Source organism: Micromonospora sp. NPDC023633 (assembly GCF_040640035.1).
GTDB lineage: Bacteria > Actinomycetota > Actinomycetes > Mycobacteriales > Micromonosporaceae > Micromonospora.
Window position 1 is genome coordinate 1 of record NZ_JBFABB010000030.1, and the last position, 57,406, is coordinate 57,406.

A 57,406-nucleotide genomic window follows, 5' to 3' on the forward strand; every position below is an offset into this window, starting at 1 on the left:
GCCCTCACCGGGCGCGGCGGCGGTGGCCACGGACACCCGGCCCCGGGCCGGCGCGGCGGGCTGTCGGCGTACGTCGTCGGCGGGCGGCTCGGGCGACGACCCGGACGGCCCCGCGGAGCCGGGCTCCGACGTGGTTGCGCCGCCGGGCGCGGTCGCCGACGGGGCACCGCCGGACGTCAGGGGATGCGGTGCCTCGGCACGGCTCCGGTCGGGCGTGGATCCGTGGTCGACCGGCTCCGCCGGAACCTCTTGCTCGGCCATGCTCGCCCTCCGCGCACGCTCGCGCCCGGATCCGCGACGTCGGACCGGGCGTGCCTGTCTGTCACCGTGCCACATTCCGGCCCGGCGGCACAGCCGGAGCGCGTTCCGGGGGCGGTGTCGATCCGATCCGGTCGGCGGGCCCGGCGAGGGCCGTGGTCAGCTGCCGGTGCTCGCCGAGGCGGTGGCCGAGGTGCTGCCCGCCGGCTCGGAACTGCTCTGCGCCGTGGTCGGCGCCACACTGCCGGTCGCCCCGCTCGGCGACGAGCTGGCCGAGCTGCTCGGCGACGGCGACGGCGAGGTCGACGTGCTGGGCGTGGCCGTGGGGGAGCCGGTGGGCGTCGCCGACGGCGAGGTCGACGGCGACGTCGACGGGCTCGGCGACGGCGAGGTCGGCTTCGGGGTCGGCTTCGGGCTGGTCGGCGGCTTGGTCGTCGGCGGCTTCGTCGCGGGCGGCTTGGTCGGCGTCGGCGTCGGCGAGGGGGTGCTGACCGGCGCGGGCACCGCCCCGATGACCCGGGTGGCGGCGTAGAGGCGCGACCAGCGCACGGTGGAGATCTTGACCACGTCGCCGGTGGTGGGCGCGTGGATCATCTTGCCTCCGCCGACGTACATGCCCATGTGGTGGATCGTCGTCCAGCTGGTGCCGGAGGCGAAGAAGAGCAGGTCACCGGGGAGAAGCGCGGTGCGGGACACGGTCCGGGACCGGGTGGCGTAGTACTGGTCGCGGGAGACCCGGGGCAGCCCGTGGTAGCCCGCCGACCGGTAGGCGGCGTAGATGAGGCCGGAGCAGTCGAACCGGTCCGGCCCCTCGGCGGCCCACAGGTAGGGGTCGCCGAGCTGTGCCTTGGCGTACGCCAGGGCCTTCAGGGCCGTCGGGTGGGCGGCCAGGCCGTTGGCGGTCTCGTTGCCGACATAGCCGGCGCCGAGGCGCTGCTCGGCGGCCTCCTGCTGGCGCTCGATCTCGATGAGCTGCGCGGCGTTGTCCCGCCGCAGCTTGTCGAGCTTCTTCTCGGCATCGCGCAGGGCCTTCTCGCCGGCGGCGTATTCCGCCTTGGCCCCCGTGAGGCGGGACTCGGCCGAGACCATCGACTGGCTGGCCGCCTGCTCGCCGGCGCGGGCCCGGGACACCTCGCCCTCGGCGGCGGTGGTGCCACCCTCGGCCTTCTCGCCCCGGATGATCCGGGAGAGCCGGCTCAGCTCGTGCAGGTCGTTGGCGAACTCGCCCGGCGGGAGGGCGGCGGCGGCCTTGAAGGCGCCCGCGGCGGCGTCGTCGGCGCCCTCCTGGGCGCGGGCCACCGCGTCCCGGGCGAGGGCGAGGTCCCGCTCGGCGGTGGCGCGCTGCGCCTCGGCCTCGGTGCGCTTCTGCTGGAGCAGGAGCAACTGGTCACGGAGCTGCCCGACCTGGGCCTCGGCGGCGTAGATCTGGGCGGCGAGCGGGCCGTTGCCGACGTTGCCGGCCGGCACGCCGGGGACCGCGCCCGGCAGCCCCGGAACCGCGCCGGGCAGCCCGGGGACCGGCACCCCGCCGGGGAGCTGGAGCTGGCCGGAATAGGACGGACGGGAACCCGTGTCCGGGACGCTGGTGGGCAGCGACGGGTCGGCCTGGACCGGGTTGGCGAGGACCGTGGCGGCGACGGCGCCGAGCAGGGCGGACCAGAGCGCCGGGCGCAGCACCGGCGAGATCACCGGGCTCCGTCGTCGCTGCCGTCGCCCGCGCCCACTGTCGACCATTCCGCTCCCCGTCCGGCGTGAGTGGCCGCGCCGGGTGGGCGCGGCCGTGGGGACGCTACCAGCGTGTGGCGAACGTCCCACCCTGTCTTACCGCACCCACGCAGCGATGTCGATGCGTGGCAGGTAACGGGAGCCTGAGAGTTCGGTGAGCGGGCGCACGGGGGCCGACCATGCTGCGGTGGCGTCGGCGGGCCGACGTACGCTCGATTCCTACCGCAGGTGGAAGGGACGTGGCTTTCGATGGACGCCGGACTCAAGCGTGAGCTCGAAGCGAAGGTGTACGCCGGCGAGCGGCTGACCCGCGAGGACGGGATCGCCCTCTACGACAGCGACGACCTCGCGTGGCTGGGTCGGCTGGCGCACCACCGGCGCACCGAGCTCAACGGCGACCGGGTGATGTTCAACGTCAACCGGCACCTCAACCTGACCAACGTCTGCTCCGCCTCCTGCGCGTACTGCTCGTTCCAGCGCAAGCCGGGTGAGAAGGACGCCTACACGATGCGCATCGACGAGGCGGTCCGCAAGGCCAAGGAGATGGAGGACGAGCAGCTCACCGAGCTGCACATCGTCAACGGCCTGCACCCGACCCTGCCCTGGCGCTACTACCCGAAGGTGCTGCGTGAGCTGAAGGCGGCGCTGCCGAACGTCAAGCTCAAGTGCTTCACCGCCACCGAGGTGCAGTGGTTCGAGAAGATCAGCGGGCTGAGCGCCGACGAGATCCTCGACGAGCTGATGGACGCCGGCCTGGAGTCGCTGACCGGCGGCGGCGCGGAGATCTTCGACTGGGAGGTCCGCCAGCACATCGTCGACCACGCCTGCCACTGGGAGGACTGGTCGCGGATCCACGCCCTGGCGCACAGCAAGGGCATGAAGACCCCGGCGACCATGCTCTACGGCCACATCGAGGAGCCCCGGCACCGGGTCGACCACGTGCTGCGGCTGCGTGAGCTGCAGGACGAGACCGGCGGCTTCGCGGTCTTCATCCCGCTGCGCTATCAGCACGACTTCGTCGACTCGGCGGACGGCAAGATCCGCAACCGGATCCAGGCCCGTACGACGATGGCCTCGCCGGCCGAGTCGCTGAAGACCTTCGCGGTCTCCCGGCTGCTCTTCGACAACGTCCCGCACGTGAAGTGCTTCTGGGTCATGCACGGGCTGTCGGTCGCCCAGCTCTCGCTCAACTTCGGCGTCGACGACCTGGACGGCTCGGTCGTCGAATACAAGATCACCCATGACGCCGACTCGTACGGCACCCCGAACACGATGCACCGGGACGACCTGCTGCACCTGATCTGGGACGCCGGCTTCCGCCCCGTCGAGCGGAACACCCGCTACGAGGTGGTCCGCGAGTACGACGCCCCCCCGTCCCTGGCCGAGCGCCGCGCCGAGCCGCAGCAGGTCTGGGCCTGAGCCGGCCCGTACCCTCGTAGGCCATGACCGAGCAGCGGAGCGGGTTTCCCCGGCGCGACGCCGAGGGGCGCATCCTCACCCTGGGCGACCTGCTCGGGGTGAGCCTGGCCGGCCTGGTCATCGGCGTGCTGGCGGTGGTGCTGTTCGACTGGGCGTTCGCGCTGATCGGCAGCGGCGACTTCGGCCGGTCGAACGGCTGGCTGGCGATCATCCTGCCGGCCTGGCTGTTCTGGGACGACTTCCGCGCCTGGGAGTTCGGCGCGGCCCGGGTGGTGGCGGCGCTGGCCGCCGCCGCGGTGGGGGTGGTCGCCGGGTTGGTGGTGGCCGGTCTCGCCGCCGGGCTCCCGCCGCTGCTCTCCGGCGGGTTGGGGGCGGCGACCTTCACCCTCGGGTACGCGGTGGTCTGGTTCCACGGCGTCCACTGGCTGGCCCGCCGGACGGGCTGAACCTGCCGCCGGGAGGCCCGGCGGCGGAGAACGGAGTGCGGAACGTGAGCGCGGCGGTCAAGTACACGCTGGGCCGGATCGGGCTGTTCGTCGCCGTGCTGGCGGCCCTCTGGCTGGTCGAGCTGAACATCTTCATCAAGCTGATGGTGGCGCTGGCCTTCTCGGCCGCCCTGTCGTTCTTCCTGCTGAAGGGCTGGCGGGACGAGATGGCCGAGGAGATGGCCACCGCCGCCGAGCGTCGTCGCGCCGAGAAGGAGCGCCTCCGCTCCGCCCTCGCCGGCGAGGACGAGGACCAGGAGACGCCCCCTAACTAGCGCTTGACGTCAACGAGCCCGCACGACGCCGTGGCCACCGTCGCCCAGGCGTTTCACCGCCGCTCGCTGAGACCGGCCCACCCACCGCGTCCGACATGGGTCTGTCAGTGGGTCACGGCCGCTCTGACAGACCCTGACCAGGGCGTCCGGCGGCCGGACAGTCAGATCGCCAGGTGCCACATCAGCAGCACGCCGGGGATCAGCCCGGACAGCGACAGTGTGAGTACGGCGAGCACGAGGCAACCGGAACTCTTCGGGTGGTAAGTCTGCCCGGTATTTATGTCGCGCCTCGAGTCGGAGTTCGGAAGGCGAATGGGTTCCCCTGCGTTTATGTCATCTCCTGCCTCCCGCCCCCAGCAGTACATGCATTCGCCTGAGTAGTTCTTTGACCGGCCACACTTCGAGCAGTCCGCCACATTCGCCTCCCTCGATGGCTTACCGAGTGTAGTCCGCCGACGACCCTGCCGGTGTCCTGTCCGACTCCCGCAGGCCCCTCGCAGATGAGCGAATGGTTGGATCCTCCAACGCCTCTATCGACGCCGGGGGTGGTGTCACCAGGTGTCGGGATGGTCGAGGTCGCGGGCCGGCTGGTACCCGCTCAGAACCGTCAGGCCTTCCGACTCGGTATAGCCGTTCCCCCAACCCTTGAGGAACGCCTCGACGCCGCATGGCTTGACGAACATTTCCAGCACGTCGCTGCCCTGCCGGCGCGCCCGGTAGGGCCCGCGACGAGGTCGGCGGCCTTTGGGTCGTGGCCCGGCACGGGTTGCGCCCGAACCGTTAGCCAACGACCGGATTCGTCACCTACCACCAGCGAGGCCTCTCTGAAGGAGTCACGCTCCGACCGGAGAAGCGTGACCGAGCATCCGAGCAGCCGCCCGCCTGGCGGCAGCGACTGCAGGCGGAACGGCACCACGCAGCGGTGGGCACCGTCGAACCGGACCCGACTCGCCGCGTCCGTCGCCTCGTCGCGGCCGGTCGCGTAGATGTCGAGCTGAGCCCAGAGCCCGTCAACGGGTTGCCAACGGACGAACCACAGTTTCGTGTCGCCGGACGGATCGAACCAAGCGACCCCCGGGCGGCCTCCGACTCGCACATCGGCCGGCGGCTGGGGTCGCCCCGCCGACGAGATCGTCTGTTGCAGCCCGTCGAGCGTCGCGACGCTGCGCGCCAACGCGAACCGAGCCTGCCCGGTCGGGCCCTGGAACTCAACGCTCTCGACCCCGCGGCCGGCGCTCCAGGTCGCGGACGAGGCATCGCTGACCAGGCTGTCGGTCGTGAAGTGCACCACGCCGGGATCGGCCGGGAACGGCCGAGGGGCCCGGGTCGCCGGGCTGAGCCGGGCGACGCGGACCCCTCGAACAATCGGGTCGTGTCAGGTCACCAGTTGGTGGAGCCGGCGACCTTCGGCCACGGCTTCGACGTGGGCTTGATCAGGTAGACGACGCCGCCGGAGCCGCCGGACACCCCGCCGCTGGCGTTGGTCCGCTTGGTCCGCAGCCAGATCTGCTCGAACTGCTCACGCTTGTAGACGTTGCGCACCACGTCGTTGCTCGACGAGGCCGGGTCGTTGACGATGACGTCGCCGTCGGCCGTGAAGCCGACCACCACGAACAGGTGGCCCGAGGTGCCGTAGTTCGCTCCGTCCAGCTCGCTGGCGAGGAAGGACTGGCTGGTCACGACCGGGATCCCGGCGGCGATGAAGCGCTCCACCTCGTCCAGTGAGTGCAGCCGGGTGACCCGCGCCTCGAGACCCGGGAAGCTGGCCGCGTACGCGGTGTTGAAGGGCCAGTTGCCGGCGCCGTCGTACTGGTAGTCGTAGACCATCCGGGCGGCGTGGTTGACCGTCGGGTCCGGGTAGGTCGGGTCGACCCAGGAGGTGTCCTCCTCGGACGCCTTGCGGCCCCAGTACTCGATCACCATCGTGGTGGAGGTGGGGGAGCACCAGGCCTGGCCGCCGCCGTCGTACTCGGGGTAGTGGCCGGTGTGGATGTTCTGCGAGTAGCGGGGCACGGCGAGTTCCTTGCCCCAGGCGATGCCGCCGGCGCTCGGCTCGACGGTGAACCGGTCCGGCACGTGGGAGCTCATCGCGCCCACCGTGTGGACGACCGGCGCGGCGTGCTGGCCCGGGGCCTTGTAGAGGGTGAGCCGCAGCTGGTACGCCCGCAGCAGCACGCCGACGGAGGCGTCGTCGATGCTGAACGTGTCGGTCCAGATGGTCGACCAGGGGTCGCCCTGCCGGTTGACGCTGGTCCGCTTGATGTCGGCGTCGCCGGAGGCCCACCGCCCCATCACGTACCACTTGGTCTGGGTGCCGGTGTTGTAGGTGCCCTGCATCTCCACCTGGATCCAGGTGCCGGCCGGGGTGTCCGCGTTCCACGAGGCGATCAGCTCGGTGGCGTCGAAGCCGATCTGGGTGACCGGGGAGGTCCAGGTCCCGTACTCCCAGCTCCTGGTCACGCCGGTGTGCGGGTCGGTGTAGTCGGTGGTGCCGACCGGTCGGGCCAGCGTCACGCCCGGCCGGGGGCCGGGGACGGCCCGGGTGCCGGCGTGGGTGCCGCGACGCCACTCGGGGTAGCGGGACCAGTCCTGGAAGGTGATCTGTTCGTCGTGGACCACCGGGCGGGTGGTCGACGGTGCCGTGACGGGCGCGGCGACGGCGGGTGCTGCGGTGCCGAGAAGGGTGAGCGCGGTGGCGGCCGCGAGGGCGGCCGTGCGCAGGCGTTGTCTGGCCATGGGTCCTCCGCAGGGACGGACGGATCGTTGCAGGTCAGTGTCCCGCTCGGAAGGAACTTTCGCCAGAGGTCGGCAGTTGGAAAATCCTTGCCGGTGTGAGGATCAGGATGGCATGAAAACTGGGCAGCGATGGATGTTGATATGACCATGTGAGCGGTGGTGGAGTGTCCTCCACCGAGCGGGATCTCCTCCCGCCCCCCGAGGAGGTTGTCCATGGCCTTCCGCAACACCACCCTCCGCCGTCGCGTGGCGGTCGCCGTAGCAGCCGGGTTCGGTCTGCTCACGGTCGCCGCCGCGCCGGCCACCGCCCGACCGGCCCCGGACCGGGCCGACTCCGCGGCGGCGTCCTACCGGGTGCTCGGCCCGCGGACGGTCGACGACCGCACCGCCGTCGCCGGCACCGGCGCCGCCATCGACTTCGTCGAGCACGGCGTGCTGAACGTCTCGGCCACCCCGGCCGAGGCGGCGGCGATCACCCGGCTCGGCTTCCGGCTGGAGGCGGTCCCGGCCCCGTCGGCCGACGACCACGGGCACAGCCACGCCGAGGGGGACGTCGGCACGGCCGCCTTCCCGCCGGCCGACTCCAACTACCACGACTACGCCGAGCTGACCGCCGCGGTGAACAAGGTGGTCGCCGACCACCCCGGGATCGCGCGGAAGATCAGCATCGGTTCCTCGTACGAGGGCCGGGACCTGATGGCGGTGAAGATCTCCGACAACGTCGCGACCGACGAGAGCGAGCCGGAGATCCTGTTCAACTCGCAGCAGCACGCCCGCGAGCACCTGACCGTCGAGATGGCGGTCTACCTGCTCAACCTCTTCACCGACAGCTACGGCACGGACTCCCGGGTCACCAACATCGTGAACACCCGGGAGATCTGGATCGTGCCGACGGTCAACCCGGACGGCAGCGAGTACGACATCGCCACCGGCTCCTACCGCTCCTGGCGCAAGAACCGGCAGCCGAACAGCGGCTCGACGTACGTCGGCACCGACCTGAACCGCAACTGGTCCTACCAGTGGGGCTGCTGCGGCGGCTCGTCCGGCTCGACCTCGTCGGAGACCTACCGGGGCCCGTCGGCGTTCTCCGCGCCGGAGACGGCGGCGCTGCGCAACTTCGTCAACAGCCGGGTCGTCGGCGGCACGCAGCAGATCAAGGCGAACATCGACTTCCACACGTACTCAGAGCTGGTGCTCTGGCCGTTCGGCTACACGTACAACAACACCGGCACCGGGATGACCGCCGACCAGTACAACACCTTCGCCACGCTGGGCCAGCAGATGGCGAACACCAACGGCTACACCCCGCAGCAGTCCAGCGACCTCTACATCACCGACGGGGACAGCATCGACTGGATGTGGGGCCAGCACGGCATCTGGGCGTACACCTTCGAGATGTACCCCGGCTCGGCGACCGGCGGCGGCTTCTACCCGCCCGACGAGGTGATCCCCGCCCAGACCTCGCGGAACCGGGAGGCGGTCCTGCTGCTCAGCGAGTACGCCGACTGCCCGTACCGGGCGATCGGCAAGCAGGCGCAGTACTGCGGCGGTGGCGGCGGCACCACGGTCTGGTCGGACACCTTCGAGACGGCCACCGGCTGGACCATCAACCCGAACGGCACCGACACCGCGACCGTCGGGGCGTGGGAGCGGGGCGCCGCCCAGGCGACCACCTCCAGCGGGGCGAAGCAACTCGCCCCGTACGCCGGCGCCAACGACCTCGTCACCGGCCCGCTGGCCGGCGCGGCGGCCGGTGACTACGACCTCGACGGCGGCGTGACCAGCGCCCGGTCGCCGGCGGTGACCCTGCCGTCGAGCGGCACGCTGACCCTCTCCCTCGCCTGGTACCTGGCCCACGGCTCGAACGCCTCGTCGGCCGACTACCTGCGGGTGAGCGTGGTGCACAACGGCGGCACCACGGCCCTGTTCACCCAGTCCGGGGCGGCCACCAACCGCAACGGCGCCTGGGCGGTGGCGAACGCCAACCTCACCCCGTATGCCGGTCAGTCCGTGCGGATCCTGGTCGAGGCGGCGGACGCCTCGGGCGCGAGCCTGGTCGAGGCGGCTGTGGACAACGTCACCATCACCAGTTCCTGACCCGGTGGGGCCCCGCTCCGCCCCCGGCGGGGCCCCACCACCGGCCAGCAGACGTCGATCCAGGGCATATCGCTGCCGTTGGCGATCAACGAGCGCCGATGCGCCCTGGATCGACGAGGCACGTCCGGGGCGTGCGCTACCGTTCTACCGACCACGCGCAGCGAAGCCGGTGCGACACCGGCGCTGTCCCGCAACTGTGATGTCCCGCCACCCCGGCCGCGCCGGAGCGTGACGGGGACGAGCCAGGTCGCCTGCGTCCGTGGTCGCGACACGCGCTCTCGAGGAAGGGCGCCTCGCGGACGGGCGCCCCGCTCCCTGTCGGCGAAGCACCACGCTCCTCGACCGACAGGAGGACCCGTGCTCAGACGTACCCCCCGGCTCTTCGCCGCGACCCTCGCGGTGGCCGCGCTCGCCCTCGGCGCGTGCGCCGAGAAGAGCTCCGACGACACCCCCGCCGCCGGCGCCAGTTCGGCCGGCGCCGCCTTCCCGGTCACCGTCGGCAAGCTCACGCTCGACAAGCGGCCCGAGAAGATCGTCTCGCTCTCCCCGACGGCCACCGAGATGCTCTTCGCCATCGGCGCCGGCAAGCAGGTGACCGCCGTCGACGACAACTCGAACTACCCGGCGGACGCGCCGAAGACCGACCTCTCCGGCTTCTCCCCGAACGCTGAGGCGATCGCCGGCAAGAGCCCCGACCTGGTGGTGATCTCGGACGACCGCAACAAGATCGTCGAGCAGCTGACCACGCTGAAGATCCCGGTCTACCTCACCCCGGCGGCGACCACGCTGGACGACTCGTACCGGCAGATCACCGACCTGGGCGCGCTCACCGGCCACGCCACCGAGGCGGCCGACGTGACCAAGCGGATGAAGGACGACATCGCCAAGCTGGTCGCCGACCTGCCGAAGCGCTCCGAGAAGCTGACCTACTTCCACGAGCTGGGCCCGGAGCTCTACACGGCCACCAGCAAGACCTTCATCGGCTCGCTCTACACGATGGTGGGCCTGGAGAACATCGCCGACGCGTCCGACGCCGACGGCAAGCAGGGCGGCTACCCGCAGCTCTCCCAGGAGGTCATCGTCAAGGCCGACCCGGACTTCGTCTTCCTCGCCGACACCAAGTGCTGCAAGCAGAGCGCGGAGACGGTCAAGGCGCGCGGCGGCTGGGCCGGCGTCACCGCCGTCAAGAACAACCAGATCGTCGCCCTCGACGACGACGTCGCCTCCCGCTGGGGGCCCCGCGTGGTGGAGCTGCTCCGCGTGATCGTCGACGCGACCGCCAAGGTCCCCGCGTGACCCGCACCCGTCCATGAGCCGTCCGCTCGCGAAGGCACCGCCCGCCCGGCCGGCCGGGACGCTCCCCGCGTCCCGGCCCGCCGGGCTGCGGCCCCGCTGGCTCGTCGCCGGGATCGCCGCGGTGCTGGTCGCGCTGGTCGCCGGGGTGTCCCTCGGCCCGGTCAGCCTGCCGCCGGGCAGCGTCGCGGCCGAGCTGCTCAACCTCATCCCCGGGGTACGCGTCGACAGCGGGCTGACCGAGCGGGAGATCGCCATCGTCACCGAGCTGCGGCTGCCCCGGGTGGTGCTCGGGCTGCTGGTCGGCGGGCTGCTGGCCCTGGCCGGCGGCTGCTACCAGGGCGTGTTCCGCAACCCGCTGGCCGACCCGTACCTGCTCGGCGTGGCGGCCGGGGCCGGGCTCGCGGTCACCGCGGTGATCACCCTCGGCGCCGGGGCGGGCGGCGCGCTGACCGGGCTGCCGCTCACCATCCCGCTGGCCGCGTTCGTCGGCGCGCTCGGCGCGGTGGCGATGACGTACCTGCTGGGCGCCTCCGGCGGGCGCGGCCGCTCCACCGCCACGCTGATCCTCGCCGGGGTGGCCGTCTCCGCGTTCCTCTCGGCCGGGCAGACCTACCTGCTGCAACGCAACTCCGACAGCATCCAGCAGGTCTACTCCTGGCTGCTCGGGCGGCTCGCCACCGCCGGCTGGCACGACGTGCGGCTGGTGCTCCCGTACTTCCTCCTCACCGCCCTGGTGGTGCTGCTGCACCGGCGAGAGCTCGACGTGCTCTCCGTCGGCGACGACGAGGCCGCGAGCCTCGGGCTGCACCCGCAGCGGTCCCGCTACCTGCTCATCGCCGCCGCCTCGCTCGGCACCGCCGCCGCCGTCTCCGCGTCCGGCCTGATCGGCTTCGTCGGGATCATCGTGCCGCACACCGTCCGGCTGCTCGCCGGGTCGAGCTACCGGGTGATCCTGCCGCTCTCGCTCCTCTTCGGCGGCGCCTTCCTGGCCCTGACCGACGTGGTGGCCCGCACCGCCGCCGCCCCGTCGGAGATCCCGATCGGCGTGGTCACCGCGCTGCTCGGCGGCCCGTTCTTCGTCCTGGTGCTGCGTACCTCCCGCCGGGTGCTCGGGTGAGCGCGGCACGGGTGCCGGCCGCGCAGCCGGCCGGGGGCGGAGGCCGCGCGCGGGCCTCGCAGGCGGCGGCCGAGGATGCTCCGACGACCGTGCCCGCCGTCGAGGTGCGCGACCTGCACGTGCGCCTGGACGGCACCCCGATCCTGGCCGGCGTGGACCTGACCGTGGCCCCGGGCGAGTGGGTCACCGTGATCGGCCCGAACGGCGCCGGGAAGTCGACCCTGCTGCGCGCCGTCGGCGGCCTGCTGCCCGCGCCGGGCGCCGTCTCGCTCTTCGGTACGCCGAGCGAGGCGCTGCGCCGCCGCGACCGCGCCCGGGTGGTCGCCACGGTGGCGCAGTCCCCGGTCGTGCCGGCCGGCATGTCGGTCTTCGACTACGTGCTGCTGGGCCGCACCCCCTTCATCGCGCCACTGGGCCGGGAGTCCGCCGCCGACCTGGCCGCCGCGCACGAGGTGCTCGACGGGCTGGACCTGACCGGGTTCCACGACCGGGAGCTGGCCACCCTGTCCGGCGGCGAGCGGCAGCGGGTCTTCCTGGCCCGCGCGCTGGCCCAGGGCGCGACCCTGCTGCTGCTGGACGAGCCGATCAGCGCCCTGGACATCGGCCACCAGCAGGAGGTGCTGGAGCTGGTCGACCGGCTGCGCCGCGAGCACGGCCTGACCGTGCTCGCCACCATGCACGACCTCTCCATCGCCGGCGAGTACGCCGACCGCATGGTGCTGCTGGCCGACGGCCGGGTGGTGGCCGCCGGCACCCCCCGCGAGGTGCTCACCGAGCAGCTTCTCGCCACCTGGTACCGCGCCACCGTCCGCGTCATCCCCGGCGACCACGGCCCCCTGGTCGTCCCCGTCCGCCCCCGCCCCCGCTCCTGACCCCCGCCCGGTTCTGCTGCGTCGATCATGCAGTTGTGGCGCCCCATGAAAGGCGCGAATCAGGGCGGTCCGCCCACCACAACTGCATGATCGACGGGGGTCAGGGGCGGGTCAGGACGTTGAAGAGGGCGCCGTGGGGGTCGCGGAGGGCGGCGAAGCGGCCCGCCGGGGTGGTCTGCGGCGGGACCAGGATGCTGCCGCCGAGTTCGGCGGCGCGGGCCGCCGCCGCGTCGGCGTCGGCCACCGCGAAGTACACCGACCAGTACGCGGGCGTGTCCGCGGGGAACCCGTCGCCGAGCGGCGGCACCATGCCGGCCACGATCCGGGTGCCGAGCCGCCAGCCGGTGTACGTGACCGGGCCCGCCCGCTGGTCGTCCGGGTGCCAGCCGAAGACCAGCTCGTAGAAGACCTTCGCGCCCTCCGGATCCGGGGTGACCAGCTCCGTCCAGGTGAGCGCCCCCGGGATGTCGAAGACCTCCGCCCCGGGCATCGCCATCGGCTGCCAGACGCTGAACGTCGCCCCGGCGGGGTCGGCGAAGACCGCCATCCGTCCCTGGTCGAAGACCTCGAACGGGGGCACCACGACCTGCCCGCCGGCCCGCTCGACCCGGCCGGCCACCAGGTCCGCGTCGTCGGTCGCCAGGTACGTCGACCAGATCGGCACCTGCTCGGGCACGGCCGGCGGGCCCGCGCCCGCCACCGCCCGCCCGCCGAGCAGGAAGACCGTGTAGCCGCCCGCCGCGGGCTCCGGGTCGATCCGGCCGGTCCAGCCGAACAGTTCGGGGTAGAACCGCCGCGCTTCGGCGAGGCCCGGGGTGGCGAGGTCGGCCCAGCAGGGTGTGCCCGGCGGGACGGTGCTCACGTCGACCCCTCTCGGCGGGGGACGGCCACGGCGGCACGCCCCTGCCGGAATCGTGGCACCGACCCGCCGCGCCCCGGGGCGGATCGGACGAAACGTCAGCTGAACCGTCGACCCGGCGCGCCGGGCAGGTCGCCGGTCAGCCCAGCGGCGCGGGCAGCGGTCGCGCGTGCAGCACGGCCAGGCGGGAGACCGCGCGGGTGAGCACCACGTAGAGCCGGTGCAGGCCGCGCGGCTCGGCGGCCACGATCGCCGCCGGCTCGACGACGATGACGTGGTCGTACTCCAGTCCCTTGACCAGGGTCGCGGGCACCACCGTGACGCGCGCCGCGGCGGCCGGCTCGTCGACGGTCGCGGTGTCGACGCCGGCGGCGTCCAGCGCCGCCCGCAGCCCGCCCACAGCGTCGTCGGCGGCGATCACCGCCACCGAGCCGTCGAACGTCAGCGCCGCGCGCACCTCGGCCACCGTCGCGGCGGCCAGGTCGTCGACCGTACGCACGTCGAGCGCGCCGTCGCGGCGCAGCGACTCGGCCGGGGGCACGTCGACGGCGAGCGCCGGCAGCAGCCGGTTGGCGAACGCCACCACGGCGGCGGGCACCCGGAAGCCGACCGTCAGCGGGACCACGACGGCGTCCGGCTTGCCGAGGTGGCGCAGGGACTCCCGCCAGTCGGCGGCGGCCCACGGGGCGGTGCCCTGGGCCAGGTCGCCGAGGAGGGTGATCGACCCGTGTTCGCTGCGCCGGGCGATGACCCGGCACTGCATCGGGGAGAGGTCCTGCGCCTCGTCGACGACGACGTGTCCGAAGCCGCCCGGCCGCTCGATCAGCCCGGCCGCCTCGTCGATCAGCACGGCGTCGGCCGCCGTCCACCTCGTGGCCTTCGGCGACCGTCCGAGCTTCGTTCCGGTCGGGGCCGGGCGGCGCGCCGGGCGCGGGGCGTCCGCCGCGCCGGCTGCGGTCGTCGGGTCGGGCGTTCCGTCGGGGCCGGCGATCCCGCGCAGCCGCGCCTGCTCCTCGGCGCTGAGCAGCCCGTCCGCCGCCGCGGCGAGCCGCTGCGGGTCGGTGAGCAGGGCGTGCACCAGTCCCTCCGGGGTGAGCGCCGGCCAGACCGCGTCGAGGAAGGCGGTGACCGGCGTGGACTTGCCCATCCGGCGCAGCCAGGCGTCGCTCGGGGACTCGGCGCGGCGCGCCTCGGCCTGCCGTTGCAGCAGCGACACCACCCGGGCCCGGACGCGCTCGCGCCCCGTGGCGTACGGCAGCCGCTCCCGGCGGGTCTCCTCGACGACCCGGTGCAGCGGGTCCAGCCCGATCCGCCAGCGGAACGAGCCGTCCGAGACCATGATCGGCTCGGTCGCCTCGCCGATGTGCGCGTCGACCGCCCGGCGCAGCACCTCGGCCGTCCGGGCGTCGTGCTTGATCGCGGCCACCGCCGGGTCGTCGACGGCCCGCACCGGCACCCGGCCGACCAGGTCCTCCACCGTGGCCTGCTCTACCTCGACCTCGCCGAGCGCCGGCAGCACCGCCGCGATGTACGACAGGAAGGCCCGGTTCGGTCCCACGATCAGCACCCCGGACCGGCGCAGCCGCTCCCGGTGCAGGTAGAGCAGGTACGCCGCCCGGTGCAGGCCGACGGCCGTCTTGCCGGTGCCCGGCGCGCCCTGCACGCAGATCGAGTCGGCGAGGTCGGCCCGGACCAGCTCGTCCTGCTCCGGCTGGATGGTGGCGACGATGTCGCGCATCGGCCCGACGCGCGGCCGTTCGATCTCGGCGGTCAGGATCCGGCTGGTCGTGCCGAGTTCCTCGCCCCGGTCGAGGCGCTCGTCCTCGAAGCTGGTCAGCATCCCGTTGCTGAACCCGAAGCGGCGCCGCACCGCCACGCCCTGCGGGTCACGCGCGCTCGCCCGGTAGAACGACCGCGAGACCGGGGCCCGCCAGTCCAGCACCAGCGGCTCGCCCCGGTCGTCGGTGACGTGCCGCCGGCCGACGTGGTACCGCCGCCCGGCGTGGTCCGTGTGCCACCCGTCGGGTTCGTCGCCGGGGCCGGCGGGCGGGGCCCCGGCCGCCGGGCCGAAGTCGAGGCGGCCGAAGAAGAGCGGCGTGGTGGGGTCGTCGGCGAGTTCGGCGACCCGGCGGGCCAGGGTGCGCCCGAGCGTCTCGGCCGCGTACGCGTCGCCGGCCACCTGGTCGCCGGTGGAGAAGAGGGCCCGGGCGCGTTCCCGCATCTGGGCGAGGGCGGCCCGGGAGATGGCGAGGTGCTCGCGTTCGGCGGCGAGGTCGGCGTCCAAATCGAGATCGAGGTCGGTCACGGTGCATCCCGTCGGGTCAGCTGCCGGTCGCTCGCGTGTCCGGCGGGCGGATGGGCCGGCCCCCCGGCGCGGGACGTCCGATGCGGTGGTCACCTCACCCTGGCCGTCAAGCGACCTGACAGCCTACGCGCCGGGCGCGCGACGCTCCACCGAATTTCGACCCTGGCGCCGCCGGCCCCCGGTGCCGACCGGCCGCCGACCCATGGCGGGCGGGCGACCAGGAATCATGGACGCATGACGGAGGCGCGTTCCGAACAGCGCCGGATCACGATCAGCGACCCGCAGGTGATGCGGGCGCTGGCCCATCCGGCCCGAATCGCGATCATGGAACACCTGGGCGTGGTGGAGGGCGGCGCGACCGCCACCGAGTGCGCGGAGGTCGCCGGGTTGTCGCCGAGCGCGACCAGCTACCACCTCCGGGCGCTGGCGAGGTCGGGCCTGGTGGAGCAGGCGCCGAGCCGGGGGGACGCGCGCGAGCGGCTGTGGCGCCCGGTCGGCCAGGGGCTGATGGTCGACGCGGGGCGCTCCGCCGGCCCGGAGGCGCGTGCGGCCGAGCAGGCGCTGGTGGAGGCGCACGCGGCCCGGGACATGGAGCGGACCCGGGACTGGCTGCGCCGCGCCGACGACGAGCCCGCCGAGTGGTACGAGGTCGCGCTGTTCAGCGACACGCTGCTGCTGCTCACCGCCGACGAGCTGGCCGGGCTGAACGAGGCGGTGAGCGCGCTGTTCGAGCCGTACCGGCAGCGGAACCGCCAGGCGGACCCGCCGGCCGGGGCGCGCACGGTGGCGGTGCAGTACCGGGCGGTGCCGCTGGCGTAGGGGGTTGATTCGATCAGTTGTGAAGGATTATTTTCGAAGTATGTCCTTCACAACTGCCGGTTCGCGCTGGTCCGACGTCTGGCTCGCCGCCACCGCGCGGGGCGTCTCGATGTGCGGCGACTTCCTCGCCGCCACCGCCCTGGCGCTCGCCCTCCAGGCCGCCGGCGCCAGCGGCATCGCCGTGTCCGGCCTGCTGCTGGCGGCCACCCTGCCGCTGGTGGTGCTCGCCCCGCTCACCGGACGGCTCGCCGACCGGGCGGACAGCCGGACGCTGCTGGTCGCCGCCGGCCTGGGCCAGGCCGCCGTCTGCGCCCTGCTGGCCTTCGCCGACGACCCCGCCCTGATCATCGGGCTCGTCGCGCTGCTCGCCTGCGGGCTGGCCGTGACCCAGCCCTGCCTGGCGGCGCTGCTGCCGGCGATGGTGCGCCCCGGCGACCTGCCCCGGGCGAGCGCGATCAGCCAGACGGCCGTCACCCTGGGCACGCTCGGCGGCCCGGTGCTCGCCGGGCTGCTGGTCGGGCAGTTCGGCACCCGCGTACCTCTGCTCATCGACGCCGGGAGCTACCTCGCGTTGGTGGTCGCGGGCCTGCTGCTGCGTACCCGCAGGGGCGGCCGGTGGGCCGCGACCACGCCCGCGTCCGGGGCGGAACGGGCCCCGGCGTGGCGGCTGCGCCGCGACCCGCTGCTGCTGGCCGTCGTCCTCAGCACGGCCGCGGTCATCACCGCCGTCGGCGGCATCAACGTGGTCGAGGTCTTCTTCATCCGGGAGACCCTCGGCGGCTCGCCCACCGTGTACGGGCTGGTCGGCGCCGCCTGGATGGCGGGGATGCTGCCCGGCAGCTGGCTCTGCGCCCGGCTGGCCCACCGGCTCACCGACGACGGCGCCCTGGTGTACGGGGTGCTCGCGACGCTCGGCGGAATCTCCCTGACGGTGATCGTCGCCGCCGCCGTACCCACGGCCGCGCTGCTGGTCCCGCTCTGGCTGGTCGCGGGCGCGGCGAACGGCGGGGAGAACGTCTTCGCCAACCTGCTCACCGCCCGGCGGGTGCCGGAGGCGTCGCGCGGCCGGGCGTACGCCGCCTACGGCGCGGCGGTGCAGGGCGGCTCGATGGGCGGCTACCTGATCGGGGGCGCCATGCTGGCGCTGCTGTCGCCGCGGCCCCTGATCGCGGCAGCCGGTGCGGCCGGCCTGCTGGTCGTGGCGGCCTTCGTGCCGGCCGTCGCCCGGTCCGTCCGGCGCGTCCGGGCGGGCGGGACCGCGTCCGGATCGTCGGCGGCCGGATCCGCGCCGGCCGGATCGTCGGCCGCCGCACCGGCTGAGGTGGCCGGCGCGCGGGCCGAGGGGCGGGGCGGCGACCCGGCGGCGGATGCGGGGTTGGCCACTCCCACCCCGGCCCACTGAGCCCTCGCCCGGCGGCGGGGATACGGTCGGGGGCATGGCTGAGCACGTCGCACGCCCCCGGGTCGGGCACATCCAGTTCCTGAACTGCCTGCCGATCTACTGGGGGCTGATGCGCTCCGGCGCCCTGATCGACGTCGACCTGCACAAGGACTCCCCGGACCGGCTCAGCGCCGCGCTGGTCGCCGGTGACCTGGACATCGGCCCGATCTCCCACGTGGAGTACCTGCGTCACGCCGACGAGCTGCTGCTCCTGCCCGACCTGGCGGTCGGCAGCGACGGCCCGGTGCTGTCCGTCAACGTCGTCTCCACCCGTCCGCTGGCCGAGCTCGACCACGGCAAGGTGGCGCTGGGCTCGACCTCGCGGACCGGCGTGCTGCTGGCCCAGTTGCTGCTCGGCGAGCGGTACGGGGTGAACCCGGAGTACTTCCGCTGCCCGCCCGACCTGACCCAGATGCTGCTGGAGGCCGACGCCGGGGTGCTGATCGGCGACGTGGCGCTGCGCGCCCTCTACGAGGCGCCGAGGCGTGGGCTGGAGGTCACCGACCTCGGGCAGGCGTGGCGGGAGTGGACGGGCCTGCCGATGGTCTTCGCCGTCTGGGCGGTACGCCGTGACTTCGCCACCGCCCACCCGGGCCTGGTCAAGGAGGTGCACGAGGCGTTCCTGCGCTCCCGGGACCTCTGCCTGGCCGAACTGGACCAGGTGGCCGAGGCGGCCGCGCGCTGGGAGCCGTTCGACGCGGCGACCCTGGCGACGTACTTCCGGGCGCTGGACTTCTCCCTCGGCGAGCGCCAGGTGGCCGGGCTGCGCGAGTTCGCGCGTCGCGCTGCCGACATCGGCGCCGCCCCGCCCCTGCCCGCCTCCGGCCCGGCCTTCTTCATGGGCTGAGCCCCCTGACCGACCGGGCGGGGGCCGGGTCTAGGTGGTGGGGCGGAGGAGGGCCTCGGTGATCTTCTGGCAGTTCTTCATGCCGTACTCGTAGCCCTTGCCGATCGGGTAGCGGACCATCACGCCCATCGTCCAGGTGTCGCCGATGGCGAGGCAGTTGATGTGCATCTCCTGCTCCCGCGTCCGGTCGATCCAGCCGTTCTTGATGGCGATGGTCTTGCGCTCCGCGGCCGGGAACGCCTTGCGGATGCCGAAGTCGCCGGCGCCCCGGACCAGCCGCATCTCGTCGACCAGCCACTTGGTCCACTTCGGCCCGGCGGCGCGGCCGTCGGCGATGCAGGCGCCCATCCGGGCGGTGTCCCGGGGGGAGAGCGCGGTGCGGCTCCAGCCGCCGTCGGCGGCGACCTTGCTGTCGGTCAGGTCGCACAGGGAGATCAGCCGCCTGATCGCGGCGGACCGGCCGACCGTGTTGTAGAACTGCTCGGCCCGGGTGTTGTCGCTGTCCCGGATGATCTTCGTGGCGTCGGCGAGCTTTGCGTCGCTCGGGGTCTGGCCGGCGTCGTCTGCCCGGCGCAGGTAGTCGGCCACGATCCAGGCCTTGATCAGCGACGCGGTGGTGCTGGTCTCGTCCATGTTGTCCGAGCCGATGATCTCGCCGTTGCGGCGGTCGAGGACGCTCCAGGAGTACCAGCCCTCGATGTCCAGGTCGAGGTCCTTCGCCTGGAACGGCAGCGGCTCCGGCGTGGGGCTCGGCGTCGGCGACGGCCGCGAGCTGCGGTCGCTCGGGGCTCCGGTGGCGCGCTCGGCGGGGCCGGCGGGGGTGCCCCACTCGGCGGCGGCGCGGGACTCGAACGGCGAGCCCGGCAGCAGCCGCAGCGAGACGAGCACCAGGCCGATGAGGACCACCGCGATGGCGATGAGCTTGCCGGGGGAGGCGTCGGCGGGCTCGCCGGCCCGGCGCTGTCGCGTCATCAGAGCTTCCCGGCGGGCTGCTGCGGCACCTTGAGGGCGGCGCCCGGCTGCGGGGTCACGAGCTGGCTGGCGACCGAGGCGCAGACCTGCGCGCCGTAGTCGAGGCCGCTCTTCTGCGGGTAGCGGAGCATCACCGCGAGGCTCCACCTGTCGGTGACCGCGAGGCAGTTCACGTGCCAGTTGCCGTCGTAGTTGAGTGGGGTCCAGCCGTTCTTCATGCTGACCGGGCCCTGGCTGCGGATCGACTGGGGGAGACCGTCGATGATGCCCCAGCGGCCACCGCCCGACCGGGCCTTCTGGTCCTTGGCGGCCGTGCTGCCCCTGACCTTGCTCATCTCGTCCAGCAGGAGCTTCGTCCACTTGGGGCCGGCGGCCGTGCCGTCGGCGATGCAGTCGCCGAGCCGGACGGCGTCGCGCGGGGACATCCGGGTGAAGCTCCACCAGCCCACGTAACCCGGCACGTTGCCCGGCTTGGTGTCGGTGAGCTCGCAGGTGCTGATCATCCGCTTGATCGTCGCGGCCCGGCCCACCGCGCCGTAGAGGGCGTTGGCGGCGTCGTCGTTGCTGTCCCGGATGGCGGTGGTGATCTGCTTCTTCCGCTCGGCCGGAAGCGGCTCGTCGCCGAGCTGGCGGAGGTAGTCCGCCGCGAACCAGGACTTGATCATCGACTCGGTGGAGCTGGTCGAGGCCAGGTTCTTCGACCCGGAGATCTCGCCGCTCTCCCGGTCCATCAGGGCCCACGAGAAGAACTCGCCCTTGAAGTCCACCGCCACCGGGCCAGCGGCCAGGGTCGGTGGCGGGGGTGGGGTGGGCGCGGGGGCCGCGACGCTCCCGCCGCCGCTTCCGCCGCTCGCGGCGTCGTCGCCGGCGAGTCGGGCGTACGCGGCCGGAACGAGCAGGCCGCCACCGAGGAGGACCGCCACGACGGCGAGCACCAGGGTCACGCGGGATCGCATGAGTGGGTGAGCTCCAGAGGTCAGGGCCGGGGGGACCGGCTGGTTGTCGGACGGATCGGCGGCTCGCCGAGGGCCGGGGGATCCGCCCTCCGTGTTGCTCGGGGCGATCGTCGGCAGCCGATCGGTGTGACGGGGGAAGTCTACGTGCGGATCGGCGGTGCGCCAGAACCCGACACCTGGCAACTTGCCATGTAGGCGGGATATCGGGCCGCTATGCGGCTGTTGAGAGGATTCACCTTTCCATAGTGAGCCAAGTCATAGTTTAGGCGGCTACCCCCAGTCACCGCCCCGTGCCGAAAGTGTCTCCGGAAACCTGTTACACCCTCTGGTGTCCCCATAGGCAAGCTGTAACACTTGACCCCATGTATGGCAACGACTTCTCCGCCGAGGACGCACCCGGCGGCGGCCTGCTCGGCGAGGTCGAGGCGGCGGAGGCGGCCCTGCGGGAGGCCGCCGAGCGTGGCCGCCGCAGCGGCGCCCCCGGCCCGGACGAGGACCTCGAGGCCTACTTCGCCGAGGTCATCGACGCCGACCAGAAGATCGAGCCGCGCGACTGGATGCCCGAGGCGTACCGCAAGACGCTGATCCGGCAGATCGCGCAGCACGCGCACTCCGAGATCATCGGCATGCAGCCGGAGGGCAACTGGATCAGCCGCGCCCCGTCGCTCAAGCGCAAGGCGATCCTGCTGGCCAAGGTCCAGGACGAGGCCGGTCACGGCCTCTACCTCTACGCCGCCGCCGAGACCCTCGGGATCAGCCGGGACGAGCTGGTCGAGCTGCTGCTGAACGGCGGGCAGAAGTACAGCTCGATCTTCAACTACCCCACCCTGACCTGGGCCGACGTGGGCGCGATCGGCTGGCTGGTGGACGGTGCCGCCATCGTCAACCAGGTGCCGCTCTGCCGCTGCTCCTACGGGCCGTACGCGCGGGCGATGATCCGGGTCTGCAAGGAGGAGTCGTTCCACCAGCGGCAGGGCTACGAGATCCTGCACACGCTGGCGCACGGCACCCCCGCCCAGAAGGCGATGGCGCAGGACGCCCTCGACCGCTGGTGGTACCCGTCGCTGGCGATGTTCGGCCCGCCGGACACCGACTCCACCCACTCGACGCAGTCCATGGCCTGGAAGATCAAGCGCTTCTCGAACGACGAGCTGCGCCAGCGCTTCGTGGACATGTGCGTGCAGCAGGCCGAGATCCTCGGCCTGACCATTCCGGATCCGGCCCTGCGCTGGAACGAGTCCCGGCAGTCGTACGACTTCACCCAGCCCGACTACGACGAGCTGATGCGGGTCATCAAGGGCAACGGTCCGTGCAACCGGCAGCGGATGGAGCACCGCCGCCGCGCCCACGACGACGGCGCCTGGGTGCGTGAGGCCGCTGCGGCGTACGCCGCCAAGCGGGTGGAGAAGAAGGAGAAGGTGGCCGCGTGAGTAGGGAATCCTCGCCGCTGTGGGAGGTCTTCGTGCGGGCGCGGCGCGGGCTGTCGCACACCCACGTCGGCAGCCTGCACGCCCCCGACGCGGAGCTGGCCCTGCGCAACGCGCGGGACCTCTACACCCGCCGCCAGGAGGGCGTCTCCATCTGGGTGGTGCCGGCGGGCGCGATCACCGCGTCCAGCCCCGACGAGAAGGACGCGTTCTTCGACCCGGCGGCCGACAAGGTCTACCGCCACCCCACCTTCTACGACGTGCCGGACGGGGTGGCCCACCTGTGAGCGAGCGCAGCGAGCGAACCATCCGGCTCAGCACCGGGGCGCGTCACGCCGCCGAGCGGAGCGAGGTGGCGGCGTGACCGGCCCCTTCGACTTCGCCCTCGCCCTCGGCGACGACGCGCTCGTCGCGGCGCAGCGGCTGGCCGAGTGGACCACCCGCGCGCCGGAGATGGAAGAGGACATCGCGCTGGCCAACATCGCCCTCGACCAGCTCGGCGCGGCCCGGCTCCTGCTGTCGTACGCGGGCGAGCTGGAGGGCGCCGGCCGGGACGAGGACGCGCTGGCGTTCCTCCGCGACGACCGTGAGTTCCGCAACTGCCTGCTGGTGGAGCAGCCCAACGGCGACTTCGCGGTCACCATGGCGAAGCTGTTCTTCCTAGCGGCCTACCAGCTCCCGCTCTACACCGCGCTGGCCGGGTGCGCCGACGAGCGGCTGGCGGCGATCGGCGCCAAGGCCCGCAAGGAGTCGGCCTACCACCTCGACCACGGCTCGCTGTGGGTGCGGCGGCTCGGCGACGGCACCGAGGAGTCGCACCGGCGCATGCAGTCGGCGGTCGACCAGGTCTGGCCGTACGTGCACGAGCTGTTCGCCCCGGACCCGGCGGCGCCGGTCGACCCGGCCACCCTGCGGGCCGACTTCGACGCCACCGTCGCCGCCGTGCTCGACGAGGCCACGCTGACCCGGCCGGAGTCCGGCTGGGCACCGGCCGGCGGGCGGGACGGCGTGCACACCGAGCACCTGTCCTACCTGCTCGCCGAGATGCAGGTGCTGCACCGCGCCCACCCCGGGGCCAACTGGTGAGCGCGAACGGGGGGCGGCACCGGTGAGCGCGAGGAGTGCAGCGCAGCGGAGCCCCGCAGTCGCGAACGGAAGGCGGCACCGGTGACTCCGCGGGAGGCCGTGGCGGCGGTGGTGGACCCGGAGATCCGGGTCGTCACCATCGACGACCTCGGCATCCTGCGGGCGGTCGACGAGGACCCGGCCACCGGCCGGGTGGTCGTGACCATCACCCCCACCTACACCGGCTGCCCGGCGATGGACGTGATCCGCGCCGACATCCGGCGGGCGCTGGCCGCCGCCGGGCATCCCGACGCCGACGTGCGGACCGTCTACAGCCCGGCGTGGAGCACCGACTGGATCTCCGACGCCGGCCGGGCCAGGCTCGCCGCCGCCGGCATCGCGCCGCCGGCGCCTGTACGCGCCGGCAACGTGGTGCCGCTGACCCTCGCCGTCCGCTGCCCACGCTGCGGCTCGCCCGACACCGAGCAGGTCAGCCGCTTCGGCTCGACCGCGTGCAAGGCACTGTGGCGGTGCCGCTCCTGCCGTGAACCCTTCGACCACCTGAAGGCGCTGTGACTGTCACGATCACCCGCCCGGTCCGTCGCCGGCCGGTCTTCCACCCGCTCTCCGTCGCCGCCGTCGACCGGCTCACCGGCGACGCCGTGGCGGTCACCTTCGCCGTGCCCGAGGAGCTGCGGGAGACGTTCGCGTTCTCCGCCGGCCAGCACCTCACCGTCCGGCGCCCCGGCGCCGCCGGCGAGGACGTGCGGCGGTCGTACTCCATCTGCTCCACGCCCGACGACCTGGCCCGGCACGGCCGGCTGCGGATCGGCGTGCGGGAGATCCCCGGCGGCGCGTTCTCCGCGTTCGCCTGCGGCGCGCTGCGCGGCGGCGACACGATCGAGGTGCTGCCGCCGCTCGGGCACTTCACCACGGCCTTCGCGCCGGACCGGGTCCGCCACTACGGCGCGGTGGTCGCCGGCTCGGGCATCACCCCGGTGCTCGCGCTGGTCGCGACGGCGCTCGCCGTCGAGCCGGCCAGCACGTTCACGCTGGTGTACGGCAACCGCACGGCGAACACGGTGATGTTCGCCGAGGAGCTGGCCGACCTGAAGGACCGGTGGCCGACCCGGCTGCACCTGGTGCACGTGCTCTCCCGGGAGCAGGGCGAGTCGCCGCTGCTCTCCGGTCGGATCGACGCCGACCGGCTGGGCCGGCTGCTGGACACCATCGTCCCCGGCGACGCCGTCGACGAGTGGTTCCTCTGCGGCCCGTACGACATGGTGGTGGACGCCCGGGAGGTGCTCGCCGCGCGTGGCGTGCCGGAGTCGGCGGTGCACACGGAGCTGTTCCACGTCGCCGAGGCCCCGGCCCCGCCGCGGCGCCCGGCCGACGAGCCCGGGGGCGGCGCCGAGGTGACGATCCTGCTGGACGGCCGATCGTCGCGCTTCACGATGAGGCGCGACGAGCGGGTGCTGGACGCGGCGCTCAAGGTGCGCGGCGAGCTGCCCTACGCCTGCAAGGGCGGGGTCTGCTCGACCTGCAAGGCCAAGGTGGTCGACGGCGCGGTCACGATGGCCCGCAACTACGCGCTGGAGCCGGACGAGGTGGCCGCTGGCTACGTCCTCACCTGCCAGGCCAGCCCGACCACCGACCGGCTCACGGTCGACTACGACGCCTGACCGGTCTGCCCGCCGGGCGGCGGGGCGGAGCCGGTCGGTGGGGTCGGCGCTGGCACCGCGTCGACGCCGCCGACCCCGCCCTGCCGGTGCTCAGCTCGGCGCCCCGACCCGGTGCCCGGCCGCCGGGCGGGGCCTGTGGCGTGGTCGACAGGAGTCCGGCGAGGCCGGCCGGGGAGGGGGCGACGTAGGCTCGGGGGGTGAGTGTGAGCCGGGAGATCGACGACATCCTGCAGCGTGGCGCGGACGGCGGGCGGATCACGCCCGAGGAGGCCCTGCTGCTCTACACCGAGGCGCCGTTCCACGCCCTGGGCGAGGCTGCCGACGCGGTGCGCCGACGGCGCTACCCGGACAACATCGTCACGTACCTGATCGACCGCAACATCAACTACACCAACGTCTGCGTGACGGCGTGCAAGTTCTGCGCGTTCTACCGGGCCCCCAAGCACAAGGAGGGCTGGACCCACCCGACCGAGGAGATCCTGCGCCGCTGCGGCGAGGCGGTCGAGCTGGGCGCCACCCAGGTCATGCTCCAGGGCGGCCACCACCCCGACTACGGCGTGGAGTACTACGAGGAGCTGTTCTCCTCGGTCAAGAAGGCCTACCCGCAGCTGGCGATCCACTCGATCGGCCCCAGCGAGATCCTGCACATGGCCAAGGTCTCCGGCGTCAGCCTGGACGAGGCCATCGCCCGGATCAAGGCGGCCGGGCTGGACTCGATCGCCGGCGCCGGCGCCGAGATGCTGCCCGCCCGGCCGCGTACGGCGATCGCGCCGCTGAAGGAGTCGGGCGAGCGCTGGTTGGAGGTCATGGAGCTGGCGCACCGGCAGGGCGTCGAGTCGACCGCCACCATGATGATGGGGACGGGCGAGACCGCCGCCGAGCGGATCGAGCACCTGCGGATGATCCGCGACGTGCAGGACCGCACGAAGGGCTTCCGGGCGTTCATCCCGTGGACGTACCAGCCGGAGAACAACCACCTCAAGGGCCGGACCCAGGCCACCACCCTGGAGTACCTGCGGCTGGTCGCCGTGGCCCGGCTCTTCTTCGAGACGGTGCCGCACCTGCAGGCGTCCTGGCTGACCACCGGCAAGGACGTCGGGCAGCTCGCCCTGCACATGGGCGTGGACGACCTCGGCTCGATCATGCTGGAGGAGAACGTCATCTCCTCCGCCGGCGCGCGGCACCGCTCCAACCTGCACGAGCTGATCGGCATGATCCGCTCGGCGGACCGGATCCCCGCCCAGCGCGACACCCTCTACAACCGGCTGGCCGTGCACCGGACCCCGGCCGACGATCCGACCGACGAGCGGGTGGTCTCGCACTTCTCCTCGATCGCCATGCCGGGCGGCGGCGCCGGAAAGGCCCTGCCGCTGGTCGACGCCCACTGAGCGGCGCGTCGGCGGCCACCCGCGCGACCCCGACACCCCACCGTCGTCCGACGGTGGGGTGTCGTCGTACGCGGGCCGCTGTGGACGGTGGGCGCACGGAGCGTGACCGTCGGCGGCTTCGCCGGCTGACCGATCGGGTGAATTCCCGTGGGCCGTTGATCTCGATTAGGTTGCCATTCGGGGCCGGTGCCGGGGCGGCGGGGGCAGCAAGACATATCAATCCGGGCATTCCTTAAGCGATTCTTAGCCACGCTGTTCAACGCGCCCGACCTGCGGGGTGGCGAGCGTGATCGCTTACCGCTAACGTCCCCGGCCGTACCTTTCCTTCACCCCAACGGGGGGAACTCTTCCATGATCTTCCGTAACCGTTCGCTGGCGCGTATCGGCGCCGGCGCGCTGCTCGCCTCCGGCGCGTTGACCGCTTTCGGTAGCCCGGCCCACGCCGCAGGCACGGAGACGGATCTCGCGATCGAGGTGGCCGGCACGCGGGTCGCCGCCAACGCGCAGGGCAAGTTCGCCTACGCCAAGGTGACCAACACGGGCAAGAACACCCCGAGCGAACTGGCCGTGCGGGTGGACGTGTCCAAGGTCGACTTCGACAAGGTCGCCGCCGTGCCGGCCGTCGAGGACGGCTGCGACGTGGAGCTCGTCGGGGAGAAGCCGACCGCGTTCATCTGCTACGCGACCGAGAAGGGCCTGCCGGGCCCGGGCGAGACCACCGACCTGCCGATCGTCCTGTTCAAGTTCGAGGCCGAGGGCACCTACAAGGCCCCGCTCTCCTTCAAGCTCATCTCGAAGGACGACACCAACGCGGCGAACAACACCAAGACCGCCACGCTGGACTTCTCGGACGCCAGCGGGCCGGACCTCTCGGTCGTCGCCGAGGACGTCAAGCAGGCCGTGAAGATCGTCGACGGCAACCCGGTCTACTCCGGCGACCTGCACGCGGGCGGCCGTTCGGCGCTGACCTACTTCATCAGCAACCAGGGTGACGAGGCCGCCGCCGGTCTCAAGATCAGCGTCAAGCTGCCCAAGGGCGTGACCCCGACCGAGGTGGAGCAGGGCTGCGAGTACGCGGCCGACAAGTCCACCTTCACCTGCACCTACGCCAACTTCGGGCTGATCCCGCAGGACGAGGACACCAACCCCGAGGACAAGGTGTACTCGGCCTACGGCTTCTACCACCTGTTCGACGTGGCGGCGGGCGTGAAGCCGGGCGCGCTCAAGGGCGGTCTGGTCAGCGTCGAGCCGATCGGGTCCGCGCCCGGCCAGCTGCGGACCAATGCCGTCAACCTGCCGGAGAACGTCACCGGCCTGCAGGCCAAGGACGTGGACGCCACCGACAACTCCGACGGCTACGCGGTGATCGTCGCGGCCAAGGGCGGCACGGGCGGCGGCGGTGACGACGACGGCGGCCTGCCGGTGACCGGCGCGCAGACCACCCTCATCGGCGGCATCGGCGGCGCGGTGCTGGTCGCGGGTGCGGTCATGTTCATGGTGGCGCGGCGGCGCCGGGTCGTCCTGGTGACCCCGGGCGACGAGAAGCCGACGGCCTGACGGTCGTCCTCCATCGACCCGCGAGGGTCGTTCACATAACGCACGGCAGCGGGGGCGGGATGGGTGACCATCCCGCCCCCGCTGTGTGTCTCCTCCGTCCGTCCGGACCGGCCGGACGGAGGAACACGATCTCCCTGCTGGCGCGTCGCATCGACGTTCGATAACGTCCGCCCCGGTTCCGCAACCATCCGTTTCTTCCCTGACCCCACGGGGGACCGATGACCCTGTTCCATCGCTCGGCCCTGGCCCGCGCCGGCGCCGTGGCACTCCTCGCGGCGGGCGGCCTGACCGCCGTCGCGGTTCCCGCCCACGCCGCCGACGGGCCGGACCTCGCCGTGGTCCCGATCAGCACCCAGCTCGCGAAGGGTGTCGACGCGGCCCGGAGCAAGCCGTTCAAGTTCACCGTCACCAATGCCGGCACGACCACGGCGGAGAACGTCTCGTACCGGGTGAACACCCGGGAGCTCAAGGAGAGGCGGGTCGGCTTCGTGGTGCCCGAGGGCTGCCACGTCATCGAGGACTATCTCTACCAGTGCTCCCTCGGCGACCTGCCCGCCGGGACCAGCAAGGACTTCGGCGTCCCGCTGTTCAGCGCGGGCGGCCGGGGCGACGGCGGCGTGCTGGTCGTGACGCTCGTCACCAGCAAGGGTGAGGAGGCCGTCGAGGTGCCGGTCACCGTGACGAAGCCGGGCTACGACCTCACCGCCTGGGTGCAGGACGTCCAGGGCAACGTCGTGGTCAACGGCGCGGTGGCCGACGAGCCGGACCTGAGGCCGGCGCGCCGGGGCGAGACCATCCCGCTGGACTGGGCGGTCTACAACGACGGCAGCCGGCCCGCGACCGGCGTCTTCTACGGCATCACCCTCCCGGCGGGCGTGAGCTTCGTGACGCTGCCGCAGGGCTGCGTCACGCAGGTGTACCTCGGCAAGGAGCAGGCGTTCTGCGAGGACGCCGGAGCGATCGTCCGCCGGGGGCAGTACTACACCGCCGACGTCACGGTGAAGGTCGGCGACGACGTCACCGAGCCGGTGCTGCGGGAGGGCGACCTCTTCGCGTACGGGCTGGACGTCGCCGAGGGCGAGCCGGAGGAGGAGCCGCAGGTGGCCGGCCCGGCACAGCGGAAGGCCTTCTCCGAGGTCGACGCGCTGGACAACCACACGGTCTTCGAGGCCTTCGTCGACCTGTCCGCGCAGCCGAGCCCGACGCCGACGCCGACCGGGGAGCCGACGCCGACGCCGACCGTGGCGCCGACGGTCACCCCGACGGCCACCCCGACGGGCGGGCCCACGGCGGTCCCGACCACGACCCCGGGCACCGGCGGCGGTGGCGGTGCCGGCGGCGGGCTGCCGGTGACCGGCGTGCAGGCCGGCCTGATCGGCGGCATCGGCGTGGCCGTGCTGCTGGCCGGCGGCGCGCTGCTGCTGGTCTCCCGGCGGCGCAGGGTCGTCCTGGTGGCGCCCGGCGACGAGAAGTCGACCGACTGACGCACGGCCGCACAGGGGCGGGGTGGGCGACCATCCCGCCCCTGTGGCGTACCCGGCCCCTGTGGCGGGTCGGGCCACCGCGTCCCTGTGACGTACCCGGCTGCGGTCGACCCACCAGCCGCCGGCGCGGGCGGGGCTGGCAGAGTGGAGGGGTGAGCCGTACCCCGCAGGGCCAGCGCGCCAGCCTGGACAAGCAGCCGCACGAGGTCGCCGCGATGTTCGACGGCGTGGCGGCTCGCTACGACCTGACCAACACCGTTCTCTCCTTCGGGCAGGACCGCCTCTGGCGGCGGGCCACCCGGACCGCGCTCGACCTGCGGCCGGGTGAGCGGGTGCTCGACGTGGGCGCGGGCACCGGCGTCTCCACCGAGGAACTGGCCCAGTCGGGTGCGTACGCGGTGGGCGCGGACCTGTCCCTCGGCATGCTGCGCGTCGGCAAGCGGACCCGCCCCGAGGTGCCGCTGCTGGCGGGGGACGCGTTGAAGCTGCCCTTCGCCGACGCCAGCTTCGACGCGGTGACCATCTCGTTCGCGCTGCGCAACGTGAACGACACCGACGCCGCCCTGCGGGAGCTGGCCCGGGTCACCAGGCCGGGCGGCCGGCTGGTGGTGTGCGAGTTCAGCACCCCGGTGAACCCGGCGTTCCGCACGGTCTACCTGTCGTACCTGATGCGTTCGCTGCCGAGCGTGGCCCGCGCCGTCTCCAGCAACCCCGACGCGTACGTCTACCTGGCCGAGTCGATCCGGGCGTGGCCCGACCAGCCGGCCCTGGCCGCGCGGATCGGCGCGGCGGGCTGGGGCAGGGTGGCCTGGCGCAACCTGACCGGCGGGATCGCGGCGCTGCACCGCGCGGTCCGCGCCTAGGCTGATCTGGCCCCATTCTCGCAAGTATCCCTTTTTGCTCCACTTTGTTCCGTAAGCTCGCCTCCATGACGGGACGACACCAGGCGGTCGGCGCGGAGGCCACCGACGACGCGACCGAACTCATCGCCCAGCTCAAGGAGTTGGCCGGCGCGGATCCCGCCGACGTCCGTCAGGTGGTGGCCGAGGTGCTGGCCGCCCTGGACCGCGCCGCCGGCGGCGCGCTGCGCGAGCACCTGCCGGAGACGATCCGGCACGACGCCGGCCTGGACCCGGCCACCTCCGCCCGGCACTGACGGCCGCCGGCGACCGGCCCCCGACCTCGGCCGACGTGTCTCCGGCAAGTTAGGTACCCCTGATCCGGCGTGGTCATGACGTCGGTCATAGACTCCCACCGTCTGGCTTGTGAAGCATTTCACGAGCATGCGGGAGGAGGCGCGGGATGGCCGCGGTGGAACAGGACGCCGACGTGATCGTCGTGGGCGCCGGTCCCGGTGGGTCGGCTACCGCATACCACCTGGCTCGGCACGGCGTACGGGTGCTGCTGCTCGAGAAGACCGAGTTCCCCCGGGAGAAGGTCTGCGGCGACGGGCTGACCCCGCGCGCGGTGCGGCAGCTGATCCGGATGGGCGTGGACACCTCCCCCGAGGCGGGCTGGCTGCACAACCGGGGCCTGCGGGTCATCGGCGGCGGCGTCCGGCTGGAGCTGGACTGGCCCGACCTCGCGAGCTTCCCCAACTACGGCCTGGTGCGCACCCGGCTCGACTTCGACGACCTGCTCGCCCGGCGCGCCGTCGAGTCGGGCGCCGAGCTGCGCACCGGCGTGAACGTGACCGGCCCGGTGCTGGGCCCGGACGGCCGGGTGACCGGCGTCGAGGCGGAGGTCGGCCCGGGCAAGGAGCCCGCCACCTTCCACGCGCCCCTGGTCGTCGCGGCCGACGGGGTCTCCGGCCGCTTCCCGCTCGCCCTCGGGCTGGCCAAGCGCGAGGACCGGCCGATCGGCGTCGCCGTCCGCCGCTACTACCGCTCGCCGGCCAGGCACGACGACAACTACCTGGAGTCCTGGCTGGAGCTGCGCAGCAAGGACAGCGGCGACAACCTGCTGCCCGGGTACGGCTGGATCTTCGGGCTGGGCGACGGCCGGGTCAACGTCGGCCTCGGCGTGCTCAACTCCTCGTCCGCGTTCGGCAAGACCAACTACCGTCGGCTGCTCACCGACTGGCTGGCCAACACGCCCGCCGACTGGGGCATGACCGACGAGGCGAACGCGGAGGGCCCGATCCTCGGCGCCGCCCTCCCCATGGGCTTCAACCGGGTGCCGCACTACACCCGTGGCGTGATGCTCGTCGGTGACTCCGGTGGCATGGTCAACCCGTTCAACGGCGAGGGCATCGCGTACGCGATGGAGTCCGGCGAGCTGGCCGCGGAGGTCGCCGTGCAGGCGCTCGCGCGCCCCGTCGGCGCGGACCGGGAGCGCGCCCTCGCGGCGTACTCGACGGAGCTGAAGGCCCGCTTCGGCGGCTACTACCGGCTCGGCGGCATCTTCGTAAAGCTCATCGGCCGGCCCGAGATCATGCGGATGGCCACGAAGCACGGCATGCCGCACCCGATGCTGATGCGCTTCGTGCTCAAGCTGCTGGCCAACCTGACCGACCCCCGGGACGGGGACGCGATGGACCGCGTCATCAACGCGATGACGAGAGTGGCGCCGGCCGTGTAGCGCGCGAGAAGTGGGCTTGCGAGCCCCGCGGTCGCCAACGAAGGCAGGCTCGTGTGACGGCCCCGTCCACGGTCGGCGACGACCGCGGGCGCGGACAAGGGAGATCGACCCCCGCCGACAACCGTCGCGGGGGACGTGAATAGTGTGATTTTTGACAAGGACCAGGGGCAGGGAAGGACGAGCAGGAGAAAACGATGTCGCTCTCGCCTTACGCACCGATCATCGGGTTGTTCGCCCTCGCCGCGGGGTTCGCGCTGTTCTCCGTGGGCGCTGCCCGCTTCGCCGGTCCCCGGCGCTACAACAAGGCCAAGCTCGAGGCGTACGAGTGCGGCATCGAGCCCAGCCCGCAGCCGGTCGGCGGCGGCCGGTTCCCGATCAAGTTCTACCTGACGGCGATGCTCTTCATCGTCTTCGACATCGAGATCATCTTCCTCTACCCCTGGGCGGTCTCGTTCGACGCCCTGCCGATCTTCGGCTTCGTGGAGATGGTCCTGTTCATCGTCGCGGTCTTCGTCGCCTACGCCTACGTCTGGCGGCGCGGCGGCCTGGACTGGGACTGAGGGAGGAACCTCAGATGGGTATCGAGGAGAAGCTTCCCGCCGGTGTCCTGCTCACCTCGGTGGAGAAGCTGGTCAACTGGTCGCGGAAGACGTCGGTCTGGGGGGCCACCTTCGGCCTGGCCTGCTGCGCCATCGAGATGATGGCCGCCGGCGGTCCGCACTACGACATGGGCCGCTGGGGCATGGAGGTCTTCCGGGCCTCGCCGCGGCAGGCCGACCTGATGATCGTGGCCGGCCGGGTGAGCCAGAAGATGGCCCCGGTGCTGCGCCAGATCTACGACCAGATGGCGGAGCCCCGCTGGGTCATCTCCATGGGCGTCTGCGCCAGCAGCGGCGGCATGTTCAACAACTACGCCATCGTGCAGGGCGTCGACCACATCGTCCCGGTCGACATGTACCTGCCCGGCTGCCCGCCCCGGCCCGAAATGCTCATCGACGCGGTCCTCAAGCTGCGCGAGAAGATCGGGCACGAGCCGCTCGGCCCGAACGGCCGCAAGATGCTCGAGGCGCGCCAGGCCCGCGGCGACGTCCCGGTCGTCCCCTACGGCTCGATGCCGTCGTCGTACCGCAGCGACAAGGCCCGGCGGGCCGAGTGGACCAAGGCGGTCCGTGAGGGTCGCGAGGAGCAGCTGCGGATCGAGAACTGGATGAAGGCCCAGAACCACCTTCAGCACGGGGGTGTCCAGAAGTGACCGCGCCTCAGGACAGGAAAGACGACGGCGGCGTGCCGGTACCGGTCACGCCGGCCGGCGCCAGCAGCACCGCACCCGCCGAGTACCCCCCGGCCAGCCCGGCCGGCCGGGGCATGTTCGGCAACCAGGGCACCGGGGATGTGTCCGGCTTCGGCGGCCTCGTCCGCCAGCGCCGGACGATCGAAGACGCGCCCCGGCCGTACGGGGGCTACTTCGACGAGGTCCGCGACGCGCTGGAGGAGGCGTACCCGCCCTTCGCCGACGCCGTCGAGAAGGTCGTGGTCGACCGGGGCGAGCTGACCCTGCACATCCGCCCGGAGCGGATCGCCGAGGTCTGCCAGGTGATGCGCGACGACATGGCGCTCCGTTTCGAGCTCTGCTCCTCGGTGTCGGGGGTCGACTACCTCGGCGCCGACGCCCGCCGCCTGCACGTCGTCTACCAGCTCACCTCGATGACCTACCGCCGCACGGTGCGGCTGGAAGCCGCGGTCTCCGCCGAGGACCCGCATCTGCCGAGCGTCACGTCGGTCTACCCGACGGCCGACTGGCAGGAGCGCGAGGCGTACGACATGTTCGGCATCGTCTTCGACGGTCACCCCAACCTGACCCGGATCCTCATGCCGGACGACTGGGAGGGGCACCCGCAGCGCAAGGACTACCCCCTCGGCGGCGTGCCCGTCGAGTACAAGGGCGCTGAGATCCCGCCGCCGGACCGGAGGAGGTCCTACCAGTGACCACGTCGAACTACGCCGCCGAGCGCGACACCACCGAGGGCAGGGTCTTCACCGTCACCGGTGGCGACTGGGACAGCGTCGTCTCGGGGACCGACCCGATCAACGACGAGCGGATCGTCGTCAACATGGGTCCGCAGCACCCGTCGACGCACGGCGTGCTCCGGCTGGTCCTGGAGCTGGAGGGCGAGACGGTCCGCGAGGCCCGCTCGGTCGTCGGCTACCTGCACACCGGCATCGAGAAGAACCTCGAATACCGCAACTGGGTCCAGGGCAGCACCTTCGTGACCCGGATGGACTACCTCTCCCCGATCTTCAACGAGACGGGGTACGCGCTGGCGGTGGAGAAGCTGCTCGGGATCTCCGACCAGATCACCGAGCGGGCGAACACCATCCGGGTCCTGATGATGGAGCTGAACCGGATCTCGTCGCACCTGGTCTGGGTGGCCACCACCGCCATGGAGCTGGGCGCGATCAACATGATGCTCTACGGCTTCCGCGAGCGTGAGTACATCCTGGAGATCTTCGAGATCATCACCGGCCTGCGGATGAACCACGCGTACGTCCGGCCGGGCGGCGTCGCCCAGGACGTGCCGGACGAGGCGATCGTCAAGATCCGCGAGTTCCTGAAGCTGCTGCCGAAGAGGCTCAAGGAGTACGAGAACCTCCTCTCCGGGCAGCCCATCTGGCTCGAGCGGACGAAGAACGTCGCGGTGCTCGACGTGACGGGCTGCGTCGCGCTCGGCGTGACCGGCCCGGTGCTGCGCTCCGCCGGCCTGGCCTGGGACCTGCGCAAGACCATGCCGTACTGCGGCTACGAGACGTACGAGTTCGACGTGCCGACGCACACCGACGGCGACGTGTGGGGCCGCTACGTGGTCCGCCTCGCCGAGATCCGGGAGTCGCTCAAGCTCGTCGAGCAGGCGTTGGACCGGCTCAAGCCGGGCCCGGTGATGGTGGCCGACAAGAAGATCGCCTGGCCGGCGCAGCTCGCCATCGGCGTCGACGGCATGGGTAACTCGCTGGAGCACGTCGCGAAGATCATGGGTCAGTCGATGGAGTCGCTGATCCACCACTTCAAGCTCGTCACCGAGGGTTTCCGGGTGCCGCCGGGTCAGGTCTACGTCGGCATCGAGTCGCCCCGCGGCGAGCTGGGCGTGCACGCCGTCTCCGACGGTGGCACCAGGCCGTACCGGGTGCACTACCGGGAGCCGAGCTTCGTCAACCTCCAGGCCCTCCCGGCGATGGCCGAGGGCGGCCTGATCGCCGACGTGATCGCCGGTGGGGCTTCGCTGGACCCCGTGATGGGTGGTTGTGACCGATGAGTGTTTTCACTGACGAGACCCGCGAGCGGGCACGGGAGATCATCGCCCGCTACCCGGCCGACCGGTCGCGGTCGGCGCTGCTGCCGCTGCTGCACCTCGTGCAGGCCGAGGAGGGCTACGTCTCGCCGGCCGGCGTGGCGTTCTGCGCCGAGGTGCTGGGCCTGAACAAGGCCCAGGTCGGGGCGGTCGCCACCTTCTACACCATGTACAAGCGCCGGCCGACCGGCGACTACCTGGTGAGCGTCTGCACCAACACGATGTGCAACGTGCTCGGTGGCCAGGAGGTCTACGACACCCTCGCCGAGCACCTCGGCGTGGGGCACGACGAGACCACCGCCGATGGGAAGATCACCCTGGAGCACGCCGAGTGCCTGGCGGCGTGCGACTACGGCCCGGTGATGACCGTCAACTACGACTTCTTCGACGGGGTGGACCCGCAGACCGCGCGCGGCGTGGTCGACGAGCTGCGTGCCGGTGGCCGGCCGATGCCGACCCGGGGCGCCCGGCTCTGCACCCTCAAGGAGATGGCGGTGCAGCTCGCCGGCTTCGCCGACGAGCGGGAGGGCGCGGTCGCCGACGGCGGGCCGGGGGAGCCCACCCTGCGGGGGCTGCGGCTGGCGCAGGAGCACGGCATCTCGGTGCCGGGCTTCGACCCGAACACCCCGATCCGGAGCAAGGCCGAGGCCGACAAGGCCGCCGCCGAGGCGAAGGCCAGGAGCGAGGCCGCCGCGAAGCCGGAGCCGGCCAGGGCTGTCCCGGCCGCGAGCGGCAACGGCGCCGGGCCCGCCACGGGTACCACCGGCAACGCGGGCACCGGCGCGCCGGCCCCCGCCGCCGAGGCGGCCGGCAGCACCACCCGGGACGTGAAGGCGCCGGACGACAAGTCGCCCGAGGTGCGGGCCGCCGAGACCCGGCAGCCCGACGCGGCGACCGCCGTGCCGGACGCGCCCGGCACCAAGGTTCCGGTGGACCCCACGCCGCCGGCTCCCCGCGACGCGCAGGAGGCGGAGGCCGCCGGCGCGGCGGCCAACGCGCCGGCCGGCGACGGCAAGCCCGCCGGCGACGAGGCCGGGGCGCAGGAGCGCAACCTCAAGGAAGCCGAGGCGGGCACCGGTGGCGCCGGCTCCGCCGTCGCGAGCGAGACGGGGGTCCAGAAGTGACCACTCCCCGGCCGGAGACCCTGGCCAAGCTGACGCCGGTACTCACCAAGCGCTGGCTGTCGCCGGACGCCTGGCGGATCGGCACCTACGAGAAGCTCGACGGCTACGCGGCCCTGCGCAAGGCGCTCAAGGCGCACCCGGACGACCTGATCCAGCTGATCAAGGACTCCGGCCTGCGCGGTCGCGGCGGCGCAGGCTTCCCGACCGGTCTCAAGTGGGGGTTCATCCCGCAGGGCGACGGCAAGCCGCACTACCTCGTGGTCAACGCCGACGAGGGCGAGCCGGGCACCTGCAAGGACCTCCCGCTGATGACGCACGACCCGCACGCGCTCGTCGAGGGCGTGATCATCGCGTCGTACGCGATCCGGGCCAACCGCGCCTACATCTACATCCGGGGCGAGGCGGTGCACGCCGCGCGCCGGCTGCGCAACGCCGTGCGGGAGGCGACCGCCAAGGGCTACCTCGGCCGGAACATCCTCGGCTCCGGGTTCGACCTGGAGCTGGTGGTGCACTCGGGCGCCGGGGCGTACATCTGCGGCGAGGAGACCGCGCTGCTGGACTCGCTGGAGGGCTTCCGGGGCCAGCCCCGGCTGCGCCCGCCGTTCCCGGCGACCCACGGCCTGTACGCGAGCCCGACGGTGGTCAACAACGTCGGCACCATCGCCAGCGTGCCGTACATCGTGCTGGGCGGCGCCGACTGGTGGAAGACCATGGGCACGGAGAAGTCGTCCGGCCCGATGATCTACTCGCTCTCCGGTCGGATCGCCAACCCCGGCCAGTTCGAGTGCACGATGGGCGTCACCCTGCGGGAGCTGATCGAGCTGGCCGGCGGCATGCAGCCCGGCCACAACCTGAGGTTCTGGACGCCGGGTGGCTCGTCGACGCCGCTGCTCACCGCAGAGCACCTGGACGTGCCGCTGGACTTCGAGGGGGTGGCGGCGGCCGGCTCGATCCTCGGCACCACGGCCACTCAGATCTTCTCCGACCAGGACTGCCCGGTCTACGCGACCTACCGGTGGCTGGAGTTCTACCACCATGAGTCGTGCGGCAAGTGCACCCCGTGCCGCGAGGGCAACTACTGGATGGTCCGGGTCTACCGGCGGATCCTCGCCGGTCAGGGCACCCACGAGGACCTGGACACCCTGCTGGACACCTGCGACAACATCCTCGGCCGCTCGTTCTGCGGTCTGGGTGACGGTGCGACCAGCTCGGTGACCTCGTCGCTGAAGTACTTCAAGCAGGACTACCTCGACTACATCGAGGGACGTACCGCGCCGAAGCTGTCGGACAAGCAGCTGGTGGGAGCCCACTAATGACCGACGTAGCGAAGCAGACCGAGACCGTCACGCTCACCATCGACGGCGTCGAGGTCACCGCCCCCAAGGGGGCGCTCCTGATCCGGGTCGCCGAGCAGTTGGGCACCGAGATCCCCCGGTTCTGCGACCACCCGCTGCTGGCCCCGGCCGGCGCGTGCCGGCAGTGCCTGGTCGAGGTGGAGGGGCAGCGCAAGCCCGTCGCCTCCTGCACCCAGACCGTCGCCGACGGCATGGTGGTGCGTACCCAGCTCACCTCTCCGGTCGCCAAGAAGGCGCAGGAGGGGGTCATGGAGCTGCTGCTGCTCAACCACCCGCTCGACTGCCCGATGTGCGACAAGGGCGGCGAGTGCCCGCTGCAGAACCAGGCGATGTCCACCGGGCGCGCCGACTCGCGGTTCCACGAGCACAAGCGGGAGTACCCGAAGCCGCTGCCGATCAGCACGCAGGTGCTGCTCGACCGCGAGCGCTGCGTGCTCTGCCAGCGCTGCACCCGGTTCTCCGAGGAGATCGCCGGCGACAAGTTCATCGACCTGATGGGCCGGTCGTCCGCCGAGGAGATCAACATCTACCGGGACGAGGACTACGGCGTGGACGCGGGCTGCCCCGGCCACGCCGACGCCGCGGCCGAATCCGGCGACGTGCCCTTCAACTCGTACTTCTCCGGGAACACGGTGCAGATCTGCCCGGTCGGCGCGCTGACCGGCACCCAGTACCGGTTCCGGGCCCGGCCGTTCGACCTGGTCTCCTCCCCGAGCGTCTGCGAGCACTGCTCGGCCGGGTGCGCCCAGCGCACCGACTGGCGGCGGGGCAAGGCGCTGCGCCGGCTGGCCGGCGACGACCCGGCGGTGAACGAGGAGTGGAACTGCGACAAGGGGCGGTGGGGCTTCCAGTACACCCGCGCCTTCGACCGGCTCACCACCCCGCTGGTCCGCGACCCGCAGACCGGCGAGCTGCGTGAGGCGGCGTGGAGCGAGGCGCTGGCCGTCGCCGCCGAGGGGCTGCGCGCGGCGCGGGACGGCGGGCGGGGCACGGCGGTGCTCACCGGCGGTCGGCTGACCGTCGAGGACGCCTACGCGTACGCGAAGTTCGCCCGGGTCGCGCTGAACACCAACGACATCGACTTCCGGGCCCGGCCGGTCTCCCGCGAGGAGACCGACTTCCTGGCCAGCTCGGTGGCCGGGGTCACCGACGTGACCTACGCCGACGTGGAGAAGGCGCCGGCCGTGGTGCTGGTCGGGCTGGAGCCGGAGGAGGAATGCCCGATCCTCTTCCTGCGGCTGCGCAAGGCGTACCTGAAGAAGAAGCTGACGGTGTACGCGATCGCGCCGTTCGCCACCCGCGGCCTGGAGAAGCTCGGGGCCAAGCTGGCCCGGGTGGTGCCGGGCGAGGAGGCGACCGTGCTCGCCGAGCACGCGACGGTCGCCGAGGCGCTCAGCGCCGAGGGCGCGATCCTGATCGTCGGCGAGCGGCTGGCCAGCGTGCCGGGCGGTCTCTCCGCGGCGGCCGACGTGGCCCGGCGTACTGGCGCGAAGCTGGCCTGGGTGCCGCGGCGCGCGGGTGACCGCGGCGCGGTCGACGCGGGCTGCCTGCCCAACCTGCTGCCCGGCGGCCGCGTGGTCAACGAGCCGGCCGCCCGGGCCGAGCTGGGCGAGGCGTGGGACATCCCGGCCGGGGTGATCCCGAGCCAGGCCGGCCGGGACACCGACGGCATCCTCGCCGCCGCCGCCGGCGGCCAGCTCGGCGCGCTGGTGGTGGCCGGGGTCGACCCGGCCGACCTGGCCGACCCGCGGCTGGCCGAGGCGGCCCTGGACGAGGTGCCGTTCCTGGTCAGCCTGGAGCTGCGGATGAGCGCGGTGGCCCGCCGGGCCGACGTGGTCTTCCCCGTCGCCCCGGTGGCCGAGAAGGCCGGCAGCTTCCTGGACTGGGAGGGCCGGCTGCGCCCCTTCGATGCGGTGCTGCGCACCGCCGCGATGACCGACGGCCGCGTGCTGGACGCGCTCGCCGCGCAGCTCGACGTGCAGCTCGGCACCGGTGACGTGATCAGCGTCCGCCGCGAGCTGGGTGCGCTGCCGCGGACCCGCACCGAGCGCCCCGCCGCCCCGTCGGTGGAGCCGGTCGCGGTGCGCGAGCCGGGTGCCGGTGAGGCGGTGCTCGCCACCTGGCACCAGCTGATCGACCTGGGCAGCCTCACCGACGGCGACGAGCACCTCGCCGGCACCGCCCGCCCGCCGGTGGTCCGGCTGGGCAAGGGCACCGCCGAGGCGCTCGGCGTGGCCGACGGCGACCCGGTGACGGTGGGCACCGACCGGGGGGCGCTGACCCTGCCGGCGGCGATCACCGAGATGCCGGACGGCGTCGTCTGGCTGCCGACCAACTCGCCCGGCGCGACCGTGCGACGCAGCCTCGGCGCGACGTCCGGAGCGGTCGTGCGGATCTCCGCCGCCGCGGTCGCCGCCGACGCGGCCGACCGCCCGGGCCCGCTCCTCAACGCAGGGGGTGTACACCAGTGAACGCGGTCTACCTGGCCCAGGACCCGACGCTGGCCGACTTCGGCCGGGACCCGTGGTGGCTGGTCCTCATCAAGATCGTCTTTGCCTTCGCCTTCGGCCTGGTCGCCACGCTGCTCGGCGTCTGGTTCGAGCGGCGGGTCGTGGGCCGCATGGCGGTGCGGCCCGGCCCCAACCAGGCCGGCCCGTTCGGTCTGCTGCAGACCCTCGCCGACGGTCTGAAGATGGCCTTCAAGGAGGACATCCTGCCGAAGGGGGCCGACAAGGTCGTCTTCTTCTTCGCCCCGACCATCTCGGTGATCTGCGCGGTCACCTCGCTGTCGGTGGTGCCGTTCGGCCCGATGGTGAGCATCTTCGGCCACTGGACGCCGTTGCAGGTCACCGACGTGCCGGTGGCGGTGCTGGTGCTGCTGGCCTGCTCGTCGATGGGCATCTACGGCATCGTGCTCGGCGGGTGGGCCTCCGGCTCGACCTACCCGCTGCTCGGCGGCCTGCGCTCCACCGCCCAGATGATCTCGTACGAGGTCGCCATGGGCCTGAGCATCGTGGCGGTCTTCATGACCGCCGGCACGATGTCGACCAGCGGGATCGTCGCCGCCCAGGGCGAGGGCACCCGGCTGAGCATCGCGGGCCTCGAGATCCCGGCCCCCGGCTGGTACGCGATTCTGCTGCTGCCGAGCTTCATCATCTTCTTCATCTCCACCGTCGGTGAGACCAACCGCGCGCCGTTCGACCTGCCCGAGGCGGAGTCCGAGCTGGTCGCGGGCTACATGACCGAGTACAGCTCGCTGAAGTTCGCGCTCTACATGCTCAGCGAGTACGTCGCGATGGTCACCATGTCCGCGGTCACCACGACGCTCTTCCTGGGCGGCTGGCGCGCCCCGGCGCCGATCACCACCATCTGGGCCGGCGCCAACTCCGGCTGGTGGCCGATGCTGTGGTTCTTCGCCAAGGTCGTCATGCTGGTCTTCGTCTTCGTCTGGCTGCGGGGCACGCTGCCCCGGCTGCGCTACGACCAGTTCATGCGCTTCGGCTGGAAGGTCCTGCTCCCGATCAACCTGGTCTGGATCCTGGTCCTGGCCGGCCTGCGCTCGATCGAGGACTGGGACTCGCGCAGCAAGCTGATCGCCGTCGGCATCCCCGCCGGCATCCTGCTGCTCGCCACGCTGCTCTGGCCCAGCCGGAAGCCGCAGCCGAAGCCGACGGTCCAGGAGCAGGTCAACGACCGGCCGCACGGCAGCTTCCCGCTGCCCCCGATGGACCTGCAGGTACCACCGAGCCCGCGCACGAGGCGCGTGGTCGCCGAGCGGGAGCCGGCCAACATCGCCGCCGGCCCGGACTCCAGGGAGGTGTGACGTGGGCGCGATCACCGGAACGTTCAAGGGATTCGGTGTCACCTTCTCGCACATGTTCAAGAAGGTCGTCACCACCGACTACCCGTTCAAGCCGCCGGTGTCGGCGCCGCGCTACCACGGGCGGCACATCCTCAACCGGCACCCGGACGGGCTGGAGAAGTGCATCGGCTGCGAGCTGTGCGCCTGGGCCTGCCCGGCGGACGCGATCTACGTCGAGGGCGGCGACAACACCGACGAGCAGCGCTTCTCGCCGGGTGAGCGGTACGCCAGCATCTACCAGATCAACTACGCCCGCTGCATCTTCTGCGGGCTCTGCATCGAGGCCTGCCCGACCCGCTCGCTCACCATGAGCAACGAGTACGAGCTGGCCCGGGACAGCCGGCAGGACCTGATCTTCACGAAGGAGCAGCTGCTCGCGCCGCTGCTGCCGGGCATGGAGCAGCCGCCGCACCCGATGCGGTTGGGCGACAGCGAGAAGGACTACTACGTCGGCGCGCTGACCAACCCGGGCACCTCGGCCGGCGCGGAGCACTCGGCCAACAACCCGGGCCGGTACCAGGTGGAGGAGCACCCCGGTGTGACCTTCCCCGGCGCCGAGCAGCACGCCCAGCGGGCGGCGGCCGCCAAGGGAGACGGAGCATGATCACGCAGACGGTGCTCGCCGCGGCGGGCGGGGTCTCCGGCGGGGAGCAGGTGACCTTCTGGATCCTGGCCCCGCTGGCGCTGATCGGCGCGATCGGGATGGTCGCGGCGCGCAACGCCGTGCACTCGGCCCTCTGGCTGGTGCTCACGATGCTCTGCCTGGGCGTCTTCTACGTGCTCCAGGCGGGGCCGTTCATCGGCATGGTGCAGATCATCGTCTACACCGGCGCGATCATGATGCTCTTCCTCTTCGTGCTGATGCTGGTCGGCCGCGACGCCTCGGACTCGTTGATCGAGACGCTGCGCGGCCAGCGGGTCGCGGCGGCGGTGCTCGGGCTCGGCTTCGCCGGCCTGGTCGGCGGCGGGCTGTGGCGCGCGCTGGACGGCACCACGGCAGTCGGCCTGGAGCAGGCCAACGCCGAGGGCAACGTGCAGGGCATCGCCCGGCTGCTCTTCACCAAGTACGTCTTCGCCTTCGAGCTCACCTCGGCGCTGCTCATCACGGCCGCGGTCGGTGCGATGGTGCTGGCCCACGTCGAGCGGCGCAAGCAGGACAAGATGGACCAGCCGAAGACGATGCGGGCGCGCTTCGCCCCGGGCAACTACCCGGGCCCGAAGCCCGGCCCGGGTGTCTTCGCGACCTCCTCCTCGGTGGCCACCCCGGCCCGTCTGCCCGACGGCCGGCTGACCGAGCGGAGCACCTCGGACATCCTGCCGGTGCGCGAGCTCACCGACCGGGAGACCACGCTGAAGGGGACGGACAAGTGAGCGCGAGGAGTGAGCTTGCGAGCCCCGCAGTCGCGAACGAAAGGTTGGCGCAGCGATGACGCCGGACTACTACCTGGTGCTGGCCGCGGTGCTCTTCACCATCGGCGCGGTCGGTGTGCTCATCCGGCGCAACGCGATCGTGCTGTTCATGTGCGTCGAGCTGATGCTCAACGCGGCCAACCTGACCCTGGTCACCTTCAGCCGGATCAACGGTGACCTCAACGGCCAGATCATGGCGTTCTTCGTGATGGTGGTGGCGGCGGCCGAGGTCGTGGTCGGGCTCGCGATCATCATGGCGATCTTCCGGACCCGGCGCTCCGCGAGCGTCGACGACGCCAACCTGCTGAAGTACTGAGGGGTCCTGCGGTGGGAACGATTCTGACGAACGCCCCGGCTGAGCCGGTGGGCACCGTCGCCTACGCGACGGCGGACGGGCTGCTGGGCAGCGTCTGGCTGCTGGTGGCGATCCCGCTGGTCAGCGCGGCGGTCCTGCTGCTGCTCGGCCGGCGCGCGGACCGCTGGGGGCACTGGCTCGGGGTGGCCGCCATCGGCGCCGCCTTCGTGCTGGGCCTGACCTACTTCTTCCAGCTGCGTGGCCTGGAGAACAAGTCGGTCGAGCTGAGCCTGTGGGACTTCATCACGGTCGGCGACCTGCGGGTGGACTTCGGTCTGCTCTTCGACCCGCTGGCCGCCGTCTTCGTGCTGCTGATCACCGGGGTGGGCTTCCTGATCCACCTCTACGCGGTCGAGTACATGGCGCACGACGCGGGACGTCGGCGGTTCTTCGCCTACTTCAACCTGTTCGTCGCCGCCATGCTGCTGCTGGTGCTCGGCAACAACTACGTGATGCTCTACTTCGGCTGGGAGGGCGTCGGTGTGGCGTCGTACCTGCTGATCTCCTTCTGGTACGAGCGGCCCAGCGCCGCCACCGCCGGCAAGAAGGCGTTCCTGATGAACCGGGTCGGCGACGCCGGCCTGGCGATCGGCATCTTCATCATGTTCGCCACCCTCGGCACCACCCAGTACGACGAGGTCTTCAACGGCGTCGGCTCGCTGACCGCGACCACGGTGCTGGTGCTCGGCCTGCTGCTGCTGCTCGGCGCGACCGGCAAGTCCGGCCAGTTCCCGCTCCAGGCGTGGCTGCCGGACGCGATGGAGGGCCCGACCCCCGTGTCGGCGCTCATCCACGCCGCCACCATGGTCACCGCCGGCGTCTACCTGATCGCCCGGTCGAACCCGATCTTCTCGGCCAACTCCACCCTCCAGCTCGTGGTGGTGAGCGTCGGCGCGCTGACGCTGCTGATCGGCTGCATCATCGGCTCGGCCAAGGACGACATCAAGCGGGTGCTGGCCTGGTCGACGGTCAGCCAGATCGGCTACATGTTCCTCGGCGTGGGCCTCGGCGGCGCGGCGTACGCGCTGGCGATCGTGCACCTGCTGGCGCACGGCTTCTTCAAGGCCAACATGTTCCTCGGCGCCGGCTCGGTCATGCACGGCATGAAGGACCAGGTCGACATCCGCCGCTTCGGCGGGCTGTCGAAGTACATGAAGGTCACCTGGATCACCTTCATGATGGGCTGGCTCGCCATCATCGGCATGTTCCCGTTCTCCGGCTTCTTCTCCAAGGAGCCGATCATCGTGGCCGCGTTCGAGCGGGACGACTGGACGGCCTGGCTCTTCGGCATGGCCGCGCTGCTCGGCGCCGGGCTCACCGCGTTCTACATGACCCGGCTCTTCGTGCTCACCTTCCACGGGCCGAAGCGCTGGACGGAGGACATCGAGCACCCGCACGAGTCGCCGAAGCTGATGACCATCCCGCTGATCCTGCTCGGCGCGGGTTCGGTCGGTGCCGGTTTCCTGCTCGCCACCTCGGTGCCGGACTGGCTGGAGGCCACCGCCGGGCTGGGCGCCCAGGAGGAGGGGCACCACGCGGTGCTCTCGCACACCGTGATCACCGTGCTCTCGCTGCTGGTCACCGTCCTCGGCGCGGGCCTGGCCTGGTTCCTGTTCCGGGGCGGCACGGCCACCGCGCCGCAGCCGGCCGGGGTGCTGGTCACCGCCGCCCGCCGCAACCTCTACACCGACGCGTTCAACGAGGCGGTCTTCGAGAAGCCGGGCATCTTCCTCACCCGGGCACTGGTCTACCTGGACAACCGGGGCGTCGACGGGCTGGTCAACGGCCTCGCGGCAGGGATCGGTGGCGGCTCGGGCCGGCTCCGGCGGCTCCAGACGGGCTTCGTCCGGTCGTACGCCACCTCGATCCTGACCGGCGCGCTGCTGGTCCTGGCGGCGTTCCTGGCCGTCGAGGCGGGGTGGCTGGCGTGATCGACCTCTTCCAGGCGGCCGTCACCGGCGGACCGCGCAGTGACGACGGAGGTAAGGCCGCATAATGTCCGACTTCCCGTTCCTCTCGGTGCTCACCGTGGCACCGCTGGTCGGCGCCCTGGTGGTGGCCTTCCTGCCGCGCAGCCGGCCGGAGCTGGCCAAGCAGGTGGCGCTCGGCTGGTCGCTGCTGGTGCTGGCGCTGTCGGTGGTCATGTGGGTGACCTTCAAGGTCGGCGGTGACCGCTTCCAGTTCCGCGAGTCCTACGCGTGGATCCCGAACTGGGGCGTCAACTTCACCTTCGCCGCCGACGGCATCGCGCTGGTGATGCTGATGCTGATCGCGGTGCTCGTGCCGCTGGTGATCCTGGCGTCCTGGCACGACGCCGAGTCGTCCAAGCGGTCGGTGCCGGTCTACTTCGCCCTGCTGCTCGTCCTCGAGTGCACGATGATCGGCGTCTTCGCCGCCGCCGACGTCTTCCTGTTCTACGTGTTCTTCGAGGTCATGCTGGTGCCGATGTACTTCCTCATCGGCAGCTACGGCGGCCACCAGCGGCAGTACGCGGCGGTGAAGTTCTTCCTCTACTCGCTGGTCGGCGGTCTGTTCATGCTCGCCGCGGTGATCGGCCTCTGGGTCGTCGGCGGGAAGACCTTCGACTGGCAGGCGCTGTCGCAGGTGGACATCTCCACCGGCACGGAGCGCTGGCTGTTCCTCGGCTTCTTCCTCGCGTTCGCGATCAAGGCGCCGTTCTTCCCGTTCCACACCTGGCTGCCGGACGCCGGTGGCGCGGCCCCGGCGGGCGCGGCGGCCCTGCTCGTCGGCGTGCTCGACAAGGTCGGCACCTTCGGCATCCTGCGCTACTGCCTGCCGCTGTTCCCGGACGCGGCCAAGTGGTTCGCCCCGTGGGCGCTGGCCCTGGGGCTGATCGGCATCATCTACGCCGCGCTGCTGGCGGTCGGCCAGAACGACCTGAAGCGGCTGGTGTCGTACACCTCGATCGCGCACTTCGGCTTCATCGGGGTGGGCATCTTCGCCTTCACCACCCAGGCCGGCACCGGCGCGGTGCTCTACATGGTCAACCACGGCCTCGCCACCGGCCTGCTCTTCCTGGTGGTGGGCATGCTCATCGCCCGGCGCGGCTCGGCGCTGATCAGCGACTTCGGTGGCGCCGGCAAGCTGGTGCCGATCCTGGCCGGGGTGCTCTTCTTCGCCGGCCTGGCCTCGCTCGCACTGCCCGGCACCGCGCCGTTCGTCTCCGAGTTCCTGGTGCTGATCGGCACGTTCACGGTCAACAAGCCGGTCGCGGTGATCGCGACGCTCGGCATCATCCTGGCCGCCGCGTACGTGCTGTGGATGGTGCAGCGCACCACCCAGGGCACGCTCAACCCGGCGCTGACCCAGATCGACGGCATGCGGCGTGACCTGAACCTGCGCGAGAAGTTCGTGGTCGCCCCGCTGATCGCCCTGATCCTGTTGCTCGGCTTCTACCCGAAGCCGGTCACCGACGTGATCAACCCGGCCGTGCAGGCGACCATGCAGGACGTCGGCCGAACCGACCCCGCCCCGACCTCGGGCGGCACCGTCCAGGAGGCGGCAAAGTGACCGAGCTGAAACTGCCGTCGATCGACTACGCGGCGCTCGCTCCGACCCTGATCATGCTGGGCGCCGCGCTGCTGGGCGTGCTGGTCGAGGCGTTCGTGCCCCGCCGGCTCCGGCACGTGGTCCAGCTGTCGATGGCCCTGCTGGCGGTGCTCGCCGCGCTGACCATGGTGGTGCTGGCGGCCGACGAGCGGAAGATCACTATCGGCGGGGCGATCGCGGTGGACGGGCCGACGCTCTTCCTCCAGGGCGCGATCCTGGTCCTCGCCGCGATGGCGCTGCTGCTCATCGGCGAGCGCTCGGTGGAGCGGGGCGGGGCGTTCGTCGCCCAGGCCGCGGTCACCGCCGAGTCGGCCGACGACCGGCGGCAGGCCGAGGGCAAGAACGGCCTCACCGAGGTCTACCCGCTGACCACGTTCGCGATCGGCGGCATGCTGATCTTCGTGGCGGCGAACGACCTGCTGACCATGTTCATCGCGCTCGAGGTCTTCTCGCTGCCGCTGTACCTGCTCTGCGCGCTGGCCCGCCGCCGGCGGCTGCTGAGCCAGGAGGCCGCGCTGAAGTACTTCATGCTCGGCGCGTACGCCTCGGCGTTCTTCCTGTTCGGCGTGGCCCTGATCTACGGCTTCACGGCGGGCATCCCGGGCCGGCAGGCGGGTGTCGACTTCGCCACCATCGACGCCGCCGTCGCGGACTCCCCGGCCAGCCCCGTGCTGCTCTTCGCCGGCATGGCGCTGCTCGCCATCGGGCTGCTCTTCAAGGCGGCGGCCGCCCCCTTCCACGTCTGGACGCCGGACGTCTACCAGGGCGCGCCGACCCCGGTCACCGGTCTCATGGCCGCCTGCACCAAGGTCGCCGCGTTCGGCGCCCTGCTGCGGGTGTTCCACGTCGCCTTCGACGGGGCCCGGTGGGACTTCACCCCGGTCCTCGGTGTGGTGGCGGTGCTGACGATGCTGGTCGGCGCGGTGCTGGCGGTCACCCAGACCGACATCAAGCGGCTGCTGGCGTACTCCTCGATCGCCAACGCCGGTTACCTGCTGGTCGGCGTGCTGGCCCCGGGGGCCGACGGCATCTCCGGGACGATGTTCTACCTGGTCGCGTACGGCTTCTCGGTGCTCGCCGCGTTCGCCGTGGTGACCCTGGTGCGCGACGCCGACGGGGAGGCCACCCACCTGTCCCGCTGGGCCGGGCTGGGACGGCGCTCGCCGTTCTACGCCGGTGTCTTCACCTTCATCCTGCTGGCCTTCGCCGGCATCCCGCTGACCAGCGGCTTCACGAGCAAGTTCGCGGTCTTCGGCCCGGCGCTCGACGGCGGGCAGGCGTGGCTGGTGATCGCCGGCGTGCTGACCAGCATGGTGCTGGCCTTCCCGTACCTGCGGGTCGTGGTGATGATGTGGCTCTCCGAGCCCGGCGAGTCGACGCCGACCGTCGCCGTGCCCGGCGGGCTGACCTCGGCCGCGCTGATGATCGGCGTGCTCGCCACGCTGGTGCTCGGTGTGGCGCCCGCGCCGCTGCTCGACCTGGCCACCGGCGCCGCCGAATTTGTCAGATGACCGACGCTGACGCCCGCGGGGGCCGGTACGCCACGGCGTGCCGGCCCCCGCGCCGTATCCCCCGTCCCGGGCAGGTCGGAGGGTGTGGCATGGTTGATGGCGTGGTGAATCCGGCTGGCGAGCGTTCAGGTGCCCCCGGGTCCGGCGGCCGTCGGACCAGGGTGAGCACGAGTCAGTTCGGCGCGCTCGGCCTCTATCTCGCCGACCCCCGCGTCGAGGCGTCCGTGCTGGGCCTGCTGGAGAGCGTCGAGTCCGAGTTGCGGGCGGGCGTGGCCAGCGCCGACCCGTTCGTCACGGAGGCCGCCCGGCACCTCGTGGAGGCCGGCGGCAAGCGGTTCCGGCCGCTGCTGGTGGCGCTGGGCGCGCAGTTCGGCGACCCGACCAACGCGCAGGTCGTGCCGGCCGCGGTGGTGATGGAGCTCACCCACCTCGCGACGCTCTACCACGACGACGTGATGGACGAGGCCGCCGTACGCCGGGGGGCGCCGAGCGCCAACTCCCGGTGGACCAACTCGGTCGCCATCCTCGTCGGCGACTACCTCTTCGCCCGCGCCGCCGACATCGCCGCCGACCTGGGCACCGAGGCCGTACGCCTCCAGGCGCGCACCTTCGCCCGGCTGGTGCACGGCCAGATCGCCGAGACCGTCGGCCCCCGCCCCGGCGACGACCCGGTGGCCCACTACCTCGACGTGATCGCCGGCAAGACCGGCTCGCTGATCGCCACCTCGGCCCGCTTCGGCGGCATGTTCGGCGGTGCCGCCCCGGAGCACACCGAGGCGCTGGCCGGCTACGGCGAGACCATCGGCGTGGCCTTCCAGCTCTCCGACGACCTGCTCGACATCGCCTCGGAGTCGGTGGAGTCGGGCAAGACGCCCGGCACCGACCTGCGCGAGGGCGTGCCGACCCTGCCGGTGCTCTACGCGCTCGGCTCGGACGACGCCGACGCCGCCTCGGTGCGGCTGCGGGAGATCCTGGCGACCGGCCCGCTGACCGACGACGACCTGCACGCCGAGGCGCTCGGCCTGCTGCGCGAGAGCCCGGCGCTCAAGCGGGCCCGGGAGACGGTCCGCAGCTACGCCGAGGAGGCCCGGGAGCAGCTCTCGCCGCTCCCGCAGGGCCCGGCCCGCCGCGCCCTCGAATCCCTCTGCGACTACATCGCCGACCGCACCAGCTGACGACACCCGGCCCGTGCCGGCCCGCTAGCGGCGGGCGAGCAGCCGGCTGCCGGTGAGCATCAGGGCGGCGGCCAGCAGCATCGACCCGGCGGCCACGAGCCACATCGCCGGGTAGCCGGCGTGCGCGGCCACGGTGCCGAAACCGAGCGGGCCGAGGCAGCCGCCCGCGTACACCCCGGTCTGAGTGACCGAGGTCGCGGCGGCCGGGGCCTGCGGGTGCAGCCGGACCACCGCGAAGGTCATCAGGCCCGGCCACGCCCAGCCCAGGCCGAAGCCGAGCAGCACGCCGGCCACCAGCGGCACCGAACCGGCCACCGCGAGCAGGCCCAGCCCGGCCGCGCCGACCACGAGCATGCCGGCGATGAGGGCGACGTGCCCGGTGGCGCGGCGGTCCGCGAGCCAGCCGACGCAGACCCGGGCCACCACGCAGACGGCGCTGCCCAGGGTCAGGGTCAGCCCGGCCAGCCCGGGTGACAGCCCCCGGTCGGCGGAGGAGTCGACGACGAAGGTGCCGAGCGCGTTCGCGGCGGCGGCCGCGAAGGTCCCGGCGGCCCCGACCACCACCAGGGCCGCCGTGGCGCGGCCGGCGCGGCTGGGGGCGGCCGTCCGGGTGGGGCGTGGCTCCCGCGCGGGTACGGCCGGCAGCGTCGCCAGGGCCGCGACGGCGGCCACCACGAACGCCCAGCGCCAGCCGGCCGTCAGCGCCACGGTCGGCACCGCCGCTCCGGCCAGCAGGGTGGCGACGGGGATGGCGGCCTGCTTCACCCCGAACGACAGGCCCTGTCTGCGGGCCGGCACGTGCCGGGCGAGGGTGGCGTTGCTGGCGAGCTGGCCGAGGGCGTTGGCGGTGCCGGCGAGCGCGAGCAGCCCGAGCAGGACCGGGTACGAGCGGGCCACCCCCGCCACGGCCAGCAGGCAGGCGGCGGAGAGCAGGATGCCGGCGCGGGCCACCACGGCCGGCCCGTGCCGCTCGGCGAGGACGCCGGAGGGCACCGAGGCCAGCGCCCCCACCCCGAAGTAGACCGACACGGCCAGACCGAGGCCGGCCGGGGAGAAGCCCAGGTCCTCGCCCATCTGCACGGCGAGACCGCCGAGCAGGAAGACCGGCAGGACGCAGGCGATGGTGACGGCGACGGCCCCCGCCACGGCCCGGGCGGGCCGGGGCGGAGTGGCGCCCGGGGCGGGCTGCAACGCGGTCTCGGTCATGGTCCGGCAAACCTACGCGAGCAGCGATTGCGTCACGGAACGTGCCTGTCGAGGCACGCGCCGTCCATGGCAATCTGGCATCCTCCACCCGAACAGGCATTTCGCACCGGGCCTGTTTTTCATATGGTGTAAGTCCCCGGCGGCGGAGGTGGTTGTGCGCGACCCCTTGGCGGAACCTTCGGATCTCATCCGGAGCGTGTCCCGCGCGCTACGAGTGCTCGAATCGGTCGGTCGCGCCCCGAAGGGGCTCACCGTCAAGCAGATCGCCCGGCGCTGTGAGCTGACCGTGGCGACGACCTACCACCTGGTCCGCACGCTGGCCTACGAGGGCTACGTGATCCGTCGCGAGGACGGCACGTACATCGTGGGTCTGGAGGTGGCCGACCGCTACCGCGAGCTGGTGACGGCGTTCCGGGGGCCGCCGGCGGTCGGGGAGAGCCTGCGCCGGGCCGCCCTGGACACCGGCTACAGCCACTACCTCGGCCGGTTCGTGGGCGGCCAGGTGGCGGTCACGGCCGTGGCCGAGGGCCCGCGCTCGCCGTACCTGGAGGACCTGGTGCCCGGGTTCGACGAGGGGGCGCACGCGACCGCCCTCGGCAAGGCCCTGCTCGCCACGCTCACCGCCGAGCAGCGCTTCCGCTACCTGCGCGACTACGGCATGCGCCCGTTCACCTCCGCCACCCTGACCACCACGGAGGCGTTCGAGGTCGACCTGGCCGCCGGGGACCGGCGGGGCATGCAGCTGGAGCTGGGGCAGTTCCGGCAGGGCGTGGCCTGCGCCGCGGTGCTGGTCAGCCCGGACAAGGACATGGAGCGTCGGGTGGTGCTGGCCTGCGCGCTGCCGGCCGGCGAGATGATGACCTCCGCCCGCGTGGTGCGGGCGAAGCTGCTCACGGTCGCCCGGACGATCGCCGACAACCTGGCCGCCGACGCCTGACCCCGCCGGCCCTGGCCGGGCGGCCCGCCCTGGCGGTAGAGGCTGCCCTGGCTGTAGAGGCCGCCCGGGCCGTGGAGCAGGCCGCCCTGGCCCGGCGGGCCGCTCCACGGCCGCGGGGGACCGCTTCCGTGCCCCGCCTGCTGTCCCGGCGCCGGCCGCGTCGGGCCGGAACGGCCCGGGGCCCTCTCCCCGGCTGGGAGAGGGCCCCGGTGGCGGTCCAGCGCCGGACCGCCCGAGGAGGGGTCAGCTGCCGATCGGGCCGCCGTCCAGGCGCCAGGCGACCACCACGCCCGGCTTGGCGTAGTCACCGTCCGGCCAGTTCGAGGCCGGCTTCTCGACCGACGCCCCGCTGACCTCGCCCGGGTGCTGCACCGCCACGAAGACCGAGCGGTTGTCCCCGGTGATGAACGGGCCGCAGGCCTCCGCGCCCACCGGCACCGTGAGGAACTGCTTCAGGTGGCCCCGCTCCGGCCCCTCGACGGCCGTCGCGAAGAGGCCGTCGTTGCTGCCCAGCGCGTTGCCGTCCGTGGAGATCCAGAGGTTCCCGGTGGCGTCGAACGCCACGTTGTCCGGGCAGGAGATCGGGGAGACCTTCGTCTTGTCGTACCCGGCGAAGAAGGTCGACGGGTCCGCCGGGTCACCCGCGACGATCGGCAGCGACCAGGCGAAGGTCTCGGCCGCGTTGTCACCGCGCTCCTCGACCAGCTCCAGCACCTGGCCGTGCTTGTTGAGGTTGCGCGGGTTGGCCTCGTCGGCGGCCGGCTTGCCGGCCTTGCCCCGGTCGGTGTTGTTGGTCAGCGCCACGTACACCTTGCCGGTGAGCAGGCTCGGCTCGACGTCCTCCGGGCGGTCCATCTTGGTCGCCCCGACCTTGTCGCCGGCGAGCCGGGTGAAGGTGAGCACGTCGGCGGCGGTCATCCCGTCGACGTACGAGCGGTTGCCGCTGACCAGCCGGATCCACCGGCCCCGGCCGTCGAACGCGCCGTCGGACGGGAGCCTGCCGGAACCGTCGATCTCGCCGGCGCTCGTCTCGTCGAGCTTGGCGACGTAGAGGGTGCCCGACTCCAGCAGGGTCAGGTTGTGCCGGCGGGCGACCCAGGAGCCGCCCTTCATGAACTTCTTGTCGGAGACGAACTTGTACAGGTAGTCGAAGCGCTCGTCGTCGCCCATGTACGCGACCACGTGCCCGCTCTTCGCGACGATGACGTTCGCGCCCTCGTGCTTGAACCGGCCCAGCGCGGTGTGCTTGCGCGGCCGGCTCTCCGGGTCGTACGGGTCGATCTCCACGATCCAGCCGAACCGGTTGGCCTCGTTGGGGTGCTTCGCCAGGTCGAACCGCTCGTCGGCGCGCTCCCACTTCCGGCTGCCGCTCGGGTGGCGGGTCGTGGTGGTGATGCCGTACCGGGCCAGCTTCGGCTTCGCCTCCTCGGCCACCGCGTCGCCGCCGACGAAGTACTGGTTGAAGTTCTCCTCGCCGGAGAGCACGGTGCCCCACGGGGTCACCCCGCCGGCGCAGTTGTTCAGCGTGCCGACGACCGTACGGCCCTTCGGGTCGGCGGCGGTCCGCAGGTGCGCCGAGCCGGCGGCGGGCCCGGTCAGCTCGAACTTCGTGGCCAGCGCCGTGACCCGCCGGTTGTACGGCCGCCGGCCCTTGGTGACCGGCCGCCACTGCCCGGTGCCGTCGACCCGCTCCAGCTCCACCACGGACATGCCGTGCGCGGCCATCGCGATCCGCAGCTGCTCGACGGTCAGCGCGTCCTGGCTCGTGAAGCCGGGGAACATGAGGTCCTCGTTGGTGTACTCGTGGTTGACCACGAGCAGCGCGCGGCGGCGCCCGTCGAGCGGCAGCACCCCGACGAAGTCGCTGTTGTAGCCGAACTGCCCGGCCTGGGCGGCGGCGGTCTGGGCGTGCAGGTCGAACTCGGGGGCGCCCGGCACGACCGGGTCACCCCAGCGCATGACGACCGCGTGGTCGTACCCGTTGGGCACGACGAGGCTGTCCAGGGTGTTCGGCGGGACCGCCTTGAAGGTCAGCGCGCCGTTGCCGACGCCGCCGGCGGGGCGGTCGAAGCCGGCGGCGTCCGGGACCACGGGGGTGGCGGGGGCGGCCGCCGCGGGGGCGGCACCGGCCACCGCGCCGCCGAAGCCGAGGACCAGCGCGCCGACCGCGCCGGCCCGGACCACGCCGCGCCGGGACACCTCCGCCTTCACCACGTCGCCGAAGTACGCGTTGTCGGAGGTGTTGGGCACCGGGTGGTCGCACGCGTTGCCGCACCGGTAGAGACAGGTCATGGCGTCGCGGCTGCCGTGGCGGGTGGCGCCCAGCAACGGGAGCAGCCGGGGACGGTCGCTCATGGAAGGAGCCTCCTGATGGGGGTCGGTGCACGCCGAACCAGCCGCTGGCGTGCGTACCCGCCGGACGCTAGGAGGGCGCGGTGAGCGGTCGTCGGCGGCGGCGTGAACCGGGTATGAACACCTCAGCCGGGAAGCCCGCGGTGACCTGCGGCTGAACCGTTCGGGGTGGCGGCGCGTGTTCCCGTGCGAACGCCACCGCCGGACTCGCGCCGACAGCGAGGAGACCGCCATCAGCGACCACGACGCCCAACTGCTCCGCGCGCTGCACGACGAGCACGCGGAGGCGCTGTACACGCACGCCCTGCGCCTGGTCAACGGCGACCGGCAGCGGGCCGAGGACCTGGTGCAGGAGACGCTGCTGCGCGCCTGGCGGCACCCGGAGTCGCTCGACCCGACGCGCGGCTCGGTCCGCTCCTGGCTCTTCACCACCGCCCGCAACCTGGCCATCGACGCCTGGCGGCGCCGCGCCGCCCGGGTCGGCGAGGTCTACACCGACGAGCTGCCCGAACCCCCCGTGGCCGTGGACGAGGCGGAACGCGCGGTGGAGGCGTGGATGGTCGCCGAGGCGCTGAACCGGCTCAGCCCCACCCACCGGGAGGTGCTGGTGGAGTGCTTCTACCAGGGGCGGTCGGTGGCGGAGGCGGCCTCGCGGCTGGGCGTGCCGCCCGGCACGGTCAAGTCCCGGACCCACTACGCCCTGCGCTCACTACGGTTGGTCCTGGCCGAGATGGGAGTGACCGAATGAGCCGGTGCGAGTTCGCGCACGACGACGGCGCGTACGTGCTGGGTGCGCTGGCTCCCGCCGAACGGGTGGCCTACGAGCGGCACCTCGCCGGCTGCGCCGCCTGCCGGCAGGCGGTCGCCGAGATCGCCGTCCTGCCCGGGCTGCTCGGCCGGCTCGACCCGGCCGGGCTGGAGCAGTTCCTGCCGCCGCCGGAGAACCCCCGGGTGCCCGAACTGCTCGTCGCCGCGCGGGAGCGCCGCCGCCGGGAGCGGTCGACCACCCGCCGCAGGTACGCCCTCACCGCACTCGTGGCCGCCGCGCTGGCCCTGGTCGTCGGCGTCGGCACCGCCGCCCTGCTGCCCCGGGAGGCCGCCGTGCCGACCCCGATCGAGGTGCGGATGGTCGCCATGCAACCGGTCGCCGGCACGGTGCCCGTGCACGCCGAGATCGCCCTCGACGGCACCGAATGGGGCACCGAGGTGCGGATGCGCTGCGGGTACGACGCCAAGGCCGGCTACGCCAAGGCGTACACCTTCCGGCTGGTGGCGCACGGCCCGGACGGCGCGACGGAGCAGGTCGCGTCCTGGCTCGCCGCGCCCGGAGACGAGCTGCGGATCACCGGCGCAACCCGGTTCACCGACGCGGAGCTGGTCCGGCTGGAACTGCTCCGCGCCGACGGCACGCCCGTCCTCGCGTACGACGTGCGCTGACGGGCCGCGCGCCGGTCAGCGGCTCGCCGCGACAACCCCGGCCCGGCGGGCGGCGAGGTTGGCGGCGCGGGTACGGCGGGCGTGGCGCACGGCGTCGACGGTGAAGACGATCAGCGCGACCCAGACCAGGGCGAAGCCGGCGATCCGGGCCGGCGGCATCGGCTCGTGGAAGATCAGCACCCCGCAGCCGAGCTGGAGGATCGGGGCGAGGTACTGGATCATGCCCAGGCCGGTGAGCGGGAGCCGGTTCGCCGCCCCGGCGAAGAGCAACAGCGGGATCGCGGTCGCCGCCCCGGCCGACACCAGCAGCACGGTGTGCCCGACCGACACCTGCCCGAAGGTGCCGTCGCCGGTGGCGGTGAGCCAGCCCAGGTACGCCAGCGCGGGCACCGCCAGCACCGCCGACTCGACGAAGAGCCCCTCCGCGGCGGGCAGTCCGAGCTGCTTCTTGGCCAGGCCGTAGCCGGCGAAGCTGAACGCCAGGACCAGCGCCAGGTACGGCAGCCGGCCGTAGTCGACGGTCAGCACGGCCACGGCCAGGCCGCCGATGCCGAGCGCCACCCACTGCGTGGGGCGCAGCCGCTCGCGCAGCACGGTGACGCCCAGCAGCACCACCACCAGCGGGTTGATGAAGTAGCCGAGTGCGGTCTCCACCACCCGGTCGGAGTTCACGCCGTAGATGTAGGTGCCCCAGTTCACCGCGATCAGCGCGGCGGCGACGCCGATGCCGGCCAGTGCCCGGGGCCGGCGCAGCAGCGCCCGCAGGAAGCCGACGTTGCGCATCGCCGCCAGCAGCAGGGCGACGAACAACACCGACCAGACGATGCGGTGGGCCAGGATCTCCATCGACCCCGCCGGGCGCAGCAGCCGCAGGTAGAGCGGGAAGAACCCCCAGAGCAGGTACGCGAGGAAGCCGTAGAGGTAGCCGAGGCGGAGTGGCGTCACGCCTCCACCGTAAGGGCCGCCTGGCCGCCCGGTTCCTTGCCGGTGACCGGGCTCACCGGCTGGTTGCGCTGGTCGAGCTGCATCCAGCGGTGCGGATCGGTCATCGGGGCGAACCCGACCTTCGCGTACACCGGGTGGGCGTCGGCGGTGGCCAGCAGGATCCGGCGTACGCCCAGGCCGGCGAGGTGGTCGCGGACCGCCCCAGCCAGCCAGGTGCCGAGCCCCCGGCCGCGCTCGCCGGGGTCGACGTAGACGTCGCAGAGCCAGGCGAAGGTGGCCCGGTCGGTGACCACCCGGGCGACCGCGACCTGCCGGCCGTCCCCCGGGCGGTAGACGCCGAACGGCACCGACCCGGCGAACGCCCGCGCCACCGTCTCCCGGTCCCGCCCGATCGCCCAGTACGCGTCGGTGGAGAGCCAGTGGTGCACCAGGTCCAGGTCGATCCGGTCCGCCTCGGTGCTGAGCAGGTAGCCGTCGTCGCGGGTCAGGGTGAACATGCCCGCGAGGCTAGCCCGGCCACCCGGCCCGATCAGCGACCAATTCCCGCCCTCTGGTCGGCCCGCCGCTGCCCGGCCCGGGTCAGTCCCGGTCCAGGACGGCCCCGAGGATCCAGGTGACGATGCCGACGAAGAGCGCGCCGAGCACCGCCGCCGGCCAGAAGCCGTCGACGTGGAAGGGCAGCCCCGCCTGGTCGGCGATCCAACTGGTGAGCAGGAACAGCAGCCCGTTGACCACCAGCGCGATCAACCCGAGGGTCAGCAGGTAGAAGCCACAGCCGACGGTCTTGACGATCGGCTGGAGCACCGCGTTGACCACGCCGAAGATCACCGCGACGAGGACCAGCGTGACGACCGCCTCGCCCGCCGACGCCGAATCCAGCGTGATGCCCGGGATCAGCAGCGTGGCCAGCCAGAAGGCCAGCGCCGTGCTGCCCAGCCGGATCAGCAGCCCTTTGAGGAAACCCATGGCGGGGATCGTGCCACGGACGGACAACGTGCGGAAGCCGCGAGATCGTCGGCCGTCCTCGCCGCGCTGCCCGGGCGGGACCCCCGCGCTCAGCGGCGGGAGGGGCGGCCGATCAGCTGCGTCTCGATCGGGGTGGGGGAGACCAGCGCCCAGCGCAACGCCCGCCGGTTGACCACCGCGACCATGTCGTCCCGG

The 57,406-nt window shown here is 72.6% G+C and carries 52 protein-coding genes, 1 pseudogene and 1 riboswitch (1 of these 54 cut by a window edge); of the genes and pseudogenes, 39 read left to right on the plus strand and 14 right to left on the minus strand.

The features are described from left to right. Both AB0G13_RS12215 and AB0G13_RS12220 read right to left on the minus strand, forming a co-directional pair. Positions 1-261, minus strand: a pseudogene (locus AB0G13_RS12215) (hypothetical protein); the annotation flags it as partial. Positions 262-417: 156 nt separating this feature from the next. After that, a complete protein-coding gene (locus tag AB0G13_RS12220; protein WP_357872634.1) occupies positions 418-1,992 on the minus strand; it encodes an NlpC/P60 family protein in 1,575 nt (524 codons plus the stop codon). Positions 1,993-2,232: 240 nt separating this feature from the next. Between AB0G13_RS12220 and mqnE the strand changes: the two genes are divergently transcribed. Genes mqnE through AB0G13_RS12235 form a run of 3 tightly spaced genes read left to right on the plus strand, consistent with a single transcriptional unit; the run spans position 2,233 to position 4,162 of the window. Beyond that, positions 2,233-3,402 (plus strand): aminofutalosine synthase MqnE, encoded by a 1,170-nt coding sequence (gene mqnE / locus AB0G13_RS12225; protein ID WP_121397115.1) that lies wholly within the window; start codon positions 2,233-2,235, stop codon positions 3,400-3,402. Positions 3,403-3,425: 23 nt separating this feature from the next. Further along, entirely contained in the window at positions 3,426-3,848 is a 423-nt protein-coding gene (locus tag AB0G13_RS12230; protein WP_357872637.1) for a hypothetical protein, read from the plus strand. A 44-nt stretch (positions 3,849-3,892) separates the two neighbouring features. Continuing rightward, complete coding sequence (locus tag AB0G13_RS12235) at positions 3,893-4,162, plus strand: DUF4229 domain-containing protein (RefSeq protein ID WP_357872640.1); 270 nt, start codon at positions 3,893-3,895, stop codon at positions 4,160-4,162. Positions 4,163-4,713: 551 nt separating this feature from the next. On the opposite strand, the gene AB0G13_RS12240 is transcribed toward AB0G13_RS12235, so the two are convergent. Together AB0G13_RS12240 and AB0G13_RS12245 are read right to left on the minus strand one after the other, a co-directional pair. Then, positions 4,714-4,854: a hypothetical protein gene (locus tag AB0G13_RS12240; RefSeq protein WP_357872642.1), complete on the minus strand. Its 141-nt coding sequence runs from the start codon at positions 4,852-4,854 to the stop codon at positions 4,714-4,716. Positions 4,855-5,542: 688 nt separating this feature from the next. Continuing rightward, positions 5,543-6,898, minus strand: coding sequence for a C39 family peptidase (locus AB0G13_RS12245; protein ID WP_357872645.1), 1,356 nt, complete (start codon positions 6,896-6,898; stop codon positions 5,543-5,545). A 213-nt stretch (positions 6,899-7,111) separates the two neighbouring features. Between AB0G13_RS12245 and AB0G13_RS12250 the strand changes: the two genes are divergently transcribed. The 4 genes from AB0G13_RS12250 (at position 7,112) to AB0G13_RS12265 (ending at position 12,280) form a co-directional block, all read left to right on the plus strand. Further along, complete coding sequence (locus tag AB0G13_RS12250; RefSeq protein WP_357872648.1) at positions 7,112-8,995, plus strand: M14 family zinc carboxypeptidase; 1,884 nt, start codon at positions 7,112-7,114, stop codon at positions 8,993-8,995. A 165-nt stretch (positions 8,996-9,160) separates the two neighbouring features. Further along, positions 9,161-9,242: riboswitch (cobalamin riboswitch) on the plus strand. A 110-nt stretch (positions 9,243-9,352) separates the two neighbouring features. Further along, on the plus strand, positions 9,353-10,291 hold the full coding sequence (locus AB0G13_RS12255) for an ABC transporter substrate-binding protein (RefSeq protein ID WP_357872651.1): 939 nt from the start codon (positions 9,353-9,355) through the stop codon (positions 10,289-10,291). Positions 10,292-10,304: 13 nt separating this feature from the next. Continuing rightward, a complete protein-coding gene (locus AB0G13_RS12260) occupies positions 10,305-11,408 on the plus strand; it encodes an iron ABC transporter permease (protein WP_357872654.1) in 1,104 nt (367 codons plus the stop codon). 89 nt (positions 11,409-11,497) lie between these two features. Beyond that, entirely contained in the window at positions 11,498-12,280 is a 783-nt protein-coding gene (locus AB0G13_RS12265; protein ID WP_357872758.1) for an ABC transporter ATP-binding protein, read from the plus strand. A 100-nt stretch (positions 12,281-12,380) separates the two neighbouring features. On the opposite strand, the gene AB0G13_RS12270 is transcribed toward AB0G13_RS12265, so the two are convergent. Then, entirely contained in the window at positions 12,381-13,142 is a 762-nt protein-coding gene (locus tag AB0G13_RS12270) for a VOC family protein (protein ID WP_357872656.1), read from the minus strand. Between the two features lie 136 nt (positions 13,143-13,278). Then, complete coding sequence (locus tag AB0G13_RS12275) at positions 13,279-15,444, minus strand: AAA family ATPase (RefSeq protein ID WP_357872659.1); 2,166 nt, start codon at positions 15,442-15,444, stop codon at positions 13,279-13,281. Between the two features lie 234 nt (positions 15,445-15,678). On the opposite strand from AB0G13_RS12275, the gene AB0G13_RS12280 reads away from it, so the two are divergent. From AB0G13_RS12280 to AB0G13_RS12290, 3 genes are read left to right on the plus strand one after another with little or no spacing between them, the layout of a single operon-like run. After that, a complete protein-coding gene (locus AB0G13_RS12280) occupies positions 15,679-16,263 on the plus strand; it encodes a helix-turn-helix domain-containing protein (protein ID WP_357872662.1) in 585 nt (194 codons plus the stop codon). Between the two features lie 40 nt (positions 16,264-16,303). After that, positions 16,304-17,665, plus strand: a complete 1,362-nt coding sequence (locus AB0G13_RS12285; protein ID WP_357872665.1) for an MFS transporter — start codon at positions 16,304-16,306, stop codon at positions 17,663-17,665. A gap of 34 nt (positions 17,666-17,699) precedes the next feature. Then, positions 17,700-18,551 carry a menaquinone biosynthesis protein gene (locus AB0G13_RS12290; RefSeq protein ID WP_357872668.1) on the plus strand — a complete coding sequence of 284 codons (852 nt, stop codon included), beginning with the start codon at positions 17,700-17,702 and terminating at the stop codon, positions 18,549-18,551. A gap of 30 nt (positions 18,552-18,581) precedes the next feature. Here the strand turns inward: AB0G13_RS12290 and AB0G13_RS12295 are convergent, their stop codons facing one another. Further along, entirely contained in the window at positions 18,582-19,523 is a 942-nt protein-coding gene (locus AB0G13_RS12295; protein ID WP_357872670.1) for a hypothetical protein, read from the minus strand. Next, positions 19,523-20,479, minus strand: a complete 957-nt coding sequence (locus tag AB0G13_RS12300) for a hypothetical protein (protein ID WP_357872673.1) — start codon at positions 20,477-20,479, stop codon at positions 19,523-19,525. Before AB0G13_RS12300 ends, AB0G13_RS12295 begins: the two co-directional genes overlap by 1 nt. A gap of 362 nt (positions 20,480-20,841) precedes the next feature. Between AB0G13_RS12300 and paaA the strand changes: the two genes are divergently transcribed. The 26 genes from paaA to AB0G13_RS12430 all read left to right on the plus strand — a co-directional run bounded on the left by paaA (position 20,842) and on the right by AB0G13_RS12430 (position 49,368). After that, the gene (gene paaA / locus AB0G13_RS12305; protein ID WP_357872676.1) at positions 20,842-21,909 is read left to right on the plus strand and encodes a 1,2-phenylacetyl-CoA epoxidase subunit PaaA; all 1,068 of its coding nucleotides are present in this window, start codon (positions 20,842-20,844) and stop codon (positions 21,907-21,909) included. Then, complete coding sequence (gene paaB, locus AB0G13_RS12310) at positions 21,906-22,193, plus strand: 1,2-phenylacetyl-CoA epoxidase subunit PaaB (protein WP_357872679.1); 288 nt, start codon at positions 21,906-21,908, stop codon at positions 22,191-22,193. Before paaA ends, paaB begins: the two co-directional genes overlap by 4 nt. Before the next feature lie 73 nt (positions 22,194-22,266). Continuing rightward, positions 22,267-22,992 carry a 1,2-phenylacetyl-CoA epoxidase subunit PaaC gene (gene paaC / locus AB0G13_RS12315; RefSeq protein WP_357872682.1) on the plus strand — a complete coding sequence of 242 codons (726 nt, stop codon included), beginning with the start codon at positions 22,267-22,269 and terminating at the stop codon, positions 22,990-22,992. Positions 22,993-23,073: 81 nt separating this feature from the next. Then, entirely contained in the window at positions 23,074-23,547 is a 474-nt protein-coding gene (gene paaD, locus AB0G13_RS12320) for a 1,2-phenylacetyl-CoA epoxidase subunit PaaD (RefSeq protein WP_357872685.1), read from the plus strand. Next, entirely contained in the window at positions 23,544-24,653 is a 1,110-nt protein-coding gene (gene paaE / locus AB0G13_RS12325) for a 1,2-phenylacetyl-CoA epoxidase subunit PaaE (RefSeq protein ID WP_357872688.1), read from the plus strand. The genes paaD and paaE overlap by 4 nt, the downstream gene beginning before the upstream one ends. Before the next feature lie 197 nt (positions 24,654-24,850). Further along, positions 24,851-26,041, plus strand: coding sequence for a cyclic dehypoxanthinyl futalosine synthase (mqnC, locus tag AB0G13_RS12330; RefSeq protein WP_357872690.1), 1,191 nt, complete (start codon positions 24,851-24,853; stop codon positions 26,039-26,041). 351 nt (positions 26,042-26,392) lie between these two features. Next, the gene (locus AB0G13_RS12335) at positions 26,393-27,598 is read left to right on the plus strand and encodes an LPXTG cell wall anchor domain-containing protein (RefSeq protein WP_357872693.1); all 1,206 of its coding nucleotides are present in this window, start codon (positions 26,393-26,395) and stop codon (positions 27,596-27,598) included. Positions 27,599-27,816: 218 nt separating this feature from the next. Then, a complete protein-coding gene (locus AB0G13_RS12340; RefSeq protein WP_357872695.1) occupies positions 27,817-29,082 on the plus strand; it encodes a cell wall anchor protein in 1,266 nt (421 codons plus the stop codon). A 152-nt stretch (positions 29,083-29,234) separates the two neighbouring features. Next, positions 29,235-29,945: a demethylmenaquinone methyltransferase gene (locus AB0G13_RS12345; RefSeq protein WP_357872699.1), complete on the plus strand. Its 711-nt coding sequence runs from the start codon at positions 29,235-29,237 to the stop codon at positions 29,943-29,945. Between the two features lie 65 nt (positions 29,946-30,010). Further along, positions 30,011-30,238, plus strand: a complete 228-nt coding sequence (locus AB0G13_RS12350) for a hypothetical protein (protein WP_357872702.1) — start codon at positions 30,011-30,013, stop codon at positions 30,236-30,238. Between the two features lie 146 nt (positions 30,239-30,384). Beyond that, entirely contained in the window at positions 30,385-31,662 is a 1,278-nt protein-coding gene (locus AB0G13_RS12355) for a geranylgeranyl reductase family protein (protein WP_357872704.1), read from the plus strand. Between the two features lie 194 nt (positions 31,663-31,856). Next, the gene (locus AB0G13_RS12360) at positions 31,857-32,222 is read left to right on the plus strand and encodes an NADH-quinone oxidoreductase subunit A (protein WP_091099323.1); all 366 of its coding nucleotides are present in this window, start codon (positions 31,857-31,859) and stop codon (positions 32,220-32,222) included. Between the two features lie 14 nt (positions 32,223-32,236). After that, on the plus strand, positions 32,237-32,914 hold the full coding sequence (locus AB0G13_RS12365) for an NADH-quinone oxidoreductase subunit B (protein WP_089002433.1): 678 nt from the start codon (positions 32,237-32,239) through the stop codon (positions 32,912-32,914). After that, positions 32,911-33,648: an NADH-quinone oxidoreductase subunit C gene (locus tag AB0G13_RS12370; RefSeq protein ID WP_357872707.1), complete on the plus strand. Its 738-nt coding sequence runs from the start codon at positions 32,911-32,913 to the stop codon at positions 33,646-33,648. The genes AB0G13_RS12365 and AB0G13_RS12370 overlap by 4 nt, the downstream gene beginning before the upstream one ends. Beyond that, a complete protein-coding gene (locus AB0G13_RS12375; RefSeq protein ID WP_357872710.1) occupies positions 33,645-34,970 on the plus strand; it encodes an NADH-quinone oxidoreductase subunit D in 1,326 nt (441 codons plus the stop codon). The genes AB0G13_RS12370 and AB0G13_RS12375 overlap by 4 nt, the downstream gene beginning before the upstream one ends. After that, a complete protein-coding gene (gene nuoE / locus AB0G13_RS12380; protein WP_357872713.1) occupies positions 34,967-36,130 on the plus strand; it encodes an NADH-quinone oxidoreductase subunit NuoE in 1,164 nt (387 codons plus the stop codon). Before AB0G13_RS12375 ends, nuoE begins: the two co-directional genes overlap by 4 nt. Next, entirely contained in the window at positions 36,127-37,443 is a 1,317-nt protein-coding gene (nuoF, locus tag AB0G13_RS12385) for an NADH-quinone oxidoreductase subunit NuoF (protein WP_121397083.1), read from the plus strand. Before nuoE ends, nuoF begins: the two co-directional genes overlap by 4 nt. After that, complete coding sequence (locus tag AB0G13_RS12390; protein WP_357872716.1) at positions 37,443-39,956, plus strand: NADH-quinone oxidoreductase subunit G; 2,514 nt, start codon at positions 37,443-37,445, stop codon at positions 39,954-39,956. Before nuoF ends, AB0G13_RS12390 begins: the two co-directional genes overlap by 1 nt. Then, positions 39,953-41,308: an NADH-quinone oxidoreductase subunit NuoH gene (gene nuoH / locus AB0G13_RS12395; protein ID WP_357872719.1), complete on the plus strand. Its 1,356-nt coding sequence runs from the start codon at positions 39,953-39,955 to the stop codon at positions 41,306-41,308. The genes AB0G13_RS12390 and nuoH overlap by 4 nt, the downstream gene beginning before the upstream one ends. A gap of 1 nt (position 41,309) precedes the next feature. Further along, on the plus strand, positions 41,310-41,951 hold the full coding sequence (gene nuoI / locus AB0G13_RS12400; RefSeq protein ID WP_121397080.1) for an NADH-quinone oxidoreductase subunit NuoI: 642 nt from the start codon (positions 41,310-41,312) through the stop codon (positions 41,949-41,951). After that, positions 41,948-42,718: an NADH-quinone oxidoreductase subunit J gene (locus AB0G13_RS12405; RefSeq protein ID WP_357872723.1), complete on the plus strand. Its 771-nt coding sequence runs from the start codon at positions 41,948-41,950 to the stop codon at positions 42,716-42,718. The genes nuoI and AB0G13_RS12405 overlap by 4 nt, the downstream gene beginning before the upstream one ends. 55 nt (positions 42,719-42,773) lie before the next feature. Next, entirely contained in the window at positions 42,774-43,073 is a 300-nt protein-coding gene (nuoK, locus tag AB0G13_RS12410) for an NADH-quinone oxidoreductase subunit NuoK (protein ID WP_089002424.1), read from the plus strand. 11 nt (positions 43,074-43,084) lie between these two features. Then, positions 43,085-45,043, plus strand: a complete 1,959-nt coding sequence (gene nuoL / locus AB0G13_RS12415; RefSeq protein ID WP_357872726.1) for an NADH-quinone oxidoreductase subunit L — start codon at positions 43,085-43,087, stop codon at positions 45,041-45,043. 64 nt (positions 45,044-45,107) lie between these two features. Continuing rightward, positions 45,108-46,643, plus strand: a complete 1,536-nt coding sequence (locus AB0G13_RS12420) for an NADH-quinone oxidoreductase subunit M (RefSeq protein ID WP_357872727.1) — start codon at positions 45,108-45,110, stop codon at positions 46,641-46,643. Beyond that, complete coding sequence (nuoN, locus tag AB0G13_RS12425; protein ID WP_357872730.1) at positions 46,640-48,193, plus strand: NADH-quinone oxidoreductase subunit NuoN; 1,554 nt, start codon at positions 46,640-46,642, stop codon at positions 48,191-48,193. Before AB0G13_RS12420 ends, nuoN begins: the two co-directional genes overlap by 4 nt. An 89-nt stretch (positions 48,194-48,282) precedes the next feature. Beyond that, the gene (locus AB0G13_RS12430) at positions 48,283-49,368 is read left to right on the plus strand and encodes a polyprenyl synthetase family protein (RefSeq protein ID WP_357872733.1); all 1,086 of its coding nucleotides are present in this window, start codon (positions 48,283-48,285) and stop codon (positions 49,366-49,368) included. A gap of 24 nt (positions 49,369-49,392) precedes the next feature. On the opposite strand, the gene AB0G13_RS12435 is transcribed toward AB0G13_RS12430, so the two are convergent. Next, positions 49,393-50,574, minus strand: coding sequence for an MFS transporter (locus tag AB0G13_RS12435; protein ID WP_357872735.1), 1,182 nt, complete (start codon positions 50,572-50,574; stop codon positions 49,393-49,395). Between the two features lie 154 nt (positions 50,575-50,728). On the opposite strand from AB0G13_RS12435, the gene AB0G13_RS12440 reads away from it, so the two are divergent. Continuing rightward, entirely contained in the window at positions 50,729-51,511 is a 783-nt protein-coding gene (locus AB0G13_RS12440) for a helix-turn-helix domain-containing protein (RefSeq protein ID WP_357872738.1), read from the plus strand. A 243-nt stretch (positions 51,512-51,754) separates the two neighbouring features. On the opposite strand, the gene AB0G13_RS12445 is transcribed toward AB0G13_RS12440, so the two are convergent. After that, positions 51,755-53,866 carry a PhoX family phosphatase gene (locus AB0G13_RS12445; protein WP_357872740.1) on the minus strand — a complete coding sequence of 704 codons (2,112 nt, stop codon included), beginning with the start codon at positions 53,864-53,866 and terminating at the stop codon, positions 51,755-51,757. Between the two features lie 250 nt (positions 53,867-54,116). Between AB0G13_RS12445 and AB0G13_RS12450 the strand changes: the two genes are divergently transcribed. Further along, positions 54,117-54,611, plus strand: coding sequence for a sigma-70 family RNA polymerase sigma factor (locus tag AB0G13_RS12450; RefSeq protein ID WP_357872761.1), 495 nt, complete (start codon positions 54,117-54,119; stop codon positions 54,609-54,611). Next, positions 54,608-55,300, plus strand: a complete 693-nt coding sequence (locus tag AB0G13_RS12455; protein ID WP_357872743.1) for a zf-HC2 domain-containing protein — start codon at positions 54,608-54,610, stop codon at positions 55,298-55,300. The genes AB0G13_RS12450 and AB0G13_RS12455 overlap by 4 nt, the downstream gene beginning before the upstream one ends. A 15-nt stretch (positions 55,301-55,315) precedes the next feature. Here AB0G13_RS12455 and rarD read toward each other — a convergent pair whose 3' ends face one another. The 4 genes from rarD to eccE form a co-directional block, all read right to left on the minus strand. Further along, positions 55,316-56,245, minus strand: coding sequence for an EamA family transporter RarD (rarD, locus tag AB0G13_RS12460; RefSeq protein WP_357872745.1), 930 nt, complete (start codon positions 56,243-56,245; stop codon positions 55,316-55,318). Continuing rightward, positions 56,242-56,742 carry a GNAT family N-acetyltransferase gene (locus AB0G13_RS12465; RefSeq protein ID WP_357872748.1) on the minus strand — a complete coding sequence of 167 codons (501 nt, stop codon included), beginning with the start codon at positions 56,740-56,742 and terminating at the stop codon, positions 56,242-56,244. The genes rarD and AB0G13_RS12465 overlap by 4 nt, the downstream gene beginning before the upstream one ends. A gap of 82 nt (positions 56,743-56,824) precedes the next feature. Next, complete coding sequence (locus AB0G13_RS12470; protein WP_357872750.1) at positions 56,825-57,211, minus strand: phage holin family protein; 387 nt, start codon at positions 57,209-57,211, stop codon at positions 56,825-56,827. An 89-nt stretch (positions 57,212-57,300) separates the two neighbouring features. Beyond that, positions 57,301-57,406, minus strand: partial view of a type VII secretion protein EccE gene (gene eccE / locus AB0G13_RS12475; RefSeq protein WP_357872764.1) — the end only. 1,646 nt of this gene lie beyond the right edge of the window; only the last 106 of its 1,752 coding nucleotides appear in the window; the start codon falls outside the window, past its right edge; the stop codon is at positions 57,301-57,303.

Excerpts from the sequence above, each read along its gene's own strand:
- AB0G13_RS12220 (WP_357872634.1), bottom strand. The coding sequence starts at position 1,992 with ATGGTCGACAGTGGGCGCGGGCGACGGCAGCGACGACGGAGCCCGGTG.
- mqnE (WP_121397115.1), top strand. The coding sequence starts at position 2,233 with ATGGACGCCGGACTCAAGCGTGAGCTCGAAGCGAAGGTGTACGCCGGC.
- AB0G13_RS12230 (WP_357872637.1), top strand. The coding sequence starts at position 3,426 with ATGACCGAGCAGCGGAGCGGGTTTCCCCGGCGCGACGCCGAGGGGCGC.
- AB0G13_RS12245 (WP_357872645.1), bottom strand. The coding sequence starts at position 6,898 with ATGGCCAGACAACGCCTGCGCACGGCCGCCCTCGCGGCCGCCACCGCG.
- AB0G13_RS12250 (WP_357872648.1), top strand. The coding sequence starts at position 7,112 with ATGGCCTTCCGCAACACCACCCTCCGCCGTCGCGTGGCGGTCGCCGTA.
- AB0G13_RS12260 (WP_357872654.1), top strand. The coding sequence starts at position 10,305 with ATGAGCCGTCCGCTCGCGAAGGCACCGCCCGCCCGGCCGGCCGGGACG.
- AB0G13_RS12280 (WP_357872662.1), top strand. The coding sequence starts at position 15,679 with ATGACGGAGGCGCGTTCCGAACAGCGCCGGATCACGATCAGCGACCCG.
- AB0G13_RS12285 (WP_357872665.1), top strand. The coding sequence starts at position 16,304 with ATGTCCTTCACAACTGCCGGTTCGCGCTGGTCCGACGTCTGGCTCGCC.
- AB0G13_RS12290 (WP_357872668.1), top strand. The coding sequence starts at position 17,700 with ATGGCTGAGCACGTCGCACGCCCCCGGGTCGGGCACATCCAGTTCCTG.
- AB0G13_RS12295 (WP_357872670.1), bottom strand. The coding sequence starts at position 19,523 with ATGACGCGACAGCGCCGGGCCGGCGAGCCCGCCGACGCCTCCCCCGGC.
- AB0G13_RS12300 (WP_357872673.1), bottom strand. The coding sequence starts at position 20,479 with ATGCGATCCCGCGTGACCCTGGTGCTCGCCGTCGTGGCGGTCCTCCTC.
- paaA (WP_357872676.1), top strand. The coding sequence starts at position 20,842 with ATGTATGGCAACGACTTCTCCGCCGAGGACGCACCCGGCGGCGGCCTG.
- AB0G13_RS12335 (WP_357872693.1), top strand. The coding sequence starts at position 26,393 with ATGATCTTCCGTAACCGTTCGCTGGCGCGTATCGGCGCCGGCGCGCTG.
- AB0G13_RS12340 (WP_357872695.1), top strand. The coding sequence starts at position 27,817 with ATGACCCTGTTCCATCGCTCGGCCCTGGCCCGCGCCGGCGCCGTGGCA.
- AB0G13_RS12350 (WP_357872702.1), top strand. The coding sequence starts at position 30,011 with ATGACGGGACGACACCAGGCGGTCGGCGCGGAGGCCACCGACGACGCG.
- AB0G13_RS12355 (WP_357872704.1), top strand. The coding sequence starts at position 30,385 with ATGGCCGCGGTGGAACAGGACGCCGACGTGATCGTCGTGGGCGCCGGT.
- AB0G13_RS12360 (WP_091099323.1), top strand. The coding sequence starts at position 31,857 with ATGTCGCTCTCGCCTTACGCACCGATCATCGGGTTGTTCGCCCTCGCC.
- AB0G13_RS12365 (WP_089002433.1), top strand. The coding sequence starts at position 32,237 with ATGGGTATCGAGGAGAAGCTTCCCGCCGGTGTCCTGCTCACCTCGGTG.
- nuoE (WP_357872713.1), top strand. The coding sequence starts at position 34,967 with ATGAGTGTTTTCACTGACGAGACCCGCGAGCGGGCACGGGAGATCATC.
- AB0G13_RS12390 (WP_357872716.1), top strand. The coding sequence starts at position 37,443 with ATGACCGACGTAGCGAAGCAGACCGAGACCGTCACGCTCACCATCGAC.
- AB0G13_RS12405 (WP_357872723.1), top strand. The coding sequence starts at position 41,948 with ATGATCACGCAGACGGTGCTCGCCGCGGCGGGCGGGGTCTCCGGCGGG.
- nuoK (WP_089002424.1), top strand. The coding sequence starts at position 42,774 with ATGACGCCGGACTACTACCTGGTGCTGGCCGCGGTGCTCTTCACCATC.
- AB0G13_RS12420 (WP_357872727.1), top strand. The coding sequence starts at position 45,108 with ATGTCCGACTTCCCGTTCCTCTCGGTGCTCACCGTGGCACCGCTGGTC.
- AB0G13_RS12430 (WP_357872733.1), top strand. The coding sequence starts at position 48,283 with ATGGTTGATGGCGTGGTGAATCCGGCTGGCGAGCGTTCAGGTGCCCCC.
- AB0G13_RS12435 (WP_357872735.1), bottom strand. The coding sequence starts at position 50,574 with ATGACCGAGACCGCGTTGCAGCCCGCCCCGGGCGCCACTCCGCCCCGG.
- AB0G13_RS12445 (WP_357872740.1), bottom strand. The coding sequence starts at position 53,866 with ATGAGCGACCGTCCCCGGCTGCTCCCGTTGCTGGGCGCCACCCGCCAC.
- AB0G13_RS12455 (WP_357872743.1), top strand. The coding sequence starts at position 54,608 with ATGAGCCGGTGCGAGTTCGCGCACGACGACGGCGCGTACGTGCTGGGT.
- AB0G13_RS12465 (WP_357872748.1), bottom strand. The coding sequence starts at position 56,742 with ATGTTCACCCTGACCCGCGACGACGGCTACCTGCTCAGCACCGAGGCG.
- AB0G13_RS12470 (WP_357872750.1), bottom strand. The coding sequence starts at position 57,211 with ATGGGTTTCCTCAAAGGGCTGCTGATCCGGCTGGGCAGCACGGCGCTG.